This window comes from Streptomyces sp. NPDC091287, assembly GCF_044768525.1.
Taxonomy (GTDB): domain Bacteria; phylum Actinomycetota; class Actinomycetes; order Streptomycetales; family Streptomycetaceae; genus Streptomyces.
In genome coordinates this window covers 104,293-160,333 of sequence record NZ_JBIVUV010000016.1, presented here as the reverse complement: position 1 = coordinate 160,333, position 56,041 = coordinate 104,293, and the positions used below count along the sequence as shown (strand labels likewise).

At 70.8% G+C, this 56,041-nt stretch carries 55 protein-coding genes and 1 tRNA gene (1 of these 56 cut by a window edge); 21 read left to right on the top strand and 35 right to left on the bottom strand.

The annotated features are described in order from the left end of the window. Positions 1–509, bottom strand: partial view of a TadA family conjugal transfer-associated ATPase gene (locus ACIQRW_RS26515; RefSeq protein ID WP_403764651.1) — the start only. The gene continues 640 nt to the left of window position 1, outside the view; the window shows 509 of its 1,149 coding nt (coding positions 1–509); the start codon lies at positions 507–509; its stop codon lies off the left edge, out of view. After that, complete coding sequence (ssd, locus tag ACIQRW_RS26510; RefSeq protein WP_403764649.1) at positions 506–1,639, bottom strand: septum site-determining protein Ssd; 1,134 nt, start codon at positions 1,637–1,639, stop codon at positions 506–508. The genes ACIQRW_RS26515 and ssd overlap by 4 nt, the downstream gene beginning before the upstream one ends. Before the next feature lie 500 nt (positions 1,640–2,139). Between ssd and ACIQRW_RS26505 the strand changes: the two genes are divergently transcribed. Continuing rightward, a complete protein-coding gene (locus ACIQRW_RS26505; RefSeq protein ID WP_003967438.1) occupies positions 2,140–2,985 on the top strand; it encodes an HAD family phosphatase in 846 nt (281 codons plus the stop codon). 599 nt (positions 2,986–3,584) lie between these two features. Here ACIQRW_RS26505 and ACIQRW_RS26500 read toward each other — a convergent pair. After that, positions 3,585–4,409 (bottom strand): oxidoreductase, encoded by an 825-nt coding sequence (locus ACIQRW_RS26500; RefSeq protein WP_403764647.1) that lies wholly within the window; start codon positions 4,407–4,409, stop codon positions 3,585–3,587. Positions 4,410–4,511: 102 nt separating this feature from the next. On the opposite strand from ACIQRW_RS26500, the gene ACIQRW_RS26495 reads away from it, so the two are divergent. Beyond that, positions 4,512–5,507, top strand: coding sequence for an ATP-binding protein (locus tag ACIQRW_RS26495; protein WP_403764645.1), 996 nt, complete (start codon positions 4,512–4,514; stop codon positions 5,505–5,507). 107 nt (positions 5,508–5,614) lie between these two features. Here the strand turns inward: ACIQRW_RS26495 and ACIQRW_RS26490 are convergent, their stop codons facing one another. Then, the gene (locus tag ACIQRW_RS26490; protein ID WP_403764643.1) at positions 5,615–7,126 is read right to left on the bottom strand and encodes a hypothetical protein; all 1,512 of its coding nucleotides are present in this window, start codon (positions 7,124–7,126) and stop codon (positions 5,615–5,617) included. A gap of 358 nt (positions 7,127–7,484) precedes the next feature. Between ACIQRW_RS26490 and acs the strand changes: the two genes are divergently transcribed. From acs to ACIQRW_RS26465, 5 genes are all read left to right on the top strand, one after another. Beyond that, the gene (gene acs / locus ACIQRW_RS26485; protein ID WP_403764641.1) at positions 7,485–9,482 is read left to right on the top strand and encodes an acetate--CoA ligase; all 1,998 of its coding nucleotides are present in this window, start codon (positions 7,485–7,487) and stop codon (positions 9,480–9,482) included. A 312-nt stretch (positions 9,483–9,794) separates the two neighbouring features. Further along, positions 9,795–11,216, top strand: coding sequence for a Na+/H+ antiporter NhaA (gene nhaA / locus ACIQRW_RS26480; protein WP_403764639.1), 1,422 nt, complete (start codon positions 9,795–9,797; stop codon positions 11,214–11,216). A 40-nt stretch (positions 11,217–11,256) separates the two neighbouring features. After that, a complete protein-coding gene (locus tag ACIQRW_RS26475) occupies positions 11,257–11,811 on the top strand; it encodes a phage holin family protein (protein WP_403764637.1) in 555 nt (184 codons plus the stop codon). After that, on the top strand, positions 11,808–12,830 hold the full coding sequence (locus ACIQRW_RS26470; protein WP_403764635.1) for an alpha/beta fold hydrolase: 1,023 nt from the start codon (positions 11,808–11,810) through the stop codon (positions 12,828–12,830). Before ACIQRW_RS26475 ends, ACIQRW_RS26470 begins: the two co-directional genes overlap by 4 nt. Positions 12,831–12,945: 115 nt before the next feature. After that, positions 12,946–13,149 (top strand): hypothetical protein, encoded by a 204-nt coding sequence (locus tag ACIQRW_RS26465; protein ID WP_073740733.1) that lies wholly within the window; start codon positions 12,946–12,948, stop codon positions 13,147–13,149. A 75-nt stretch (positions 13,150–13,224) separates the two neighbouring features. Here ACIQRW_RS26465 and ACIQRW_RS26460 read toward each other — a convergent pair whose 3' ends face one another. From ACIQRW_RS26460 to nth, 3 genes are all read right to left on the bottom strand, one after another. Further along, positions 13,225–14,430, bottom strand: a complete 1,206-nt coding sequence (locus ACIQRW_RS26460) for a MarP family serine protease (protein ID WP_403764633.1) — start codon at positions 14,428–14,430, stop codon at positions 13,225–13,227. A gap of 91 nt (positions 14,431–14,521) precedes the next feature. Beyond that, the gene (locus ACIQRW_RS26455) at positions 14,522–15,286 is read right to left on the bottom strand and encodes an NUDIX hydrolase (RefSeq protein ID WP_403764631.1); all 765 of its coding nucleotides are present in this window, start codon (positions 15,284–15,286) and stop codon (positions 14,522–14,524) included. A gap of 103 nt (positions 15,287–15,389) precedes the next feature. Next, complete coding sequence (gene nth, locus ACIQRW_RS26450; protein WP_403764629.1) at positions 15,390–16,400, bottom strand: endonuclease III; 1,011 nt, start codon at positions 16,398–16,400, stop codon at positions 15,390–15,392. A 370-nt stretch (positions 16,401–16,770) separates the two neighbouring features. On the opposite strand from nth, the gene ACIQRW_RS26445 reads away from it, so the two are divergent. Further along, positions 16,771–17,445: a Crp/Fnr family transcriptional regulator gene (locus ACIQRW_RS26445; protein WP_003967450.1), complete on the top strand. Its 675-nt coding sequence runs from the start codon at positions 16,771–16,773 to the stop codon at positions 17,443–17,445. Between the two features lie 101 nt (positions 17,446–17,546). Here ACIQRW_RS26445 and ACIQRW_RS26440 read toward each other — a convergent pair whose 3' ends face one another. The 4 genes from ACIQRW_RS26440 to ACIQRW_RS26425 form a co-directional block, all read right to left on the bottom strand. After that, positions 17,547–18,383 (bottom strand): MBL fold metallo-hydrolase, encoded by an 837-nt coding sequence (locus ACIQRW_RS26440; protein ID WP_403764627.1) that lies wholly within the window; start codon positions 18,381–18,383, stop codon positions 17,547–17,549. Further along, on the bottom strand, positions 18,380–19,285 hold the full coding sequence (locus ACIQRW_RS26435; RefSeq protein ID WP_403764625.1) for an NUDIX hydrolase: 906 nt from the start codon (positions 19,283–19,285) through the stop codon (positions 18,380–18,382). The genes ACIQRW_RS26440 and ACIQRW_RS26435 overlap by 4 nt, the downstream gene beginning before the upstream one ends. A 223-nt stretch (positions 19,286–19,508) precedes the next feature. Beyond that, complete coding sequence (locus ACIQRW_RS26430; protein WP_403764624.1) at positions 19,509–19,979, bottom strand: RidA family protein; 471 nt, start codon at positions 19,977–19,979, stop codon at positions 19,509–19,511. Beyond that, positions 19,979–20,137: a DUF4177 domain-containing protein gene (locus ACIQRW_RS26425; protein WP_003967454.1), complete on the bottom strand. Its 159-nt coding sequence runs from the start codon at positions 20,135–20,137 to the stop codon at positions 19,979–19,981. The genes ACIQRW_RS26430 and ACIQRW_RS26425 overlap by 1 nt, the downstream gene beginning before the upstream one ends. A gap of 72 nt (positions 20,138–20,209) precedes the next feature. Here ACIQRW_RS26425 and ACIQRW_RS26420 point away from each other — a divergent pair, with 72 nt between their 5' ends. Together ACIQRW_RS26420 and ACIQRW_RS26415 are read left to right on the top strand one after the other, a co-directional pair. Next, the gene (locus tag ACIQRW_RS26420; RefSeq protein ID WP_403764622.1) at positions 20,210–21,184 is read left to right on the top strand and encodes an ArsA family ATPase; all 975 of its coding nucleotides are present in this window, start codon (positions 20,210–20,212) and stop codon (positions 21,182–21,184) included. After that, positions 21,181–22,626, top strand: a complete 1,446-nt coding sequence (locus ACIQRW_RS26415; protein ID WP_403764620.1) for an ArsA-related P-loop ATPase — start codon at positions 21,181–21,183, stop codon at positions 22,624–22,626. Before ACIQRW_RS26420 ends, ACIQRW_RS26415 begins: the two co-directional genes overlap by 4 nt. A gap of 78 nt (positions 22,627–22,704) precedes the next feature. On the opposite strand, the gene ACIQRW_RS26410 is transcribed toward ACIQRW_RS26415, so the two are convergent. Next, positions 22,705–23,055: a WhiB family transcriptional regulator gene (locus tag ACIQRW_RS26410; protein ID WP_003967458.1), complete on the bottom strand. Its 351-nt coding sequence runs from the start codon at positions 23,053–23,055 to the stop codon at positions 22,705–22,707. 782 nt (positions 23,056–23,837) lie between these two features. Here ACIQRW_RS26410 and ACIQRW_RS26405 point away from each other — a divergent pair. Further along, positions 23,838–26,084, top strand: a complete 2,247-nt coding sequence (locus ACIQRW_RS26405; RefSeq protein WP_403764618.1) for a transglycosylase domain-containing protein — start codon at positions 23,838–23,840, stop codon at positions 26,082–26,084. A gap of 126 nt (positions 26,085–26,210) precedes the next feature. On the opposite strand, the gene ACIQRW_RS26400 is transcribed toward ACIQRW_RS26405, so the two are convergent. Further along, positions 26,211–26,675 (bottom strand): GatB/YqeY domain-containing protein, encoded by a 465-nt coding sequence (locus ACIQRW_RS26400; protein ID WP_403764616.1) that lies wholly within the window; start codon positions 26,673–26,675, stop codon positions 26,211–26,213. Positions 26,676–26,774: 99 nt separating this feature from the next. On the opposite strand from ACIQRW_RS26400, the gene ACIQRW_RS26395 reads away from it, so the two are divergent. The 3 genes from ACIQRW_RS26395 to ACIQRW_RS26385 all read left to right on the top strand — a co-directional run bounded on the left by ACIQRW_RS26395 (position 26,775) and on the right by ACIQRW_RS26385 (position 28,790). Beyond that, positions 26,775–27,713, top strand: a complete 939-nt coding sequence (locus tag ACIQRW_RS26395; protein WP_403764614.1) for a metallophosphoesterase — start codon at positions 26,775–26,777, stop codon at positions 27,711–27,713. Between the two features lie 204 nt (positions 27,714–27,917). Beyond that, on the top strand, positions 27,918–28,688 hold the full coding sequence (locus ACIQRW_RS26390) for a Pr6Pr family membrane protein (protein ID WP_403764612.1): 771 nt from the start codon (positions 27,918–27,920) through the stop codon (positions 28,686–28,688). A gap of 28 nt (positions 28,689–28,716) precedes the next feature. After that, positions 28,717–28,790: transfer RNA gene (locus ACIQRW_RS26385), tRNA-Pro, on the top strand. A 213-nt stretch (positions 28,791–29,003) separates the two neighbouring features. Here the strand turns inward: ACIQRW_RS26385 and ACIQRW_RS26380 are convergent. Together ACIQRW_RS26380 and ACIQRW_RS26375 are read right to left on the bottom strand one after the other, a co-directional pair. Then, positions 29,004–30,233 (bottom strand): damage-control phosphatase ARMT1 family protein, encoded by a 1,230-nt coding sequence (locus ACIQRW_RS26380; protein WP_403764610.1) that lies wholly within the window; start codon positions 30,231–30,233, stop codon positions 29,004–29,006. A gap of 25 nt (positions 30,234–30,258) precedes the next feature. Then, positions 30,259–30,423 (bottom strand): hypothetical protein, encoded by a 165-nt coding sequence (locus ACIQRW_RS26375; RefSeq protein WP_403764608.1) that lies wholly within the window; start codon positions 30,421–30,423, stop codon positions 30,259–30,261. Between the two features lie 547 nt (positions 30,424–30,970). Here ACIQRW_RS26375 and ACIQRW_RS26370 point away from each other — a divergent pair. Further along, positions 30,971–31,777 (top strand): SGNH/GDSL hydrolase family protein, encoded by an 807-nt coding sequence (locus tag ACIQRW_RS26370; RefSeq protein ID WP_403764606.1) that lies wholly within the window; start codon positions 30,971–30,973, stop codon positions 31,775–31,777. Positions 31,778–31,955: 178 nt separating this feature from the next. Here ACIQRW_RS26370 and ACIQRW_RS26365 read toward each other — a convergent pair whose 3' ends face one another. From ACIQRW_RS26365 to ACIQRW_RS26335, 7 genes are all read right to left on the bottom strand, one after another. Then, positions 31,956–32,408, bottom strand: a complete 453-nt coding sequence (locus ACIQRW_RS26365; RefSeq protein ID WP_403764772.1) for a nuclear transport factor 2 family protein — start codon at positions 32,406–32,408, stop codon at positions 31,956–31,958. A gap of 104 nt (positions 32,409–32,512) precedes the next feature. Beyond that, entirely contained in the window at positions 32,513–33,352 is an 840-nt protein-coding gene (locus ACIQRW_RS26360) for a class I SAM-dependent methyltransferase (protein WP_403764604.1), read from the bottom strand. Positions 33,353–33,392: 40 nt separating this feature from the next. Further along, positions 33,393–34,142: an ATP-binding cassette domain-containing protein gene (locus tag ACIQRW_RS26355; protein WP_403764602.1), complete on the bottom strand. Its 750-nt coding sequence runs from the start codon at positions 34,140–34,142 to the stop codon at positions 33,393–33,395. Next, a complete protein-coding gene (locus ACIQRW_RS26350; protein ID WP_403764600.1) occupies positions 34,139–34,726 on the bottom strand; it encodes a hypothetical protein in 588 nt (195 codons plus the stop codon). The genes ACIQRW_RS26355 and ACIQRW_RS26350 overlap by 4 nt, the downstream gene beginning before the upstream one ends. Beyond that, positions 34,723–36,012, bottom strand: a complete 1,290-nt coding sequence (locus ACIQRW_RS26345; RefSeq protein WP_403764598.1) for a magnesium transporter — start codon at positions 36,010–36,012, stop codon at positions 34,723–34,725. Before ACIQRW_RS26345 ends, ACIQRW_RS26350 begins: the two co-directional genes overlap by 4 nt. A gap of 60 nt (positions 36,013–36,072) precedes the next feature. Next, positions 36,073–36,501 carry a hypothetical protein gene (locus ACIQRW_RS26340; RefSeq protein WP_403764596.1) on the bottom strand — a complete coding sequence of 143 codons (429 nt, stop codon included), beginning with the start codon at positions 36,499–36,501 and terminating at the stop codon, positions 36,073–36,075. Between the two features lie 181 nt (positions 36,502–36,682). Beyond that, the gene (locus ACIQRW_RS26335) at positions 36,683–36,919 is read right to left on the bottom strand and encodes a hypothetical protein (RefSeq protein ID WP_403764594.1); all 237 of its coding nucleotides are present in this window, start codon (positions 36,917–36,919) and stop codon (positions 36,683–36,685) included. Positions 36,920–36,970: 51 nt separating this feature from the next. Between ACIQRW_RS26335 and ACIQRW_RS26330 the strand changes: the two genes are divergently transcribed. Continuing rightward, on the top strand, positions 36,971–38,812 hold the full coding sequence (locus ACIQRW_RS26330) for a prolyl oligopeptidase family serine peptidase (RefSeq protein WP_403764592.1): 1,842 nt from the start codon (positions 36,971–36,973) through the stop codon (positions 38,810–38,812). 51 nt (positions 38,813–38,863) lie between these two features. Continuing rightward, the gene (locus ACIQRW_RS26325; RefSeq protein WP_403764590.1) at positions 38,864–39,703 is read left to right on the top strand and encodes an SURF1 family protein; all 840 of its coding nucleotides are present in this window, start codon (positions 38,864–38,866) and stop codon (positions 39,701–39,703) included. On the opposite strand, the gene ACIQRW_RS26320 is transcribed toward ACIQRW_RS26325, so the two are convergent. The 7 genes from ACIQRW_RS26320 to ACIQRW_RS26290 form a co-directional block, all read right to left on the bottom strand. Beyond that, on the bottom strand, positions 39,673–41,256 hold the full coding sequence (locus tag ACIQRW_RS26320; protein WP_403764588.1) for a hypothetical protein: 1,584 nt from the start codon (positions 41,254–41,256) through the stop codon (positions 39,673–39,675). The genes ACIQRW_RS26325 and ACIQRW_RS26320 overlap by 31 nt on opposite strands. Then, positions 41,253–41,915, bottom strand: a complete 663-nt coding sequence (locus ACIQRW_RS26315; RefSeq protein ID WP_075025223.1) for a SigE family RNA polymerase sigma factor — start codon at positions 41,913–41,915, stop codon at positions 41,253–41,255. The genes ACIQRW_RS26320 and ACIQRW_RS26315 overlap by 4 nt, the downstream gene beginning before the upstream one ends. Before the next feature lie 272 nt (positions 41,916–42,187). Further along, the gene (locus tag ACIQRW_RS26310) at positions 42,188–43,261 is read right to left on the bottom strand and encodes an aspartate-semialdehyde dehydrogenase (protein ID WP_403764586.1); all 1,074 of its coding nucleotides are present in this window, start codon (positions 43,259–43,261) and stop codon (positions 42,188–42,190) included. Further along, positions 43,258–44,529: an aspartate kinase gene (locus ACIQRW_RS26305; protein WP_215110292.1), complete on the bottom strand. Its 1,272-nt coding sequence runs from the start codon at positions 44,527–44,529 to the stop codon at positions 43,258–43,260. Before ACIQRW_RS26305 ends, ACIQRW_RS26310 begins: the two co-directional genes overlap by 4 nt. Positions 44,530–44,786: 257 nt before the next feature. Then, entirely contained in the window at positions 44,787–45,038 is a 252-nt protein-coding gene (locus ACIQRW_RS26300; protein ID WP_403764584.1) for a hypothetical protein, read from the bottom strand. A gap of 73 nt (positions 45,039–45,111) precedes the next feature. Then, positions 45,112–46,101 carry a hypothetical protein gene (locus ACIQRW_RS26295; protein WP_403764582.1) on the bottom strand — a complete coding sequence of 330 codons (990 nt, stop codon included), beginning with the start codon at positions 46,099–46,101 and terminating at the stop codon, positions 45,112–45,114. 405 nt (positions 46,102–46,506) lie between these two features. Continuing rightward, entirely contained in the window at positions 46,507–47,055 is a 549-nt protein-coding gene (locus tag ACIQRW_RS26290; RefSeq protein WP_403764580.1) for an SgcJ/EcaC family oxidoreductase, read from the bottom strand. Between the two features lie 180 nt (positions 47,056–47,235). On the opposite strand from ACIQRW_RS26290, the gene ACIQRW_RS26285 reads away from it, so the two are divergent. Further along, positions 47,236–48,078 carry an NAD(P)H-binding protein gene (locus ACIQRW_RS26285; RefSeq protein ID WP_403764578.1) on the top strand — a complete coding sequence of 281 codons (843 nt, stop codon included), beginning with the start codon at positions 47,236–47,238 and terminating at the stop codon, positions 48,076–48,078. An 89-nt stretch (positions 48,079–48,167) separates the two neighbouring features. Here ACIQRW_RS26285 and ACIQRW_RS26280 read toward each other — a convergent pair whose 3' ends face one another. The 3 genes from ACIQRW_RS26280 to ACIQRW_RS26270 all read right to left on the bottom strand — a co-directional run bounded on the left by ACIQRW_RS26280 (position 48,168) and on the right by ACIQRW_RS26270 (position 50,043). Then, positions 48,168–48,827 carry a DUF5063 domain-containing protein gene (locus tag ACIQRW_RS26280; RefSeq protein ID WP_403764576.1) on the bottom strand — a complete coding sequence of 220 codons (660 nt, stop codon included), beginning with the start codon at positions 48,825–48,827 and terminating at the stop codon, positions 48,168–48,170. Between the two features lie 125 nt (positions 48,828–48,952). Beyond that, positions 48,953–49,552 (bottom strand): recombination mediator RecR, encoded by a 600-nt coding sequence (gene recR / locus ACIQRW_RS26275; RefSeq protein WP_018961762.1) that lies wholly within the window; start codon positions 49,550–49,552, stop codon positions 48,953–48,955. A gap of 146 nt (positions 49,553–49,698) precedes the next feature. Beyond that, positions 49,699–50,043, bottom strand: a complete 345-nt coding sequence (locus tag ACIQRW_RS26270) for a YbaB/EbfC family nucleoid-associated protein (RefSeq protein WP_079133919.1) — start codon at positions 50,041–50,043, stop codon at positions 49,699–49,701. 366 nt (positions 50,044–50,409) lie between these two features. Here ACIQRW_RS26270 and ACIQRW_RS26265 point away from each other — a divergent pair, with 366 nt between their 5' ends. Then, positions 50,410–51,207, top strand: a complete 798-nt coding sequence (locus ACIQRW_RS26265; protein ID WP_403764574.1) for an SLATT domain-containing protein — start codon at positions 50,410–50,412, stop codon at positions 51,205–51,207. 216 nt (positions 51,208–51,423) lie between these two features. Here the strand turns inward: ACIQRW_RS26265 and ACIQRW_RS26260 are convergent, their stop codons facing one another. From ACIQRW_RS26260 to ACIQRW_RS26250, 3 genes are all read right to left on the bottom strand, one after another. Continuing rightward, complete coding sequence (locus ACIQRW_RS26260; protein WP_018961765.1) at positions 51,424–52,074, bottom strand: hypothetical protein; 651 nt, start codon at positions 52,072–52,074, stop codon at positions 51,424–51,426. Positions 52,075–52,134: 60 nt separating this feature from the next. After that, positions 52,135–52,899: a GntR family transcriptional regulator gene (locus tag ACIQRW_RS26255; RefSeq protein ID WP_403764572.1), complete on the bottom strand. Its 765-nt coding sequence runs from the start codon at positions 52,897–52,899 to the stop codon at positions 52,135–52,137. 219 nt (positions 52,900–53,118) lie between these two features. After that, complete coding sequence (locus ACIQRW_RS26250) at positions 53,119–54,501, bottom strand: aspartate aminotransferase family protein (protein WP_403764570.1); 1,383 nt, start codon at positions 54,499–54,501, stop codon at positions 53,119–53,121. 203 nt (positions 54,502–54,704) lie between these two features. On the opposite strand from ACIQRW_RS26250, the gene ACIQRW_RS26245 reads away from it, so the two are divergent. Beyond that, positions 54,705–55,307, top strand: a complete 603-nt coding sequence (locus ACIQRW_RS26245; RefSeq protein ID WP_403764568.1) for a type 1 glutamine amidotransferase family protein — start codon at positions 54,705–54,707, stop codon at positions 55,305–55,307. After that, positions 55,300–55,875, top strand: a complete 576-nt coding sequence (locus ACIQRW_RS26240; RefSeq protein ID WP_403764566.1) for a MarR family winged helix-turn-helix transcriptional regulator — start codon at positions 55,300–55,302, stop codon at positions 55,873–55,875. The genes ACIQRW_RS26245 and ACIQRW_RS26240 overlap by 8 nt, the downstream gene beginning before the upstream one ends. The last annotated feature ends 166 nt before the right edge of the window (positions 55,876–56,041 follow it).

Here is a 56,041-nt window from a genome sequence, read left to right as displayed (position 1 = left end):
CCGCCCGGCGGCACCGTGCCCGCGTCCACCAACTCCGCCAACGAGAAGGCCCGTGGCCGCACCACGCGCAGAGAGAGGCAGGTCGAGCCGACGGACACCGGGGGCAGCACGGCGTGCATCCGTGTGCCGTCGGGCAGTCGTGCGTCCACCCACGGACGTGCGTCGTCCAGCCTCCTGCCCGCCACCGCGGCGAGACGCTGGGCCAGCCTCCGCACCGCCGCCGCGTCAGGGAAGGTGACGCCCGTCAGCTGGAGCCCACCACCCCGGTCCACCCACACCCGGTCCGGCGCGGAGACCAGCACATCGGTCACCTCCGAATCCGCGAGCAACGGCTCCAGCACTCCCGTGCCGACGAGTTCGCCGCGTAACTCTGCCGCCGCCCCGAGCACCTCGGCATCCCCCAGCAACCGCCCCTGGGCACGTAGAGCAGCAGCCACTCCGGCCGGGGTGGGAGCGGCACCGCTACGTGCCAGCCGCTGGCGTACGGCATCGAGCAGTTCGTCCGTCATGCCGTCCCTCCCCCGGGCAGGCCGGTCACGGAGCTTGCGTCACCGGCCGCCGCTACCCGCTCCCAGAAGGCCGAACAGAACCGGGCCAGCGGGCCCCGGGCACTGCCCCCGGGCGGAGTGCCGTCGTCCTGGGAGACCAGAAGGTCTGATTCCAAAGGGAGTTCGCCGACGAGCGGGAGGCCGATGGCCTGGGCGACCCATCGCCCGTCCAGCCCTGACGCATACGGCCCCCGGGGCACCACCCGCAGGTCGTCCAGCACCATTCCGGCCGTGGCCGCGACGCGCCTGGCCGCTGCTACCGCGCGCAGTTCGCCCGGCACCACGAGCAGGCCGAGATCGAGTTGGGCCAGTGCTTCGGCGACTGACTCGTCGACCCGGCGTGGAAGGTCCACGACCACCACCCCGCCGAGTCGTCGCGCGGCGGCCAGCACCGCACGCATCGCCTGCGGCGGGATCACCACCTCGTCGTCCCGACCCCAGCTCAGCACCCGCAACCCGTGGAGCGCGGGCAGCGAGTCCTCAAGGGCTCCGCCCCCGAGACGGCCCTTCGACTGCGCGAAATCCGGCCACCGCATGCCTTCGGCCCGTTCACCGCCGAGCAGGACATCGATCCCGCCCCCCAACGGGTCGGCATCGATCAGCATCGTCCGCCTACCGGCCCTCGCCGCACTCACGGCAAGGGCGCAGGCCAGCGTCGATGCGCCGGAGCCGCCCCGGCCGCCCATCACACCGACGGTGAAAGCGGGCCGCCCCACGCCTTCGGCGGCGTTGGCGATCTGATCGACGAGCCAGGCCTCGGAATCGGGCAGCCGCAGCACATATTCGGCCCCGATCTCCACCGCCCGCCGCCACACGTCCGGGTCGTCCTGGTCCCGACCCACCAGCATCACCCCGTTCCTGCGGCCGGCGCCGCGGCAACGCGCGGCGGCGTCATCCCCCACCAGCACCATCGGAGCCCGCTCCCAGCCGCCCCGGTGCCCGGGCGGCCCGTGATGGACTTCCGGCTCGGCTCCGGCCGCCGCGCACAGCCGCAGCAGGTCGTCGAGCAGTTCCACGTCCTCCGTCACGATCAGCGGGCCTCCGCGCCGCCTCCCGTCGACCGCCGCTCCTTCTGCGATGGATCCAGCCACGATCTCCGCCCCCTTCTCACTGCCCCTTCAGTGCGGTTCGCGGTGTTCTCGGAGCGTTCCGAGATGCGCGATTCCGGCACCCGCGGACTTCGCGGGTGGAATCAACGTGCAGCGCCTCGGAAAATCATGTGGATCTTGATGAAAAACTGTGGACAACTTCAAGGCTGTGAATAACTTCGTAACTCGATCCAGCGACTTCCGGAGCGCAGCACTCTGGCTACACACTGTGACGAGGCGAGTCGCGCGACACCCGGCTCGCATCATCAGGCCGATGGGCGGCCAGACGGGAGGCTCAGGTGGTTCCCACCCCTAAAACGCGTCCGGACATGCGACGACCCCCGCCGGGGGGGAGAGCGGGGGTCGTCCCCACGGCCGACTCGGGGGGGGAGGAGTCGGACCGGGTTAGCACGGTCGCGAACGATCCGTGACTTCCATGGTGTACCCGAGGGCCTTCTCAGGCAAACCCACGCGCCGGAGTTTACGCCGAATGGTGGGCCCCTATGCTCAGCGTTGTGGAAAACTGCTTCTCGCCGCGCACAGCAGCCTTCTTTGACCTGGACAAGACGGTCATTGCGAAGTCTTCGACGCTGACCTTCAGCAAGTCCTTCTACCAAGGCGGACTGATCAACCGCCGCGCTGTACTGCGCACTGCGTACGCACAGTTTGTGTTCCTCGCCGGGGGCGCAGATCACGACCAGATGGAGCGGATGCGCGAATACCTCTCCGCCCTCTGCAAGGGGTGGAACGTCCAGCAGGTCAAGGAGATCGTCGCCGAGACCCTGCACGACCTGATCGACCCGATCATCTACGACGAGGCCGCCACCCTCATCGAAGAGCACCACACGGCGGGGCGCGATGTGGTCATCGTTTCGACCTCGGGTGCCGAAGTCGTCGAGCCCATCGGCGAATTGCTCGGCGCCGACCGTGTCGTGGCCACGCGCATGGTCGTCGGTGACGACGGGTGCTTCACTGGCGAGGTCGAGTACTACGCCTACGGGCCGACCAAGGCCGAGGCCGTCAAGGCGCTCGCGGTCTCGGAGGGGTACGACCTTTCGCGCTGCTACGCCTACAGCGACTCGGCGACCGATGTACCGATGCTGGAGTCGGTCGGCCACCCGCACGCGGTCAACCCCGACCGCGCGCTGCGCCGCGAAGCGACCCTTCGCGAGTGGCCGATTCTCGTCTTCAACCGCCCGGTCCGACTCAAGCAGCGGCTGCCCGCCTTCTCGATGCCTCCCCGCCCCGCTCTCGTGGCGGCGGCCGCGGTCGGCGCGGCGGCCGTCACCGCCGGGCTGGTCTGGTACGCCAGTCGTCGGCGTACCGCCGGCGCCGCCCTGCCCGGGTGAGACGGGGCGAGGCGCAGCGAGGTGAGCAGGGGCGCTCACCGGAGTGCCGCCTCGCCCGATTCGCCCTTGATTGAACCTAAAAGTAAAGAAGCGGGGCCAGGGGTATCCCTTCCCCTGGTCCTGGAGTACAAAGGATTTAACGGCCCGCGAGACCAAGGACATCCGCGAGGATGACCTGTAACGCAGAACGGCCCCACGGACCGCGCACGAAAGCCGAGCACCCACGCGACGTCGACCCGTCGATTACGGGCCAGCCGCACCAGGTGACGGGCAAAGTACCCGACCTGATGGGCAAACTACGAGGACGCTTGGTAACTGGGCGGACGTGCCAGCGGCGGTACCGCACATCGGTGCCGCCGCAACCCTTGCCCCGGGCCATCACCCCACGGCCGCCCGGAAGTCGACCTCTTCACCCGGCGGCGCCCTTCGCGCCCTCCGCGCCATTCGCACCCTCCGACGCCTGCCGCATCGAGCCCTTGGGCCACTTCCGCCCCGAGGCACGTCGAACGTCGAGGCCGCGTCGACCTCGACGCCGCGCCGGCCCCGAGCCGACATCGGCCCCGGGTCGGCATCGGGCACCCGGGCAGCGGCAGGGCACCTCAGGCGGCACCGCGCTGAAGCGCCTCGCACACCGCGGTCGACTCGCGCACACCCAGCTCGACGGAGCGCCCGCAGTGGGTGATCCAGGCGGCCATGCCCTCCGGGGTTCCGGCCGTGTAGCCCTCGAACGCCGCGACATAGGCCGCCCGGCCCTGCTCCGCGTGTCCCACCTCGGCCGGGCAGATCGACTTCGGGTCAAGCCCGCTGCCGATCAGCACGATGCGCTCGGCGGTCCGGGCCACCAGACCGTTGTGCGAACCGAACGGGCGCAACGCCAAAAGCTCGCCGTGCACCACGGCGGCCGTGACCAGCGCGGGGGCGGTGCCGCCCGCAATGATCAGCCGCGAGAGCCCTTCGAGCCGTCCGGCGACCTCCTCGGCCCCCGGAATCGGTGCCTCGATCAGCGACTCGTCGACGGATTCACCCGCCAGCCGAGGGCGCCCCACCGCGTCGTCGGGAGTCGCCCCGCCGGCCGCCACCAGATGCAAGCGAGCCAGCACCCGCAGGGGTGACTGTCGCCAGATGGAAAGGAGTTGCCCAGCTTCCGCGGTAAGCCTCAGCGCGGCGCCGACCATGCGCGCCTCGTCCTCGCCGCTGAAGTCGGTACGCCGACGCACCTCCTCGAGGTTCCAGTCGGCACCGGCCAGCGCGGCCGAACCACGAGAACCCCGCAGTGCGGCTTCGGCCGTGACCTCATTGCTGCGGCGCCGCATGACGCGATGACCGTAGACCCGGTCGACGGCCTTGCGCACGGAGTCCACGGCATCGGGAACGCCGGGCAGGGAACTGAGCGCGGCGAGCGGGTCAGAGGCAGTCGTACTCATAAGTAGCGAGGCTACGCGCCCACCACACCCGCACCACCCCCAAGTGGCCTTCTTCACGAACAGTGACAGCACACCGCGACGGACCCGCTACCCTAGGTGAACATGAAGATCGCTTTCGTCGGGAAGGGCGGCAGCGGAAAAACCACGCTGTCCTCGCTCTTCATCCGCCACCTCGCCGCCAACGAAGCCCACGTCATCGCCGTGGACGCCGATATCAACCAGCACCTGGGGGCCGCTCTCGGCCTGGACGAGGCAGAGGCCGCCGCGCTGCCCGCCATGGGGGCGCACCTCCCCCTCATCAAGGACTACCTGCGGGGCGCCAATCCCCGTATCGCTTCCGCCGAGACGATGATCAAAACGACTCCGCCCGGCGAGGGCTCCCGGCTGCTGCGGGTCCGCGAGGACAACCCGATCTTCGCGGCCTGCGCGCGCACGGTTCGGCTGGACGACGGGGACGTCCGGCTGATGGCGACGGGGCCTTTCACGGAGTCCGATCTCGGAGTGGCCTGCTACCACTCCAAGGTCGGGGCCGTGGAGCTCTGCCTCAACCACCTGGTCGACGGCCCCGACGAGTACGTCGTGGTCGATATGACGGCGGGCTCGGACTCGTTCGCCTCGGGCATGTTCACGCGCTTCGACATGACGTTCCTGGTTGCGGAGCCGACCCGTAAGGGGGTGTCCGTCTATCGCCAGTACAAGGAGTACGCACGCGACTTCGGCGTCGCCCTGAAGGTCGTCGGGAACAAGGTGCAGGGCCCGGACGACCTGGAGTTCCTGCGTGCGGAGGTCGGCGACGACTTGCTGATCGGGGTCGGCCACTCCGACTGGGTACGGTCGGTGGAGAAGGGGCGGCCGTCCAGGTTCGAGCTGCTGGAGGCCGACAATCGGATGACCCTGCAGACGCTGCAGGACGCCGCCGAGGACTCGTACGGGACGCGTGACTGGGAGCGCTACACGCGCCAGATGGTGCACTTCCACCTGAAGAACGCCGAGAGCTGGGGCAACAAGAAGACCGGCGCCGACCTGGCCGCTCAGGTCGACCCCGCCTTCGTGCTCGACGAACGCCACGCAGGAGCGGGCGTGACCGCACCCGCCTGACTCATCGCACGGGCCCCCTCGTCGGCCACCTTTCGGTGGCCGACGAGGGGGCGAACGATGCGGCACGCGCGATCGGCCGATGTTTCGGCGGGCGTTCCCTCGGTGCTTCAGCCAGTCGCTCCGGCGGGAGCCGAACCCGCGTCACCCTGGCCCGAGGCATCGCCCGGGGCCTCATCCGGAGCCTGGCCCGGGACCTCTCCGACATCCCCGCCCGGAGCCTGGCCCGGGACCTCTCCGACATCCCCGCCCGGGGCCTGGCCCGGGGCCTCTCCGGCGTCCTCCGCCGGGGCCTGATCCTTACCCTCGCCCCGGTCCTCGCCCTCGCCCTGGTCCTTGCCCTGGTCCTTGCCTTGGTCCTTGTCCTTGCCCTTGCCCTTGTCCGCGGGCTGCGCGGCGGCCTGCTGGGTGCCGAGGTAGGACGACCAGCCCGTCTTGGGCGCCTCGCCGACGTCGAGCGTGGTGAGCTTGGCCAGCGTCTTCGGGGCCTGTGCGTCCAGCCAGTCGGCGAGCTGACGGAACGACACGCAGCGCACGCCCTCCTTGGTGCACACCTGCGCGATGGTCTCCTCGATGGCGCGCATGTAGGTGCCGCCGTTCCAGGACTCGAAGTGGTTGCCGATGATCAGGGGCGCCCGGTTGCCGTTGTACGAGCGGTCGAAGGCCTGAAGCAGCCCGTCCCGCATCTGGTCGCCCCAGTACTCGTGCTGGGAGGGGTCTCCCTGGGTGGCCGTACCGGACTGGTTGACCATGAAGTTGTAGTCCATCGAGAGGGTCTCGAAGGCTCGGCCCGGCATCGGAACGAGCTGGAGCGGAATGTCCCAGACCCCGTCCTTCTTCTGGGGCCAGACTTGGTTGCCGACGCCGCTGGAGTCGTAGCGGAAGCCCATGGTCCGGGCGGCGGCGACCATGTTCTTCTGGCCTTCGAGGCAGGGGGTGCGGGCGCCGACCAGTTCCTTGTCGTAGTCGAAGGGGAGCGGGGCCTCGTCCTTCAGCTCCGGAGCGTTGGTCTTCCAACTCTTGACGAAAGCTTTCGCCTGGCTGATCTCGCTCTTCCACTCATCGACGGACCAGGTCCCGACGCCGCCGTCCTTGCCACAGAAGTGGCCGTTGAAGTGGGTGCCGATCTCGTTGCCTTCCAGCCACGCGGCACGCACCTCGTTGAGGGTGTCGCGGATGCCCTCGGTGTCGTTGAAGCCGATGTCGGAACGGCCCGGTGCGTGCTGGGGCGGGTTGTAGAGATCCTTCTTCTCCTCCGGCAGCAGGTACACGCCACTGAGGAAGTACGTCATCTTGGCGTTGTACTTTTTGGCCACGCCGCGGAAGTGTGAGAAGAGCTTCTGGCTGTCCTCTCCGGCACCGTCCCAGGAGAACACCACGAACTGGGGAGGCTTCTCGCCGGGCGCCAGGCGTTCGGCGGCCGGCATCTTCGGCTGGACTCCGGTGAAGGCGGTGGACCCGTCCCCGATGAGCTTGACGGCGTTCTTCGGGGCGGCGGCCGCGGGGTTCTCCTTGGCGCCGTGGGCGCCCTTCTCCGTGTCGGCTCCGGCGCCCCCTGACGCGGACCCCCCGGATCCGGCTCCGGAACAGCCCGCGAGCACGGCGACCAAGGCCGTGGACATGACGCCCAAGGTGATCCTCTTCGTGGCGTCCATCATCCGCCCACCCTCTTCCTTGCAGGTTATTTGCGTTGAAGTGCCGACACGGCGCGGCCAAATTCGCACACGGTTCCGCACAGCAAGGGCGACATACCGAATGAAAAGCTGCCTATTCACTGATAAGAGTTATCAACTAGCCCGAACGCCTCCGGCCTGAACCGGGCGAGCCCCGGCCCCGTGCAATCAGGTGACCCCGTTCCGCGTCGCACCCCGCCACACCCGCCACACCCCGCGAAGCGGGATCATGGCTCCATACACGAAGACACAGGTCTAAACCAATTCCCGGCAGGCCCTTGTCACCTGGCCCCGCGCCTGATGAGCTATGCCCCGGGACACAACGGACACCCTGGGACTGGGAGAAGTCGTGAGCAACGAGAGCCTGGCCAACCTGCTTCGGGAAGAGCGGAAATTCGCTCCGCCTGCTGAGCTGGCCGCCAACGCCAACGTCACCGCAGAGGCGTACGAGCAGGCCGAGGCGGACCGGCTGGGCTTCTGGGCCGAGCAGGCCCGCCGCCTGACGTGGGCCACCGAGCCGACCGAGACCCTCGACTGGAGCAACCCGCCCTTCGCGAAGTGGTTCGCGGACGGCAAGCTGAACGTCGCGTACAACTGCGTGGACCGCCACGTCGAGGCGGGCAACGGCGACCGGGTCGCCATCCACTTCGAGGGCGAGCCGGGCGACAGCCGGGCCATCACCTACGCGGAGCTGAAGGACGAGGTCTCCCGCGCCGCCAACGCGCTGACCGAACTGGGCGTCGGCAAGGGCGACCGGGTCGCCGTCTACCTGCCGATGATCCCCGAGGCCGCGATCGCGATGCTGGCCTGTGCCCGTATCGGCGCCGCGCACTCCGTGGTCTTCGGCGGCTTCTCGGCCGACGCCATCGCCGCCCGTATCAAGGACGCGGACGCCAAGGTCGTCATCACGGCCGACGGCGGCTACCGCCGCGGCAAGCCGTCCGCGCTCAAGCCCGCGGTCGACGACGCCGTCTCGCGGTTCGAGAACGTCGAGCACGTCCTCGTCGTCCGCCGCACGGGCCAGGACACCGCGTGGACCGAGGGCCGCGACGTCTGGTGGCACGAGATCACCGCCCGGCAGTCCGCCGAGCACACCCCCGAGGCCTTCGAGGCGGAGCAGCCGCTCTTCATCCTCTACACCTCGGGCACCACGGGTAAGCCGAAGGGCATCCTGCACACCTCCGGCGGCTACCTCACCCAGGCGTCGTACACGCACAGCGCGGTCTTCGACCTGAAGCCGGAGTCCGACGTCTACTGGTGCACCGCCGACATCGGCTGGGTGACCGGGCACTCGTACATCGTCTACGGCCCGCTGGCCAACGGCGCGACGCAGGTCATGTACGAGGGCACCCCGGACACCCCGCACCAGGGCCGGTTCTGGGAGATCGTGCAGAAGTACGGCGTCACGATCCTCTACACCGCCCCCACGGCGATCCGTACGTTCATGAAGTGGGGCGACGACATCCCCGCGAAGTTCGACCTGAGCAGCCTCCGCGTCCTGGGTTCGGTCGGTGAGCCGATCAACCCCGAGGCGTGGATGTGGTACCGGAAGAACATCGGCGCCGACAAGTGCCCCATCGTGGACACCTGGTGGCAGACCGAGACCGGCGCGATGATGATCTCGCCGCTGCCCGGTGTGACGGAGACGAAGCCGGGAAGCGCCCAGCGCGCGCTGCCGGGCATCGCCGCCACCGTCGTGGACGACGACGCCAACGAGGTGCCGGACGGCGGGGGCGGCTACCTCGTCCTCACCGAGCCGTGGCCCTCCATGCTCCGCACCATCTGGGGTGACGACCAGCGGTTCATCGACACCTACTGGTCGCGCTTCGAGGGCAAGTACTTCGCGGGCGACGGTGCGAAGAAGGACGAGGACGGCGACATCTGGCTGCTCGGCCGGGTCGACGACGTCATGCTCGTCTCCGGGCACAACATCTCCACCACCGAGGTCGAGTCCGCCCTCGTCTCCCACCCGTCGGTCGCCGAGGCCGCCGTGGTCGGCGCCGCGGACGAGACGACCGGCCAGGCCATCGTGGCGTTCGTGATCCTGCGCTCCACCGCCACCGCCTCCGACGAACTGGTCGCCGACCTGCGCAACCACGTCGGCACGACCCTCGGCCCGATCGCCAAGCCCAAGCGGGTCCTCCCGGTCGCCGAACTGCCCAAGACCCGCTCCGGCAAGATCATGCGCCGCCTCCTCCGCGACGTCGCCGAGAACCGCGAGCTGGGCGACGTCACCACGCTGACCGACTCCTCCGTGATGGACCTGATCACCACCCAGCTGCCGTCCTCCTCGTCCGAGGACTAGGGGTAGGAGTAGGGGTAGGGGTAGGGGTAGGAGTAGGGGTAGGAGTAGGACCGACAGCACCACGGATCGGCCGACAGCACAGAACAGCCACATGAGTACGGAGTACGGCTCCGATGGGCATCCGGCAACGCGCCGGGTGCCCATCGGGCATTTAGCCTGAAGATCACCCATTACGGTCCCGCTCTTTACGCCCCCGGTAGAGTGGGCGCTTCACCCACAACTGCAGAGAACATCTCCACAGGGGCGCCGGGAAGTCTGGTCGGCATGTCCATCAGTCATGCCCTCATGCCGCCCTGACCTGGAGGTCCTCTCGTGGCACCGCCCAACCCGCCCACCCCCGCGCCCCCGGCGCCGCCCCGGCGCCCGCTGCTCGGCAGGCTCTCGCTCCCCGAGCGGAACTACGTGGCGGAGGCCCTCCGTACCGAGACGGTCGGCGGTGTGCTGCTGCTGGTGGCCGCGGTGGCCGCGCTCGTCTGGGCGAACACCTTCGGCGGCTCGTACGAAGCGGTCAGCGGCTTCCACTTCGGCGTCGGCAGCCTCGGCCTGGACCTCTCCGTGGCGCACTGGGCGGCGGACGGACTGCTCGCCGTCTTCTTCTTCGTCGCCGGCGTCGAGCTCAAGCGCGAACTGGTCGCGGGCGAACTCCGCGATCCGAAGGCCGCGGCCCTCCCGGTGGTGGCGGCCCTGTGCGGCATGGCGGTGCCCGCCCTCGTCTACTTCCTCACCACGGTCGTCGGCGGCGGCTCGACGGACGGCTGGGCGGTCCCCACCGCCACCGACATCGCCTTCGCCCTCGCCGTCCTCGCGGTCATCGGCACCTCGCTGCCGTCCGCGCTTCGGGCCTTCCTGCTCACCCTGGCCGTCGTCGACGACCTCTTCGCGATCCTGATCATCGCGGTGTTCTTCACCTCGGACCTGAACTTCCTGGCGCTCGGCGGGGCCGTCCTCGGACTGGTCGTCTTCCACCTCCTCCTCCGCTTCGACGTCCGGGGCTGGTACGTCTACATTCCGCTCGCCCTGGTCATCTGGGGCCTGATGTACAACAGCGGCATCCACGCCACCATCGCCGGTGTCGCGATGGGCCTGATGCTGCGCTGCACCCGTCGCGAGGGCGAGAAGCACTCCCCCGGCGAGCACATCGAACACCTGGTCCGCCCGCTGTCCGCCGGGATCGCCGTCCCGCTGTTCGCCCTGTTCTCGGCCGGGGTCGCGCTGAACGGCGAGGCGCTGGCCGGCGTCTTCACCCGGCCCGAAACGCTCGGCGTCGTCCTCGGCCTCGTCGTCGGCAAGACCGTCGGCATCTTCGGCGGCACCTACCTCGCCGCCCGCTTCACCAGGGCGGAGCTGAACAAGGACCTGGCCTGGGCCGATGTCTTCGCGGTCGCCTCGCTCGCCGGCATCGGGTTCACCGTCTCCCTGCTCATCGGTGAGCTCGCCTTCGAGGGCGACCCGGAGATGGTCAACGAGATCAAGGCCGCCGTCCTGCTCGGCTCACTGACCGCGGCCCTGCTCGCCTGCGTGCTGCTCAAGCTCCGGGTACGCAAGTACCGGGCGCTGATCGCGGCCGAGGAGCTGGACGAGGACGAATCCGGGGTACCCGACGTCTACGAGCAGGATGATCCGGAATATCACCTGCGGATGGCCGCCATCCACGAGCGGAAGGCGGCGGAACACCGCCGTCTCGCCGAAGAGCGGGCGGGGGCAGCGCGCAACAAGCCGAACAGTCCGGCATGATCTGACATCGGATGTGTCGAAGACGGAGAGGGAGTCAGGGATGAGCGACCCCGGCAACTACGCGGGCAGTGCGGACCGCAGCATCGGGCAGCTGGTCGCCTCGGCGACGGCCGAGATGTCCGCGCTGGTGCACGACGAGATCGCCCTGGCCAAGGCGGAGGTGCGGCAGGACGTCAAGCGCGGGGCGATCGGCAGCGCGGCGTTCATCGCCGCGGGCGTGCTGCTGCTGTTCACGATGCCGATGCTGAGCTTCGCGGCCGCGTACGGGATCCACAACCTCGGCCTGGGCCTGGCGTGGTCCTTCCTGATCGTGGCGGGCGCCTTCATCCTCCTGGCCGCCCTGATCGGATTCATCGGTCTGCGGAAGTTCAAGAAGATCAAGCCGCCGGAGAAGTCCATCGCCTCCGCCAAGCAGACCGCGGCCGTCCTGCAGAAGGCCAAGCCGCACCCGCGCCCGTCGATCGCGGCCGACGCGATCATCGAGCGCTCCGGCAGCACCCTGTCGAGGAAGAGCATCGAGAGCGGCTCCGGGAAGGACGCCGGCAAGGACTCCGGTAAGGGCAAGGCCGACGCTGTGGCACGCTCGTCCACATGACGGTTCCCGATTCCAGCGCATTCGGCCCGACGGGTCCGGTGGCCCCGGAGGTTCCGGCCGCCCCGGCCGCTCCGGCCACGAGCCCCGCGGGCCGGGCCGCCGCCGGGGGCCCGGTGCGCCTCGACGGCCCCTGGACCCACCGCGACGTGGCGGCCAACGGTGCGCGGTTCCACATCGCGGAGATGGGCGAGGGGCCGCTGGTGCTCCTGCTGCACGGCTTCCCGCAGTTCTGGTGGACCTGGCGCCACCAGCTGACCGCGCTCGCCGACGCGGGGTTCCGGGCGGTCGCGATGGACCTGCGCGGGGTGGGCGGCAGCGACCGCACACCGCGCGGCTACGACCCCGCCAACCTGGCCCTCGATGTCACCGGGGTGATCCGCTCCCTCGGTGAGCCCGACGCGGCCCTGGTCGGCCACGACCTCGGCGGCTACCTCGCCTGGACGGCCGCCGTGATGCGGCCCAAGCTGGTCCGCCGGCTCGCCGTCTCCTCCATGCCGCACCCGCGCCGCTGGCGCTCGTCGATGCTGTCCGACTTCGCGCAGTCGCGGGCCGGTTCGTACGTCTGGGGCTTCCAGCGCCCGTGGCTGCCGGAGCGTCAGCTCCTCGCGGACGACGCAGCGCTGGTCGGGAGCCTCATCCAGGACTGGGCGGGCCCCCGCACCCCGGAGTTCCCCGACGAGGAGACCATGGACGTCTACCGGCGGGCCATGAGCATCCCCTCCACCGCCCACTGCTCGATCGAGCCGTACCGCTGGATGGTGCGGTCGATGGCGCGCCCGGACGGGATCCAGTTCAACCGACGGATGAAGCGTCCGGTCCGAGTGCCCACGCTGCACCTGCACGGGTCGCTCGATCCGGCGGTCCGCACCCGTAGTTCGGCCGGGTCAGGCCAGTACGTCGAGGCGCCCTACCGGTGGCGACTTTTCGACGGTGTGGGGCACTTCCCGCACGAGGAGGATCCGATCGGCTTCTCCACCGAACTCATCAACTGGCTCAAGGACCCCGAGCCCGACCGGTAGCCGCCTGCCCGCCACGGGCACGCGTGTCCGACGAGCAGCCAATTGCCTGCCGCATAGGCCAATTGGCTGACTCGCGCACGATTACCGACCTTGGGTCACGGGCAGACGTCGGGGTATGGGCTGGACGCACGACTTCACTGACGAAGCACGCAACCGCCGCTCCACCGCGTCAGCCGGTGTGAGCACTCATGAGGGGGGCGGCCCCCGGGGCCGGGTGCACGATGTGCATGACCTTCACCGTTCCCGTCTCGGGATTCCGCGCATCCTCCGCCGTCGGGCCCGCTGGGTCTCGGCACGGCTACGACACCCCCGTAACTGACCCTCACCGGCTCGGCCGGGACGGGCCCCGGGGGTGTCAGGCACCCGTGTCGGACAACCCCTGGACCCTGTCGACCTAGAGGGCGCAGCCCTGGCTGTCGACCTGCTGGTTGGCCTCGCGGCCGATCTCGATGTCCTCGCGGATCTCGTCGGCCGTCAGCGCGTAGCCGGTGTCCGGGTCGTCGAGCGACTTGGCGAACACCACTCCGTACACCTTTCCGTCCGGAGTGAGCAGCGGGCCGCCCGAGTTGCCCTGGCGCACCGTCGCGTAGAGCGAGTACACATCGCGGCGCACCGTGCCCCGGTGGTAGATGTCCGGGCCGTCGGCGTCGATGCGGGCGCGGACGCGGGCCGAGCGCACGTCGTACGCGCCGTTCTCGGGGAAGCCCGCGACGATCGCGCTGTCGCCGGTCTCCGCGTCGTCGTCCGGGCCGGTGAACTGCAGTGGCCTGGCCCGGAGATCGGGGACGTCCAGGACCGCGATGTCGCGCTGCCAGTCGTAGAGGACGACCTTCGCGTCGTACAGCCGGCCTTCGCCGCCGATCTGCACGGTGGGCTCCTCCACGCCGCCGACCACATGGGCGTTGGTCATCACCCGGCGCTCGGAGAAGACGAAGCCGGTGCCTTCGAGGACCTTGCCGCAGCTCGGGGCCGTGCCCACGACCTTGACGATCGACTTCTTGGCGCGGGCGGCCACCGGGCTGCCCACGAGGGCCGGGTCCGGGGCCTTGACCTCGGTGATCGGCTCGTTGGCGAACGGGCTGAAGACCTGCGGGAAGCCGTTCTGCGCCAGGACGGAGGAGAAGTCCTGGAACCAGTTGGGCGCCTGCTCCGGCATCACCCGGTCGACCCCGAGCAGCACCGAGGAGCTGCGGACCTCCTTGCCGAGGGTCGGCAGCGAGGTGCCCGCCAGCAGCAGGCCGATCATCCAGGCCACCAGGAGCATGGCCACCACATTGACCAGGGCGCCGCCGGTGGCGTCCAGGGCGCGCGCGGGCGACCACGTGATGTACCGGCGGAGTCTGTTGCCCAGGTGCGTGGTGAAGGCCTGGCCGACCGAGGCGCAGACGATCACGATGACGACCGCGCCGATGGCGACGGCGGTGGAGACCTCGGCGTCCTCGGTCAACCGGTCCCAGATGACCGGCAGCAGGTAGACGGCGACGAGACCGCCCCCGAGGAAGCCGATCACCGACAGGATGCCGACGACGAAACCCTGGCGATAGCCGATGACCGCGAACCACACGGCAGCCAGCAGCAGCAGGATGTCCAGCACGTTCACCGTCTGTAGCCTCGCAGTTTCGTCACCTGGCCCGTCGGTGGTGACGGGGTCCGGGCCGGGCCCGGAACAGCGCAGCAGGACAGCCAGCGTGTCATGCGCGCCAGTCGAGCGGCACCTGTCTGGCCCTGTCCCAGGGGCGTTCCCAGCCCGCGTAGTGCACAATCCGGTCGATCACTCCGGCCGTGAAGCCCCAGACCAGAGCCGATTCGACCAGAAATGCCGGGCCGCTGTGCCCGCTCGGGTGGACAGCCGTGGCCCGGTTCGCGGGGTCCGTGAGATCCGCCACGGGGACCGTGAAGACCCGGGCCGTCTCGGCCGGATCGACCACCCCGACCGGACTGGGCGCGCGCCACCAGCCCAGCACGGGTGTCACGACGAAGCTGCTGACCGGGATGTAGAGGCGGGGCAGCACGCCGAAGAGCTGTACGCCCCGGGGGTCGAGCCCGGTCTCCTCCTCGGCCTCGCGCAGAGCCGCCCGCAGGGGCCCGGTGGTGGCCTGGTCGCCGTCCTCGGGATCCAGCGCGCCGCCGGGGAAGGACGGCTGCCCGGCGTGGGAGCGCAGGGTCCCGGAACGCTCCATCAGCAGCAGCTCGGGGCCGCGCTCCCCCTCGCCGAACAGGACCAGGACGGCGGACTGCCGGCCCGCCCCGCTCTCGGGCGGCAGGAAGCGGCTGAGCTGCTGCGGCTGGACGCTGCGCGCGGCGGCGGCGACGGGGTCGAGCCACGCGGGCAGGCCGTCCGTGGTGACGGCGACGGCCGGGTCGGGAGCACGGCCGCCACCGCGGTGCCCCGGCCCCTCGGCGAGGTCGTTCCCGGCGCGCGTCGTGCCGTGTGTGTGCGTGTGCGTGTGCGTCATAGGCACCCCCGTCGATTCACAACGCCTGTCATCGGGCATTTCGTTCCGAGCCGTTCCGTCCTGAGGGGTGAAGGTGCGGGGGGCCGTGCGCGGGGCGTCGCCCTCACCCCGCCCCGAGCGCGGGCGCGGGCTTTCCCGGGTAGTCGGCGGGCGGGCTGAGCCGCTGGCCCGGATAGCCGCCCATCTCGTACTTGAGGAGCTTCCCGGCCTTCTCCGGATCGGTCTCGCCCTCGCCGTACGAAGGACAGAGCGGGGCGATGGGGCAGGCACCGCAGGCGGGCTTGCGGGCGTGGCAGATCCGGCGGCCGTGGAACACCACCCGGTGCGAGAGCATCGTCCACTCGCTCTTGGGGAAGATCCCGGCGACGACCGCCTCGACCTTCACCGGGTCCTCCTCGTCGGTCCACTTCCAGCGCCGCACCAGACGCCCGAAGTGCGTGTCGACGGTGATGCCGGGGACGCCGAAGGCGTTGCCCAGAACCACGTTGGCGGTCTTGCGGCCGACGCCGGGCAGCTTCACCAGGTCCTCCAGGCGCCCAGGGACCTCGCCGCCGAACTCGTCCCGGAGGGCGGTCGAGAGGCCGAGCAGCGACTTGGTCTTGGCCCGGAAGAACCCGGTCGGCCGGATGATCTCCTCCATCTCCTCCGGCACGGCCGCCGCCATGTCCTCGGGGGTGGGGTAGGCGGCGAAGAGCGCGGGGGTGGTCTGGTTGACCCTCAGGTCCGTGGTCTGGGCGGAGAGGACCGTGGCCACGAGGAGCTCGAACGGGTTACGGAAGTCCAGCTCGGGATGGGCGTACGGATAGACCTCGGCGAGCTCGCGGTTGATCCGGCGCGCCCGGCGGACCATCGCGAGGTGCGACTCCGCCTTCGGCGCCTTGCGCGCCGCAGGCGCCTTGACGGCCTTGGCCGTGGCCGCCGTACGCGCCGTGGCCGCCGTACGCGCCGTGGCCGCCGTACGCGCCGTGGCCGCCGTGGTCGTGGCCTCCCTGGTCGTGGCCGCTGCGGTCGTGGCCGCCGTGCGCGCCGTGGCAGCCGTGCCGGTTTTGCCAGGTTTGACGGACTTGCCGGACTTACCGGACTTGCCGGGCGTTGACGATGACGACGATGACACTGCGGACCTCCTGGCCGACTTCCGGAGCGGCTTCCCCGGCTCTCCGGGCGAGCCGTGCGCGTCCGGGAGGGAGCCATTCGCGGCATTCCTCGGGCGCGACCGGGGCTGTTCGCCCACAGCGGAATCGTCGCCCTTCAGCACCCCGTCAGCCCCCTTGGCCTGCGCTCTCCCCGGCGTTCTGGACACCCGGCCAGCCTAGAGCCAGGCACCGACAACCACCGCTGTCACGGCATATCCACCCCCGATCGGCCCCCTGCCGTAGGGGCCGCCACTCCCGTGCGTCAAACTGGTTTGTGATTGATCGCACTGTTTTACCGTCCGGCATGATGGGGACCACGGTTCCCTGAACAGGCCGACAAGGAGAGAACTCGTGGACGACGTTCTGCGGCGCGCCCCGCTTTTCGCGGCGCTCGATGATGAGCAGGCCGCGGAGCTCCGCGCCTCGATGAGTGAGGTGACCCTCGCGCGCGGAGACGCGCTGTTCCACGAGGGCGACCAGGGTGACCGCCTGTACGTGGTCACCGAGGGCAAGGTGAAGCTCCACCGCACCTCGCCCGACGGGCGCGAGAACATGCTGGCCGTGCTCGGCCCCGGCGAGCTGATCGGGGAGCTGTCGCTCTTCGACCCGGGCCCGCGTACGGCGACCGCCTCCGCGCTGACCGAGGTCAAGCTCCTCGGCCTCGGCCACGGCGACCTGCAGCCCTGGCTGAACGCCCGGCCCGAGGTGGCCACCGCGCTGCTGCGCGCGGTCGCCCGGCGGCTGCGCAAGACCAACGACCAGATGTCCGACCTGGTCTTCTCCGACGTGCCGGGCCGTGTCGCCCGCGCCCTCCTGGACCTGTCGCGCCGCTTCGGCGTCCAGTCCGAGGAAGGCATCCACGTCGTGCACGACCTCACCCAGGAGGAGCTGGCCCAGTTGGTCGGCGCCTCCCGCGAGACGGTCAACAAGGCGCTCGCGGACTTCGCGGGCCGCGGCTGGCTGCGCCTGGAGGCCCGTGCGGTCATCCTGCTGGACGTGGAGCGGCTGGCGAAGCGTTCGCGCTGACCCCGATCCCGTACGCGAAGGGCCCCGCCGACCGGGGCATGTACCGGAGTACGCACTCCGGTACGTCCGTCGGCGGGGCCCTTCGCCGCGCGCGGGCCGGATCAGCTCTCGATCAGCCCGTGGTCGGTCAGGTACTCCAGCTGCGCCCGCACCGACAGCTCGGCGGCCGGCCACAGGGAGCGGTCCACATCGGCGTACACCGTCGCCACCACCTCCGACGGCGTACGGTGCCCGGCCTCCACCGCCGTCTCCACCTGGGCGAGCCGATGCGCGCGGTGGGCCAGGTAGAACTCCACCGCCCCCTGCGCGTCCTCCAGCACCGGGCCGTGGCCGGGCAGCACCGTGTGGACGCCGTCGTCGACCGTCAGCGACCGCAGCCGCCTGAGCGAGTCCAGGTAGTCGCCGAGCCGCCCGTCCGGGTGCGCGACCACCGTCGTGCCGCGGCCGAGGATCGTGTCGCCCGTCAGCACCGCCCGGTCGGCGGGCAGATGGAACGAGAGCGAGTCCGCGGTGTGCCCGGGCGTCGGCACGACCCGCAGCTCCAGGCCGCCGGTGGTGATCACGTCGCCCGCCGCGAGGCCCTCGTCGCCCAGCCGCAGCGCGGCGTCCAGGGCCCGCACCTTCGTCCCCGTCAGCTCCGCGAACCGGCCCGCGCCCTCCGCGTGGTCGGGGTGGCCATGGGTGAGCAGCGTGAGGCCCACGCGCCGCCCGGACCACTCCACCGCCTCGATCACGGCCCGCAGGTGTACGTCGTCGAGCGGGCCGGGATCGATGACGACCGCGAGATCGGAGTCGGGCTCGGCCACGATCCAGGTGTTCGTCCCGTCGAGCGTCATCGCGGACGGGTTGGGCGCGAGGATGTTGACCGTGCGGGCGGTCGCGGGGCCGGAGGCCACGGTTCCGCGCGGCTGTCCGGGCAGGGCTGCCGCGTCGCTCACGCTCCACCGCCTGCCGGGCCCGCCGCGGGTACGTGCTTGGTGAACTCGTCGTGCCCCGGCCAGCTCAGCACCAGTTCGCCGCCCTCCAGACGGGCCTGCGCGAGGACCGGGGTCATGTCCTGCCCGTCGGCCGCCCCGAGCGCCTCGGCGGCCGTCCTGTACGGCGCGAGGGCCCGCAGCGTGGTCACGGTGGGCGGCATCATCAGCAGCTCGCCCCGGTCGTAGCGGCGGGCCGCGTCAGCGGGGGCGATCCACACCGTGCGGTCGGCCTCGGTGGAGACGTCCCGGGTGCGCTGCCCCTCGGGGAGCGCGGCGACGAAGAACCAGGTGTCGTACCGGCGCGGTTCGAACTCCGGCGTGATCCAGCGCGCCCAGGCACCCAGCAGGTCCGAGCGCAGCACCAGGCCTCGCCGGTCCAGGAACTCCGCGAAGGACAGCTCCCGGGCGACCAGCGCCTCCCGGTCGGCCTCCCAGTCGTCCCCGGTCGTGTCGCCGGCCACGGTCCCCGCGGTCGGCCCGGCGAGAAGGACGCCCGCCTCCTCGAACGTCTCGCGCACCGCCGCACAGACGACGGCCTGCGCCTCGGTGACCGTCGCCACGCCGAGCCGCGCGGCCCAGTGCTCCAGCGGAGGCCCGGCCCACCCGATCAGCCGGTCGTCGTCACGCGGATCGACCCCGCCACCCGGATAGGCGTACGCGCCCCCGGCGAAGGCCATGGAGGTCCGGCGGCGAAGCATGTGCACGACAGGGCCACCGGGCGCACCGCCCGCCTCGGGCCCGCCCGGATCGCGGAGCAGCATCACGGTGGCGGCCCGCCGGGGTGTCACGGCCGTCAGCTCACCGGCGGCGAGGGCCCGGATCCGGTCGGGCCATTCCGGGGGGTACCACTGACCTTGGGACATGGCCGGAGGCTATCCGGAACCGCGCCGATGTTCGAGGGTTCCCTGATCGTCGCGGTGACCCGACACGCCCCGTACCCGCCCGACACGCGGACACGCGTACCCGCCCGATCTGCCCCGTACCCGCCCGACCTGCCCCGTAGACGTACGACCTGCCCCGGACACACACGATCCCGCCCGGTCGCGGGGACCGGACAGGATCGAAAGGTAGAGCGAGAAGGGACTCTCAGGCGTCGGCGAGCTCCACCTGGACCTCGACCTCGACCGGTGCGTCCAACGGCAGCACGGCGACGCCCACGGCGCTGCGGGCGTGCACGCCCTTGTCGCCGAGGACCGCGCCCAGCAGCTCGCTGGCGCCGTTGATCACGGCAGGCTGGCCGGTGAAGTCGGAGGCCGAGGCGACGAAGCCCACGACCTTCACGACGCGCTCGATCCGGTCCAGGTCGCCGACGACCGACTTCACGGCGGCCAGCGCGTTGAGCGCGCAGGTCTTCGCGAGCTCCTTCGCCTCGTCCGGCGTGACCTCGGCGCCGACCTTGCCGGTGACGGCGAGCTTGCCGTCCACCATCGGCAGCTGGCCCGAGGTGTACACGTACACCCCGGACCGCACGGCCGGCTGGTACGAGGCCAGCGGCGGCACGACGGCGGGCAGGGTCAGGCCGAGCTCGGCGAGCCGCGCCTCGACGGCGCCCGCCACTACGCCTTCTCCCGCTTCAGGTAGGCCACGAGCTGCTCGGGGTTGTTCGGCCCGGGAACGACCTGGACCAGCTCCCAGCCGTCCTCGCCCCAGGTGTCCAGAATCTGCTTGGTCGCGTGCACGAGAAGCGGCACGGTCGCGTATTCCCACTTGGTCATGGGCCCGACTGTAACGCCTGGCACGTACGGTCCCGTGCGTAGCCCGGGGCCGGACTGGTTAGGCTCGAATACGTGAGCAGGTTCCAGGTCGTCAGCGGCAAGGGCGGCACCGGTAAGACCACGGTCGCCGCCGCCCTCGCGCTCGCCCTCGCGACCGAGGGCAGGCGCACCCTCCTCGTCGAGGTCGAGGGCAGGCAGGGCATCGCCCAGCTCTTCGGTTCCGACGCGCTCCCCTACGAGGAGCGCAAGATCGCCGTCGCACCGGGCGGCGGCGAGGTGTACGCGCTGGCGATCGACGCCGAACGCGCTCTCCTCGACTACCTCCAGATGTTCTACAAGCTCGGCAGCGCCGGCCGGGCGCTGAAGAAGCTCGGCGCGATCGACTTCGCCACCACCATCGCGCCCGGCGTCCGGGACGTCCTGCTGACCGGCAAGGCGTGCGAAGCCGTACGCCGCAAGGACAAGCAGGGCCGGTTCGCCTACGACCACGTGATCATGGACGCCCCGCCGACCGGCCGGATCACCCGCTTCCTCAACGTCAACGACGAGGTCGCCGGGCTGGCCCGGATCGGCCCCATACACAACCAGGCCCAGGCCGTGATGCGGGTCCTGAAGTCCCCGCAGACCGCGGTCCATCTGGTGACCCTCCTGGAGGAGATGCCGGTCCAGGAGACCGCGGACGGCATCGCCGAGCTGCGCGCCGCCGAACTGCCCGTGGGCAGCGTCTTCGTGAACATGGTCCGCCCGCATCTGCTCGACGAGGACGCCCTGCGCACCGCCGCGGGCGGCCGCCGCAAGGAGATCGCCAAAGCGCTGACCCGGGCCGGAGTGACCGGTTCCGCGGCGCTCGTGCGGCCCCTGGTCGAGCAGGCGGCCGAGCACGCCGAGCGGGTCGGTCTGGAGCGGGAGCAGCGCGCGGTGCTGGCCGGTCTCGGCCTGCCGACGGCGGAGCTCCCGCTGATCGGCGACGGGGTGGACCTCAACGCGCTGCACGACCTGGCCACGGAGCTCCGTAAGCAGGGCGCGGGGGAAGAGGGAGACGCATGACGGCGAACACAGCCGGTGGGGACCCGTCCGTGGCGGGGCTGGACACGGACGCGCTGCTGGACGACCCGGGCATCCGGATCGTCGTGTGCTGCGGCTCCGGCGGGGTCGGCAAGACCACGACCGCCGCCGCCCTGGGCGTACGGGCCGCCGAGCGCGGCCGGAAGGTCGTCGTCCTCACCATCGACCCGGCCCGCCGACTCGCCCAGTCCATGGGCATCGACCGGCTGGACAACGTGCCGAGGCGGGTCGACGGCATCGACGGCCGGGGCGAACTGCACGCCATGATGCTGGACATGAAGCGGACCTTCGACGAGACCGTCGAGGCCCACGCGGACGCCGAACGGGCCAGGGCGATCCTGGAAAACCCCTTCTACCAGTCCCTGTCGGCCGGGTTCGCCGGTACGCAGGAGTACATGGCGATGGAGAAGCTCGGGCAGTTGCGGGCGCGCGACGAGTGGGACCTGATCATCGTCGACACCCCTCCCTCGCGCTCCGCGCTGGACTTCCTGGACGCGCCGAAGCGGCTCGGATCGTTCCTCGACGGGAAGTTCATCCGGCTGCTGATGGCGCCCGCGAAGGTGGGCGGCCGGGCCGGGATGAAGTTCCTCAATGTCGGTATGTCGATGATGAGCGGAACGCTGGGCAAGCTGCTCGGGGGTCAGTTCCTGCGGGACGTCCAGACGTTCGTCGCCGCGATGGACACCATGTTCGGCGGCTTCCGCAGCCGCGCGGACGCCACGTACAAGCTGCTCCAGGCGCCCGGCACGGCCTTTCTCGTGGTGGCGACGCCGGAGCAGGACGCGCTGCGCGAGGCGGCCTATTTCGTGGAGCGGCTGGCCGCCGAGAAGATGCCGCTGGCCGGTCTGGTCCTCAACCGCGTGCACGGCAGCGAGGCTTCGCGGCTCTCCGCCGAGCAGGCACTGGCCGCCGCAGAAAATCTTGACGACACCCGCATTGTGGATCAGAGGGCCGGGAAAGCTGGCTTTGGTGACCAGGAAGCCCCCGACCCGGCGGTCACCGCTTCCGGACCGACCGAGCCGCTCCTCTCCCCCGAGGCCGGGCAGGCGTCCGGCCCCGACCCCGCAGCCGAGCACCAGGACACGACGGAGAACGAGCCGCCCCACGAGAGCATCGCGACATCCGCGACCACCCCTGACGACGCGACGAGCCCCGCGGACGCGGCCGGCTCTGCTGGCGCGACCGCCGACGAGGCGGTGGGCGTCGAGGAACTGACGGCGGGTCTGCTACGTCTGCACGCCGATCGCATGCAGGTCGTCGCGCGCGAGCACCGCACCCGCGACCGCTTCACCGCGCTGCACCCCGAGGTGCCGGTGACGGCCGTGGCAGCGCTGCCCGGCGACGTACACGACCTGAACGGCCTCCGGGCCATCGGCCACCGCCTGGCGGACGGCTCCGCTCCGACCCCTGCCGGAGCGGCGTAGACACCACCCATGCCGGAGCGGCGTAGACACCACCCACCGGGCCTGATGACACACGGTCCGGCTCAGCGGTGCCGACGCCTACCCGACGGCCGCGTACGTCTCGTGCAGCTCCTCGTCCTCCAGCCCGATGACTCCGGGCAGAACACCGGTGGACCGCTCGTACTCGCTGCGCGCGGTCTCCAGCAGTCGGCGCCAGGACGTGACGGTGGGCCGGCGCCGCAGCAGTGCGCGGCGCTCCCGCTCCGTCATTCCACCCCACACGCCGAATTCGACGCGATTGTCGAGCGCATCGGCCAGGCACTCGGTCCGCACCGGACATCCGGTGCACACCGCCTTGGCCCTGTTCTGCGCTGCCCCTTGTACGAACAGTTCATCCGGATCGGTAGTGCGGCAGGCTGCCTGCGCACTCCAGTCGGTTACCCAGCCCATGCCGGCGCCGTCCTCTCCCGAATCGAGGCTCCCCCACGGCGGTAGCGGCATATTCACCGCTGCCAGTTGAGGACGTTACGGAAGGTGGGGACAGCACAACACCCCCTTCGGGCCCAATCTTGAATGGTCCGAACGGACTATGCGTATGCGGCAGATCACCCAGGGGAGTGAGCCGAGGACATGCGCGACTATCTCCGCGAAAAGGGGACAGTGCACTCAAGTTACAAGGGACTTCTCGCGACATACGGGGCGATTTCGGGAGCGCCTCGATGGCTACGTGAGGAACAATGCGGTTGCTCATCCGCCGGGCGAAGAATGACCAGAAGATGCGCATGGGATTGCAGGGGGCTTGATACGGAACCGGTCTGCTGTGACAGTTGAGAGCAGCTTAGGCCAAGGCCTCTCCGTCTGTCCGGCGAATGAGAACGCAGGCGCTCCGCGTCCGCGCGCCCGTGCCGCGACGCCAGGCACGCGCTCGCGGGAAGGCAGCGGCAGGCCCCGTAAGACAGGCGCCCGGCCTGTTCGGACGCCAGGGCCGGTCCGTCCGGCTGTCACAGCCGGCTCGTTCGGCTGTCACAGCCGGCCCGTCCGGACGTCACGGTTGACCCGTCCGGACGTCACAGCCGGCCCGTCCGGACGTCACGGTTGACCCGTCCGGACGTCACGGTTGGCCCGTCCGGACGTCACGGTTGACCGTTCGGATGTCACGGTCCGGTACCCGAACGCTCCGAGAGGCCCCTGCTCCTGCGACACGTTCGTCACTACGGATTAGGCTGCCCCCTATGCCAAAGAAGCGCTCGGGCGGGGGTCTCACCACGACCCAGCAGGCCGCCAAGTTCCTCGGTGTCGCCGCGCTCTCCGGAGCTGTCCTGGCAGGCATCGCGCTGCCCGCAGCCGGAGCGCTGGGGCTCGCCGCCAAGGGGACGGTCGAAGGATTCGACGAGATCCCCTCCAACCTCAAGACTCCACCGCTCAGTCAGCGGACCACGATCCAGGACCGCGACGGCGGCACCATCGCCACGGTGTACTCCCGTGACCGCACGGTCGTCCCGCTCAAGGACATCTCGCCGCACATGCAGGCCGCGATCATCGCGATCGAGGACTCCCGCTTCTACGAGCACGGCGCGGTCGACCTCAAGGGCATCCTCCGCGCGATGAACCGCAACGTGCAGGCGGGCGGGGCGGCGCAGGGCGCGTCGACCCTCACCCAGCAGTACGTGAAGAACGTCTTCGTCGAGGAGGCGGGCGACGACCCGGAGAAGGTCGCCGAGGCCACGCAGCAGACGCTCGGCCGCAAGGTCCGCGAGCTGAAGTACGCGATCCAGGTCGAGGAGGAGCTCGGCAAGAAGAAGATCCTGGAGAACTACCTCAACATCACGTTCTTCGGACAGCAGGCGTACGGCGTCGAGGCCGCCTCCCAGCGCTACTTCTCCAAGCACGCCAAGGACCTGAAGCTCGAGGAGGCCGCGCTGCTCGCCGGCCTCGTGCAGTCGCCGAGCCGCTACGACCCGGTCAACGACGCGGAGGAGGCGACCAAGCGCCGCAACATCGTCCTGACGCGGATGGCCGCGGTCAAGGCCATCTCGCAGGCCGAGGCCGACAAGGCCATGGAGACGCCCATCAAGCTGAACGTCTCCCGGCCGAAGAACGGCTGCATCACCGCCGTCAGCGGCTCCGGCTTCTTCTGCGACTACGTCCGCAAGACGATCCTCACCGACCCCGCCTTCGGCAAGACAGACGAGGACCGGGCCAAGCTCTGGAACCTCGGCGGTCTGACCATCCGGACCACCCTGGACCCGCGCGCCCAGAAGGCCGCCAACGAGGCCGCCACCGCGAAGGTCAACAAGGACGACAAGTTCGCGGCGTCCGTGGTGCAGGTCCAGCCGGGCAGCGGCAAGATCCTCTCCATGGGCCAGTCCCGCCCGTACGGCCTGGACCAGAAGCAGAACGAGACCGTGCTGAACCTCGCCGTCAGCAACAAGATGGGCGGCAGCACGTACGGCTTCCAGGTCGGCTCGACGTTCAAGCCGTTCACCGCGGCCGCGGCGCTGGAGAAGGGCATCAGCCCGGCGACGACGTTCTCGACGGACTGGAAGATGACGCTCAAGGAGCGGGACTTCCGGAACTGCACCGGCTCCCCGGCCGGTTACGCGGACTGGGCCCTGCAGAACGAGCTGGAGTCCGAAAAGGGCACCTGGGACATGACGAGCGCGCTCGGCAAGTCCATCAACACCTACTTCGCGCTGCTGGAGCAGAAGGCCGGCCTCTGCGAGACCGTGGAGATGGCCAAGAAGGTCGGCTACGAACGCGGCGACGGCAAGAAGGTCGGCGAGTACCCCTCGATCACCCTCGGCGGCGAGGTCAGCACCCCGCTCTCCATGGCCGGCGCCTACGCCGCGTTCGCCAACCGGGGCACCTACTGCACGCCGATCGCCATCGAGTCCATCAAGGACCCGCAGGGCAAGAAGATCTCCGTGCCGAAGACGTCCTGCTCGCGGGCGATGAGCGAGAAGACCGCGGACACGATCAACCAGATGCTCAAGGGCGTCGTGGAGGACGGCACCGGTACGCAGGCCGGACTCAGCGACCGGGACAACGCGGGCAAGACCGGCACGACCAACGACCGCAAGGACGCCTGGTTCGTCGGGTACACGCCGAACCTCTCCACCGCGGTGTGGGTCGGTGACGACGTCGGCGAGAAGAGCTCGATGTTCGGTGTCACCATCGGCGGCCAGTACTACGACAAGGTCTGCGGCGGCTGCCTGCCCGGTCCGATCTGGCGCATCGCGATGACCGGAGCCCTGGACGCGGCGGAGACTCCCGGGTTCAACCCGGTCGCCGTCCCCCGGGGCAAGGAGAAGAAGGAAAAGGACAAGGAGAAGGGCGACCAGGACCGCGACCGCGACAACGAGGACCGCGACGACGCCAAGCCCGGCGACGACGGCAACCGGTTCCCCGGCATCGAACTCCCGGACGGCGTGATCGGCGGACCGGGCGGTGGCGGCGGGCGAGGCCAGAACGGCCCCTGACCCGTATTCGTACCCCTACGTCCTGCACCCGTACAGCTAGCGGAAAAGGGTGGGCGCCCCGGTCCAGGACCGGGGCGCCCACCCTTTTCTCCGTCTTCTCCGTCTTCTCCGTCTTCTCCGCGTGCCTCAGCCGGCGAGGAGCTTCTTCACCGCGGCGGCGACCCGGCCGCCCTCGGCGAGCCCGGCGACCTTCGGGTTGACGATCTTCATGACGGCGCCCATCGCACGCGGCCCCTCGGCCCCGGCGGCCTTCGCCTCCTCGACGGCGGACGCCACGATCGCGTTCAGCTCGTCGTCGGAGAGCTGCTTGGGCAGGTAGCCGTCGAGCAGCTCACCCTCCGCCTTCTCCCGCTCGGCCTGCTCGGTCCGGCCGCCCTGGGCGAAGGCCTCGGCCGCCTCGCGGCGCTTCTTCGCCTCCTTGGCGATCACCTTCTGCACCTCGTCGTCGGAGAGCTCGCGCGCCGACGTGCCGCTGACCTCTTCCTTGGTGATCGCGGTGAGGGTGAGCCGAAGGGTGGACGAGGTCAGCTCGTCACGCGCCTTCATGGCCGTGTGGAGGTCTTCCTTGAGCTTGGACTTGAGCGTGGTCATGCCGCGATTGTGACAGGTACGGGGCCGGGGCCGCCCACCGGTTTTCCGGCCACCCCACCGGTTTTCCGCTCACGGTTCCGCTTCTGCGACGATGGGCACATGCGCGCACGCTACGGAGTACCCCTGAAAGTCACGGCAGTCGGCGCGGCGGTCGGCGCCGCCGGGCTCGCCTACGCCGCCGGGTTCGAGGCCCGCTCGTTCCGCGTGCGACGGGTCACCGTTCCCGTACTCCCGCACGGGGCGCGCCCGTTGCGCGTGCTCCAGGTCTCCGACATCCACATGGTGAGCGGTCAGGGCAAGAAGCGCGCCTGGCTCCAGTCGCTCGCCGGCCTGCGCCCCGACTTCGTCGTGAACACCGGCGACAACCTCTCCGACCCGGAGGCCGTGCCCGAGGTGCTCGACGCGCTCGGCCCGCTGATGGAGTTCCCGGGGGTGTACGTCTTCGGCTCCAACGACTACTACGGCCCCAAGCTCCGCAACCCCGCGCGCTACCTCCTGGAGAAGGCCCGCGGCAAGCACGGCCTCAACGGCAACGCCCCCGCGGTCGGCGTCGTCCACAACCCGTGGGAGCCGATGCGTGACGCCTTCGACGAGGCGGGCTGGCTGAACCTGTCGAACACGCGGGGCCGGCTCAAGCTCGACGGCCTGGAGCTGGCGTTCACCGGTCTGGACGACCCGCACATCAAGCGGGACCGTTACGCCGAGGTCCAGGGCGGCCCCACGAGCGGCGCCGACCTCTCCATCGGCGTGGTCCACGCCCCGTACCTGCGCTCCCTGGACGCCTTCACGGCCGACGGCTACCCCCTGATCCTGGCGGGCCACACGCACGGCGGACAGCTGTGCATCCCGTTCTACGGGGCGCTGGTCACCAACTGCGACCTGGACACCGACCGGGTCAAGGGCCTGTCCAGCCACACGGTCGGCGACCGGCGCGCCTACCTCCACGTCTCCGCGGGCTGCGGCACCAACCGCTACACCCCGGTCCGCTTCGCCTGCCCGCCCGAGGTCACCCTGCTGACGCTGACGCCGAAGGCCTGAGCGAGGGCGGGGCACGCGGGGGCCACAGCGCGGGAGGCGGGGCCCACAACGAGGGAGGCGGGCCCACAGCGCGAGGCGGACGCGGGGCGGATTCACCTCCACGCACGGCGGGGCGCGACGGACGCGGGACGCGGGACGCCTCACCTTCACCCACGGCGAGCGGACGAATCGCGGGGGTCTTCCCACCCGCTTACGGTACGAATCATGATCCCGCCCCGGACCACCCTGCTCCCCCGCCCCCGGGCGGCAGAGGTGCTCCCGGGCCCCGCGGCGCCCCGCCGCCCCTGGGCCACGGCCCTGCGCGCGACCGCGTGCGGGACAGCGGCCGCGGGCCCGGTCATCGCTCTGGCGACCGGCTACGCGTCCCCGGCGCTGATCCACTTCACGGTCCTGGCGAACCTCCTGGTCGCGGGCGCCTTCGGATGGTCGGCCGTACGGTCCTGGCGGGGCGGTCCACCGCTGTCGCCGAGACTGTCGGGCGGGGTGCTCCTGCTCGCCGCGGTCACCGGCCTGATGTACCACCTGGTGCTGGTGAACCACGGAGGCTCCCCGCTGAGCGCCTCCCGCGCCGGTCCGGACACGGGGACCGACTGGTCCACCACCGCGAGCCTCCTGCTCCACACGGTGACCCCCTCGGCCGTCGCCGCGGACTGGCTCCTGCTGACCGCCCCCCGCACCCTGCGCCTGGCCCACATCCCCCTCTGGCTGTCCGCCCCCGCGGCCTACCTGGGCATCGTCCTGGCCCGCGGAGCCCTGCTCTCCCCCGACGCCCCGGCCCGCTACCCGTACCCGTTCCTCGACGTCGACACATACGGCTACTCCGGCGCCCTCACCCAGGCCCTCGCCCTCGGCCTCCTCTTCGCCGCCCTGGGCGTCCTGATCACCACCGTGGACCACCTCCGGCCGAACGTGGCGGGGTGGTGCCGGCACCGGAGAAACCGGATTTCGCCTCCGGCCGCCGGTGGGCTAAAGTAATCGATGTCGCCGGGAGTCCGGTGGACATCGGGGTGTAGCGCAGCTTGGCAGCGCGCTTCGTTCGGGACGAAGAGGTCGTGGGTTCAAATCCCGCCACCCCGACAGCTGTAAGACCAGGTCAGGGGCCTGATCCGCATCGCGGGTCGGGCCCCTGAGTGGTTTCCGGGGGATGTCTTGGGCCACCGCGGACCGTCTCTTCACCGTCGAAGCTGCGGGAACACTTGCGTTCGCGCAGCGCCGTCCATGTGCTCGTCGGTGCGGGCTACGGGCTGGCCCGCCAGAAGAGGACCAACCGGTTGTACGGCCCGCCCCCCCTTACTGCCGCACCTGAATCAGCGCGTGCGTGCCACTGGTACGCCAGGCGTCCCCGGACTGTTCGAGAGCGTCCAGCGTTTCCTCCTCCAGGCCGACGATGACGTCGGACTTCAGGGTCCGGAGCGCCGCGACGGCGCCCGGGAAGTACGTGGTGAGATCGGCGAAGGACGCCGTGGGGGCCCACCATCGGTCGGCCACCAGGCGACGGTAGTTGAGGTCGCCCTTCAGGATGGTGAGCGCGGCGCTCTCGAACTCGCCGCGAAGGTCCTCGGGCATCTCCCCGTACGGCTGCGGAGCGCAGAAGAACGGGTGAGTGCGGACCTCCAGACCTCCTGCCGCCATGGCCTTCCACAGCCGGCCGCCGATCCTGCCCGCTTCACCCCGCGCCTCGATGAGGCGACGTAGGCAGTCGACGACGTCGGCCGTCATGGCGTCGGAGACGTAGTAGGGGTAGGGCTTCACGTGCAGCACGACCCGGTCGGCATGCCGCTCTTCGAGGAGGTGGTCGATGAGGATCAGGTCGGGGATCAGCTCTCGACCCGCGTTGTCCGCCACCACGGCGACCGTAGCTCCCGCTCCGACGGGCAGGAGCCGCCACAGCAGGGCGCTGTCGTCGGCGACCAACGCGGGGGCGGCGGTATCTCCGACCTCCGGTCCCCCTGCCGCGACGCGGAAGCCGAGGTCCGCGCGGTTGCCCCAGAGCGAGGCGTGGAGCAGGGCCGTGGCCCGCTCCTCGGCCGAGACGTTCGCGAGCGCGTCCAGGGCGCGCAGTTCCTCTTCCACCGCGTCGGTTCCCAGCTCGGCCTTCTTGAACGGCGCGAACGGATCGACGCCCTGCCATGGGCCGGTGCCGAAGTACCCGACCGCACCGAGGAGCCTGCGGTAGAAGTAGCTCTCCGCCCACAGGAACGGAGCGTCGTACCAGGAACGGCCGAAGTGCTCCTGCCCCGAGACCGCCCAGCGCTCGTGGTCGCGTTCCGCGGGGGCAAGCGGTTCGACGACACCATTGGTGATCTCGTCGAGCAAGGCGTCGAGAGCCTCGTGCTGGCGTCGGCCGTACGGGAAAGCGTCCCGCACCTGCTGGATAAGAGCAGGGTGGCGCTTGGCCAGCACACCCCAGGCGAACGAACCGACCTCGTTGCTCAGGACGACCGGAGCATGCGACGCGACGGCTGACATGGAGGAGTGGGCCGCCTCTTCGCCCGAGGCGCGGGAGGTCTTGTCTTTCAAGTGTCCAAGCCCTTCGGTCGAACGGTCACGCCGCATCGTGGCGCATGCGCACCACCTCCATGGCGCCGCCCCTGCTGAGCGTGCGCAGCGGCAGGACGAACGGCACCCAGCCGTAGTGGTGCAGCTGGTTCCGCTGGGTGGTGGAAACCGCCAGCCACTGTACGAGGGTGGTCTCCCCGGAGCCGGCCACGCCGCGCAGCAGGACCCGGTCCTGCGTGGCCAGTACCTGGTCGGCGGAGAGCCCGGGGGGGGAATGGCACCGGTCGCGTCGCCCGCCGCGTCGAGGCTGAGATACGCGGCGTCCAGCCGCCAGTTCTCCGGCCCTGCACGGCACGCGCGCCCCACGCCCCGATGACCGCAGGTTCCCTCTCCTCTCCGAAGGCTGAGGCGCGGCGCCATCGGCCGCCCCGCCCTCACCCGTCCGGATGAAATCGCCGGTGCGGCGACGCCCGGACAGGGCCCTTCCGTACCGCGCGTCGCGGCCAGGACGACCCCTTCTGGACGCACAGGATTTCCTCGAACTTGCCGGTTCCGGCACGGAGTTGAGGGTTTATCTACGCGCGGAGTTCGGTCCACCGAACGATCATTCGGGCATATCAGACGACTTCTCGCGCGGGCATTACCGGCGGGTACCGCGAGCTGCTAGAAACTGCATCGCTCCCCCCAACCCCCGCCTGTCCCCCACAGCTCGTCCTCCCATCCCCTCATCCCCCCCACACTTCGAAGGGCTGGCAGCCATGTCAGTACGAAGAATTCGCGCATCCGTCGTCAGTCTCGCGCTCGCCGCCGTGGCCGCGCTCGGCGTCGCGGGACCGGCCTCCGCGACCGACTCGGCCGCCGCGGGCGGCTATGTCGCGCTGGGCGACTCCTACTCCTCCGGTGTCGGCGCCGGAAGCTATCTGTCCGACAGCGGCGACTGCCGGCGCAGCACCAACGCCTACCCGTATCTGTGGCAGGCGGCGAACTCCCCCGCCTCGTTCGACTTCGTCGCCTGTTCGGGAGCGACCACCTCGTCCGTGGCGAGCACCCAGCTCGGCGTGCTCAGCGCGTCCACCTCCCTGGTCAGCGTCACCGCCGGAGGCAATGACGTCGGGTTCGCCGACGTCATGCAGGACTGCGTGCTGTCCAGCGAGGCCACCTGCATCAACAGCGTGAACAACGCCGTCTCGCAGATGAACAGCTCCCTGCCCGGCAGCCTCGATGCGCTCTACGACGGCATCCGAGCCCGCGCCCCGCAGGCCCAGGTCGTGGTTCTCGGCTACCCGCGCTTCTACCAGCTGTCCGGCAGCTGCATCGCCGGGCTCTCCGAGGCCGAGCGGACCGCGATCAACAACGCGTCGGACGTGCTGAACGACGTCCTCGCCAAGCGGTCCGCCGACGCCGGGTTCACCTTCTCCGGCGTGGTGGACGAATTCACCGGGCACGAGCTGTGCTCCGGAGACGCCTGGCTCCACAGCGTCACGGTCCCGATCCACAACTCGTACCACCCCAAGGCCGCCGGGCAGTCTGGCGGCTATCTGCCCGCCTTCCGCTCGGCGGTGTAGTTCGGCCGGGCAGTTCGGCCGGGCAGTTCGGCCGGGCAGTTCGGCCGGGCAGTTCGGCCGGGCAGTTCGGCCGGGCAGTTCGGCGGTGTGACTTCGGAGTGCGGCTCCGGAGTGCGGCTCCGCGGGTAACTCCTCGTACGGGACGGCGGTTCACCGGGTGATCGGTGGGCCGCCGTTCTCAGTAGCGCTCGACCAGGTGCTCGCGGTCGGCCGGAGGCTCGTACGACTCGGGCCAGAAGTCCGTCACCCCGGTGATCAGCCCCTTCTCGTCGAAGGTGAAGAAGTGGATGGCGTCCATCTCCTGTGGCGCTTCCTCCGGCTGATCCCCCGTCACCGTGAACCCGGTCCGGGCGGCGGCCTGCCGGCCCTCCGCGTCGACGACGATCCGCTCGACCCGCACGTGCCAGTCGCCCGGATACTCCTCGTTGAACCGGAGATACCTCTCCTTGCCGTGGATCCGCTCGCGGCTCTGCGGCAGTTCGTACACCACGCCCTCGGCGAGGGTCTTCCCGAACGCGGCCCAGTCGCGCGCCTCGGCCGACGACCAGTACGCCTCGACCGCCCCGCGCAACGCGGCCGTCGCCGTCCCGGGAGCCGTACCCGGCGTAGCGCTGAAAGCCGTGCCGGGCATGGCTCCGCCCGCCGTTCCACCTGTCGTGTCGGTCATGGGAACGAGTGTGTACCCCACCACTGACAATCGGCCGGAGAAGCCCGAGGGACGGCTCCGGCCCCCGGTCATCCCTGATGCTCGGCGGGGCGCGACGCCTTGATCGAGTACATCAGCGGGATCCTCGGCCGGTCCGGCGGGAAGCGGTAGTGGCCGTCCACGTGGCGCTCCAGCACGCCGAACCTCTGGACGAGCGAGAAGTCGTGCTCGTGGAGGAACTCGATCCGCAGGCCGGCCGCGACGAGCGCCGTCACCACCCGGCCCACCGGGTGCTGCCACTCGACGCTGCGGTTGTGCACGGTCGGCGCGTCGAGGTCGGCGTACGTGCCCGGCGTCTCGTCCACCCAGGCGTCGCGGCTGAAGTAGTCGTCGGTGACGACCGAACCGGTCTCGTCCATCGAGTCGGTCAGCGGATGGAACTCCGCGAGGTAGAGGAATCCGCCGGGCGCGACCAGCGAGGCGGCGGTCTCGGCCCAGCGGTCGAGGTCGGGCAGCCAGCCCAGCGCGCCGATGCCCGTGTAGACGATGTCGTACGCGGAGTCGGGGACGGCGGCCGGTGCGTCGTACACGTCGGCCGCCACGAACGACGCCCGGTCCGGGCCCAGTTGCAGCGCCCTGGCCAGGCCCCGGGCGGTCTCGACGGCGGGCTCGGAGAAGTCGAGGCCCACGACCTGTGCGGCGCCGCGCCGCGCCCAGGAGAGGGTGTCCAGGCCGAAATGGCACTGGAGGTGCAGCAGGGTCTTCCCGGTGACGTCGCCGACCTCGGCGAGCTCGAAGGCGCGCAGCACGTCCTTGCCCGCCAGGAACGCGTCCAGCTCGTAGTAGTCGCTCGCCACGTGGATCGGCACGCGTTCGTCCCAGCGCGCGCGGTTGGTGTCGTGCCAGTCGTCCGGAATCGGGGAGTACATGTCCGGAAAGCTACCCACGGGCCGGGAGGCGTGCGAGTGGTTATCCGGTGCTCTCCAGGCCCATGAGGACGGAGTACGCGGACTCGGCCTGCCTGCCCGGAGCGGCGTCGGGCCGCGCCCGGTCCAGGAAGCTCGGGGTCGCCCCGTGGTGGAGGACACGACCGCGGTCCATGAGGGAGACGGTGTTCGCCTCGTCGGCCAGGTCGGCGATGTCGTGGGTGGACATCAACACCGGAATACGGTCGGCGACCTCGCGCAGCACGTTCCGGAAGACGGTGCGCTGGTGCGGGTCGAGTCCGGCGGTGGGCTCGTCGAGGAGGATCACCCGCGCGTCGTGGGCCAGCGCGCACGCGATGCCGACCCGGCGGAGCTGGCCTCCGGAGAGCTTGGCCGTCTTCTGGCCGCTCTGCTCGGCGAGGCCCACCTGGTCGAGGACCTTCCCCGCGCGCTCCCAGGCTCCCGCACGGTTCTCGCCCTTCAGCCAGGCCACGTACGCCACGTACTCGCGGGCGGTCAGCTGCCGTGACGTCGGCACCTTCTGCGGCAGCCAGGCCACATGCCGGCGGTAGGCGCGGGCGGCGGAGGTGAGGGTGGAGTCCTTGAGCCGGACCTTGCCGCCCTGGGGCTCCACCGTGCCCGCCAGGAGGGACATCGTGGTCGACTTGCCCGCTCCGTTGGGGCCGAGCAGGATCGTCAGGCCCTCATCGGGGACTTCGTAGCTGAAGCCGGAGAGAACAGGGCGTTCCCAGCGGTGGTAGCGGAAGGTGACGCGGTCGAGCAGCAGGGTCATCGGTCGGTCCTTGGTGCGAAACAGGCGAGGGAGACAAGTCCGGCCAGGAAGACGGCGGAGGCTCCCACGGTGGCGTGGGTGACATGAGCTGCCTCGGTCACGATCACCCAGGGGTAGGGGTCGTCACGGCTCCGGCCGCCGAGGAACATGGACTGGACCATCCAGAAGACGGGAACCAGCGTCGCGCGGTGGCCCAGCAACGGCCAGGCCCCCAGCGCGAGTCCGCAGAAGAGCAGATTGTTGCGCGCGGCCACCAGCATGGCGTCCGACCCCACGAGGGACAGCCCCGCGGCCACCGCCGTCACGAGGAGCGCGAAGCCGGCCACGAGGACGGTGTCCCGCGCGCCGACGCGCCGGACGGCGGAGCGTTCCACCGAGGGCATCCGCCGCTCCAGGCAGGCGATCACCGCGATGCCGGGGAGGACGGCGACGAAGGTGCTGAGCTCCGTCATCATCGCGTAGTGCCCCAGGAACGAGGGGAAGACGACGGACACACCGCTGGTCAGGCCGATGCCCACGGCGAAGGCGAGCAGCGCGCCGGGCAGCAGTCCGAGAGCGCCCCGTTGGCGCAGCCACCAGATCATGCCGGGCTGCCGGGCCGACAGGCGGACCGGAGCTTCTCCGCGTACCAGGCCCGCTGCTCCCGCGGGGACAGCTCGGCCACGCCGGCCGTCCCGGCCAGGAGCTGCTCCTTGGTCTGGCCCTGGCCGAACTCCTGGGTCTCCCGTGACAGCCATGTCAGGTACTGGTTCTCGACCCCTATCGCGCGGGCCGCCCAGAGGGTGTTGTAGTGCAGCACGTTCCAGTCGGGCTCGGCGCAGGGTGCTCCGACCACGGCGATGGCGATGTTCTCCCCGAGTGCCTGGTCCGCGGTGCCCGGTGCGAGGGCGAGTGTCCAGCGCTCTCCCTCGGTGTCGGTCCGCCGGTCGTCCGCCACGGAGACGTCGGTGATGCGGTCGGGTTGCCGGTCGATGACGCCCTTGGACGCCAACTGTCCGACCATACGCAGGAGTTCGGACTGGACCTCAACGATGTGCTCGGATCCGGCCTCCGGCAGGCAGACCTCGGGCGCTTCCCCTTCGCAGACGACCGCGGCCAGCCCCCGGGAGGCCGGAGGCATCGAGCGCCAGTCCGCCGTGATGCCGTAGGCGCCGAGCAGGCCGCCGACGGCCAGGAGGAGGGACAGGGCGACATAGCGGACCGGATCCCGGCGAAGGGCCGCAAGCGCGACGCAGGCGAGCGCCAGGCAGACCGTGGGCAGGAGCGCGGCCAGCGTCATGGCCGGTGAGTACGCCTCACCGAAGCCCACCCAGTCGATCGCTCCGGTGACGTGGTGCGCCCAGTAACTGTCCGTACCCAGCGGGAAGCTGATGCCCACGAACACCGCCACCGCCACCAGGGGCGCGGAGTACAGCGCGTGCAGGTGCCTGCCGACGACGAACCCGATGACCGCGTGGGCGGCGATCAGCACGACCACGATGCCCATGATCTGCAACGCGTACAGATCGGGAAGGACTCCGACCACCCACAGCCCGCCCGCCATGACGCCGGCGGTGAGCGTCGAGAGGCACACCACGGTGACGAGGACGGAGTGCAGCGCTATGCGCCACGTGGGCTGGACGGTGCCCAACTGCCAAGTGCCCAGGGCCTTGAGCCGGGTCGCTTCCACGGCGGTCAGCCCTGCCGCGGCCGCGGCCGCCATCGGTACCGGGGCGTGCAGCGCGTACGACGCCGCCTGCGCGGCCCAGGGCAGGTCGATGAGCTGGCCGATGCGCCGGGTGCTGGTCAGGAAGACGTAGGCGAAGAAGATCCCGATGAGAGGTGTGGCCAGCACGGCCGGGTGCGTGCGGAGAGAGGTGGTGATTCGCATAAGGCCTCGTCATGGAGCGCAATGCCGGGCCTCCGCGCGGGACGCGGAGGCCCGGCGGGATCAGTCGGCCTTGGTGGTGTCCACGTTGACCTTGCCAACGACGACGGCGCAGGAAACGCACCCCGAACCGATGTTACCGATTTCGAAGTAGTAGCTGTCCCTGGGCAGCCCCGACTGCGTGGCCGTGCTCTTGGAGCTCGAACCCTTGAAGCAGTTGGTGAACGTCGAGGTGTCGTGCCTCTTGTCGTTCCCCCAGTCGATCTGCTGCCAGAGCTCCACATCGACGCTCTTTCGGCCGTACACCTCACTGCAACCGGTGAAGTTGATTTCGTTGTACGACTCGTCGACCCACTGCTGGGACATCTTGCCCTGGTCTCCCACCCAGTTATTGGCAGTCCAGTTGGCCCAGGCGCTGGTGTTCGTGGCGAACATGAGAACCGCTGCGGCTCCGGCGACGAAACCGGCCTTGCGCATACGACTACCTACCACGGAAATACCCCTCCCTCGACTCCCGGTCGCCGAGGCCCCCTCGAACGGAAAACCGAAAAGTCGATGGACGTTAGCACTGGTCAGCGACGTGCGGAGCCTAGGGGGCGGCAAGTGCCCGGACCATCCGATCTTGGTCCGATCGATCCACGTCTCCCATCGAGTTCGGCAGAACCGGAATAGGTCATTCCATTGCCGTGGCACGCGCGACCGCCCTTCTCGACCCCCCAGTGAATTCGGTCACAGCCGAATGTGTCCGCATGGGGAAGGACCACTGCGCTTTCCCTTCGGTCCTGGTGCGCGACCCGATAAAAATGGCGGTGGACGAAACGCGACGCCAGGTCGGCTTCGATTTCATGCCTTCGGCATCCGGCTCCACGCCTTCGGCATCCGGCTCCACGCCTTCGGCGTCCGGCTCCATGCCTTCGGAATCCGTTACGGGCCCGGCCCCCGGATCGGGTTGGATGGAGGTATGACCACTGATGCAGCAGCTGTGCCCGACTGGGAGATGCGGTTCCGTGCGCCTCGCGTCTCCCTGCCCGACTGGGCCGAGGACGCCCCCGACCGTGCGCTGTTCGTCTCCAACGCCACCGGGACCTACGAGCTGTACGCGTGGGACCGGGCGAGCGGGCGGCAGCGCCAGGTCACGGACCGGCCGAACGGCACGACGGACGGCGTGCTGACGCCGGACGGCGAAACCGTCTGGTGGTTCAGCGACACCGACGGCGACGAGTTCGGGGTGTGGATGCGCCAGCCGTTCGACGGCGGGGAGGACGAGCCGGCCGCCCCTGGCCTCGCGCCCTCCTACCCGGCGGGCCTGGCCATCGGGCGGGACGGTTCGGCGGTGATCGGCCGCTCGACCGACGAGGACGGCACGACGATCCATCTGGTGCGGACGCCGGGCGGCGAACCCGTGGAGATCTACCGGCACCGGGAGTCCGCGGGGGTCGGGGACCTCTCCCACGACGGGACCCTGATCGCGCTGGAGCACACCGAGCACGGCGACGCGATGCACTCGGCGCTGCGCGTGGTGCGCCCCGACGGCTCCACGGTGGCCGAGCTGGACGACACCGAGGGCGGCACGAAGGAACTGGGCCTCGCCGTACTGGGCTTCGCCCCGGTGGCCGGTGACACCCGGCTCCTCGTCGGACATCAGCGCCGGGGCCGCTGGGAGCCGATGATCTGGGACCCGGTCGCGGGCACGGAGACCGCGCTGCCGGTCGACCTGCCGGGCGACGTGGGGGCCGAGTGGTATCCGGACGGCTCCGCGCTGCTCATCGAGCACGGCTTCGAGGCCCGCAGCGAGCTGTGGCGGTACGAGCCCGGGACCCCGGCTCCCGTGCGCGTGGAGACCCCCGCGGGCACCGTGTCGGGCGCCACGGCCCGCCCGGACGGCACGGTGGAGTATCTGTGGTCCTCGGCCGAGCGGCCGCCCGTGGTGCGGTCGACGAGCGGCGCGGTGGTCCTGGACCCGCCGGGCGCGAAGGCCCCGACGTCGGTGCCCGTCGAGGACGCCTGGGTGGAGGGGCCCGGCGGCCGGATCCACGCCCTCGTGCAGAAGCCCGCCACCGGCGACGGCCCCTTCCCCACGATCTTCGAGATCCACGGCGGGCCGACCTGGCACGACAGCGACGCCTTCGCCTCCGGCCCCGCCGCCTGGGTGGACCACGGCTTCGCGGTCGTCCGGGTCAACTACCGGGGCTCCACCGGCTACGGCCGCGCCTGGACGGACGCGCTGAAGCACCGGGTCGGCCTGATCGAACTGGAGGACATCGCGGCCGTACGGGAGTGGGCGGTGACGTCGGGGCTCGCGGACCCGGAGCGCCTGGTCCTGGCGGGCGGGTCCTGGGGCGGCTATCTGACGCTGCTCGGGCTCGGCACCCAGCCCGACTCCTGGACGCTGGGCCTGGCGGCGGTGCCGGTCGCGGACTACGTCACGGCGTACCACGACGAGATGGAGGCCCTGAAGGCGATGGACCGCACGCTGCTGGGCGGCACGCCGGAGGAGGTCCCCGAGCGCTTCGAGGCCTCGTCCCCGCTGACGTACGTCGACGCGGTGCGCGCCCCCCTCTACATCTCGGCGGGCGTCAACGATCCGCGCTGCCCCATCCGTCAGGTGGAGAACTACGTGGACCGGCTGGCGGCGCGCGGCGCGGTCCACGAGGTGTACCGGTACGACGCCGGGCACGGCTCGCTGGTGGTGGAGGAGCGGATCAAGCAGGTGCGGCTGGAGTTGGAGTTCGCCCTCAAGCACCTGGGAGGAGGCCCGGTCCTCGCCTCCCCGGCCCCGGAGGCGGGCGTAAAGGCCGAATAAATCACGGACCCCGCTCCGGGAGTCCGGGGCGGGGAACCGTACCTTTGAGGGGTGTACCGGTTCCTGCTGACCCCGCGATGGTGGGGGATCAACCTCTTCGTCGTGCTGGCCATCCCGTTCTGCGTGTTCATGGGCATGTGGCAGCTCGGCCGCTTCGAGGACCGCGTGCAGTCGCACGAACAGGCGGAGAAGCAGCCCGATCCCAGCACCCGGGCCGCGAAACCCCTGGACGAGCTGCTGCCCGTCGACAAGGTGACGTCCGGTCGGCCGGCCGTCGCCACCGGCACGTACGCCGATCAGTTCCTGGTGCCCGGCCGCGAGCTGGACGACCGCCGGGGCTTCTACGTCCTGAACCTCCTGCGTACGGACAGCGGCAAGGCCCTGCCGGTGGTACGGGGCTGGCTGCCCGGGTCCGCGAGCGGCGCCCGGGTGCCCGCCGCGCCGGAGGGCGAGGTCACGGTGACCGGCGACCTCCAGGCCTCCGAGAACGCCCGCAGCAAGGGCGTGGACGTCCGGGGCGGGCTGCCCGGGGGCCAGGTCGGCATGATCAGCGCCGCGACCCTGGTGAACCTCGTGCCGTACGACGTGTACGACGCCTGGGTGACGCTTCCCGAGGCCGAGGCGGGCGGTACGGGCGGTGCGATGAAGCCGGTGCCCGCGGCGGCCCCCGAGGGCAGCGGCCTCGATCTGAAGGCCTTCCAGAACCTGGGCTACACGGGCGAGTGGTTCGTCTTCGCCGGCTTCGTGCTCTTCATGTGGTTCCGGCTGGTGCGCCGCGAGGCCGAGGCCGTGCGCGACATCGCGCTCGGCCTCGTACCGGAGGACCCCGCCGCGGCTACGGAGGACTCGGCGGCTCCGGACTACGACGTGGCGAGCACGCCCGTGCGGTAGATGGTGCCCGAGCAGGCGTTGGGGATCTTCGTCTCCGCGGTGGGCGCTCCCGTCTCCGGGGTGTGCGTCACGGCGACGCTGCCCTCCGCCGCGCCCCCGCCGTCCTCGTTCAGCGCCTGTGGGTCGACGCCCGAGGGCTGATCGGTGCCCCCCTCGCCGACCGATCCTCCGGCCCCGTCCGCCGACGGGGTCGGGCTCGGTGACGGACCCACGGCCGGACAGGTGTCGGTCGGCACCCAGGCGAACCGCACCTCGTACGCCATGGCCGGCTTCAACAGCACCGTGCCCGGCTCCTGCGAGGGGTCGGGCAGCCCGGGGGCCGCGTCGCCCGCGGAGTGCTGGACCACGCCGATCTTGAGCGGGTCGGCCGCGCCCATGGCGGTGAAGCCCACCGTGCCGTTGCTGCTGACCGTACAGTCCGTGCCGGACACGTTGGCGATCTTGAAGCTGCCGTAGACCGTGCCGTCGGCCCCCGGCGCGTCGGTGCCCGCTGACGCGACGCCGAGCTGGCTCGGGTCGCAGACCGGCAGGGAGGCGAAATCCGCGCTCGGGGAGTCGGTCGTCTCGCCCGTCGCCGTGCCGTCGGGGTCACTGCCCTCGCCCTCGGTGGGGCTGGGGTCCGGGTCGGCCTCGCCCGCACTGCCCTCGCTCTCCCGTTCGGTGGGCTCCACGGTCCGCCGGCCGGGCGCCTCGGGGCCGGTCTCGTCCCCGTTGCCGCCCTGGGCCTGCTCGCCGTGTCCGGCGATGGCGGGGCGGGCGTTGGACGGGCCGTCCGAGGTCGCGACGTGGACGAAGGCGGGGACGGCGGTGCCGATCAGCAGGGCCGCCGCGGCCGCCCCGACGACGGCCTGCCGTCGCCTGGCCCGGCGGGCGGGGACGGCTCGGTGTAGGTGGTCGAGGGTCCCCTCGGAGGGGGCCAGCTCCCGCACCGCACCGTGCAGCATGCGGCGCAGAACCACCTCGTCCAGCTCTTCGGAGGCGGGGGCGCCCCGGTCACGGGCGAAGAGGTCGGTCAGCGTGCCGACGAGGTCGTCGTCGTCGTCCGGCGCCCCGGATGCCTTGCCGGAGGCGGAGGCGGGGATCTGGCTCGTACGGTCGTCGGGGGTCTCGCTCGTGCGGTCGGCGGGGCTCTCGCTCGTACGGGCGGCGGGGCTCTTGCTCGTACCGCCGACGGAGGTCTCGCTCGTTACGCCGACGGAGGTCTCGCTCGTACCGCCGACGGGGATCTGGCTCGTACCGCCGACGGCGGGGTCGGCGCCCGCGGAGGGCTCCGTACCCGCGTCCGCCGCGGTCTCCGTATCCGCCGCATCCCCCGCGTCCGCCGCGGCTTCCGCCGCCCCCGGGTCCTGCTCGTCGGGGTCCTCGGCGGCCTCGTTGTCCACCCGCGCGGGTGGCGCCGGTTCCGGGGTCTCGCCCGGCTCGGGCGCCGTGCTCCCGTCGTGCGGGCGGTCCGGATCGGTGTGCGGAGTCTTCTCCGGCCCGTGGTTCACAATTCCGTTTCCCGTCGGGTCATTCTCGTGCCTGTGCTCGTCGCGCTGCTCGGGCCCGCTCATGCCTGGGCCTCCATCACGACGCGCAGCGCCGCGATACCCCGGGAACCGTACGCCTTGACCGAGCCCAGCGAGACACCCAGCGTCTCGGCGACCTGGGCCTCCGTCATGTCCGCGAAGTAGCGCAGCACCAGCACCTCGCGCTGGCGTCGTTGCAGCCCCTTCATGGCCTTGATCAGCGCGTCCCGCTCCAGCTGGTCGTAGGCGCCCTCCTCCGCGCTCGCCATGTCCGGCATCGGCTTGGAGAGCAGCTTCAGCCCGAGGATGCGACGGCGCAGTGCGGAGCGCGAGAGGTTGACGACCGTCTGCCGGAGATAGGCGAGGGTCTTCTCCGGTTCGCGGACCCGGTTCCGCGCGGAGTGCACGCGGATGAACGCCTCCTGCACGACGTCCTCGCAGGACGCGGTGTCGTCCAGCAGCAGGGCCGCGAGGCCGAGCAGGGAGCGGTAATGGGCGCGATAGGTCTCGGTGAGATGGTCGACCGTGGTTCCCGCTGCCACCGTCTCTTCAGCATCCCCGCGCTGCGAGGGCAACTGTGCCGGGCGCGCGGCGGGCATGGGCGCGATCACCGGCATACCGCCGGGCGCACGGGGCCGCCGGAGCGGACGCACCGACGCGCCTCGCAACGGGCCCACCACTGTGATGTCGAGAACCTCTGCCACGCCTGTTGGACACGCTGCCCCCCGTCAGGGTTGTACGCGTACGGCGTCACGTTCGACGCTGTGCGACATGCCCTCATACGTACCTGCTCTTCCCCAAATGCCCCGTCATAGCGTCTGGCCACGCAAGAAGTGACCGCATAGACGCAGCCCGACCAAGATGCGGTTGCAGATGGCCGGGAGATCATCGTCGGATACGACAACGTCCCAGCTCAAGAGGTTCAGACCAGCAAATTGCTCATAGGGCGTTCACAGATCCTACAAAACAGGTTCGATCATGCCCGGGGAAATTCGGCGGCGACCGATTCGGCGATCTGCGCCACGTTCAAAGCCGCACCTTTTCGGAGATTGTCACCGCAAAGGAACATTTCCAGGGCATGCGGGTCGTCCATCGAACGCCGGACGCGGCCCACCCAGGTGGGGTCGGTGCCCACCACATCGGACGGAGTGGGGAAATCTCCGGCCGCCGGGCTGTCGAAGAGGACCACGCCGGGGGCGGTCGCCAGGATCTCGTGCGCCTTGCCCACGGCGACCTCGTTCTCGAAGCGGGCGTGGACGGACATCGAGTGCGTGGCGATCACGGGGACGTACACACAGGTCGCGGTGGTCTTCAGATCCGGCAGGCCCAGCACCTTGCGGCACTCCTCGCGGATGGCCATCTCCTCGGAGGACCAGCCGTCGCCGGCGTCCGTACCCGCCCAGGGCACGACGTTCAGGGCGACGGGTGCGGCGAACGGGCTCCCCGCCGCCTCCGCGCTGTCCCCCAGGGCCCGGCGTACGTCCCCGGGCTGGGTGCCCAGCTCCGTGCCGGCCACCAGCGCCAGCTGCTCACGCAGGGCTGCGACGCCGTCCCGACCCGCGCCGCTGACGGCCTGGTAGGAGGAGACAATCAGCTCGCGCAGTCCGAATTCGGCGTGCAGCGCGCCGATCGCGACGATCAGCGACAGCGTGGTGCAGTTCGGGGACGCGACGATGCCGCGCGGCCGGAGCCGGGCGGCATGGGGGTTGATCTCCGGGACGACCAGCGGCACGTCGTCGTCGAGCCGGAAGGCGGCCGAGTCGTCGATGACGACGACACCCTTGGCGGCGGCGATCGGGGCCCAGCGGGCGGACACCTCGTCCGGCACCAGGAAGAGGGCCACGTCGATGCCGTCGAACACGTCCTCGGCGAGCGCGAAAACCTCGCTCTCCTCACCGCGCACGACCAGCTTGCGGCCGGCCGAGCGCGGTGAGGAGACGAGTCTGACCTCGCCCCAGACGTCCGCGTGCTGCGAGAGGATCCGGAGCATGACACCGCCGATCGCCCCGGTCGCGCCGACGACCGCGAGCGAAGGGCGGTGTCCGGTCATCGGCCGGTGCCTCCGTAGACGACGGCCTCGTCGGAGTCGCTGTCGAGACCGAAGGCGGTGTGCACGGCGCGCACGGCCTCGTTGACGTCATCGGCGCGGGTGACCACCGAGATACGGATCTCGGATGTCGAGATCAGCTCGATGTTCACGCCCGCGTCGGCCAGCGCCTCGAAGAATCCGGCCGTGACGCCCGGGTTGGTCTTCATACCGGCGCCGACCAGGGAGATCTTCGCGATCTGGTCGTCGTAGCGGAGCGAGTCGAAGCCGATGGAGCTCCTGGTCCGCTCCAGGGCGTCGATGGCCTTGCGGCCCTCGGCCTTGGGCAGGGTGAAGGAGATGTCCGTCAGGCCGGTCGACGCGGCGGAGACGTTCTGCACCACCATGTCGATGTTGACCTCGGCGTTCGCGATGGCGCGGAAGATCGCGGCCGCCTCGCCGGGCTTGTCCGGGACGCCGACGACGGTGACCTTGGCCTCCGAGACGTCATGGGCGACTCCGGAGATGATCGCGTGCTCCACCTGCTGGTCCCCTTGCGGCTCGTTGCTGACCCAGGTGCCGCGCAGTCCGGAGAAGGACGAGCGGACGTGGATCGGGATGTTGTAACGGCGTGCGTACTCGACGCAGCGGTGCAGCAGCACCTTGGAGCCGGACGCGGCCAGCTCCAGCATGTCCTCGAAGGAGATCCAGTCGATCTTCTTCGCCTTCTTCACGACCCGGGGGTCCGCGGTGAAGACGCCGTCGACGTCGGTGTAGATCTCACAGACCTCGGCGTCCAGCGCGGCGGCCAGCGCGACGGCGGTCGTGTCCGACCCGCCGCGGCCGAGGGTCGTGATGTTCTTGCCCTCCTGGCTCACGCCCTGGAACCCGGCGACGATGGCGATGTTGCCCTCGTCGATCGAGGTCCGGATGCGGCCCGGCGTGACGTCGATGATGCGCGCTTTGTTGTGGACCGAGTCGGTGATGACACCGGCCTGGCTGCCCGTGAACGACTGGGCCTCGTGGCCCAGGTTTTTGATCGCCATCGCCAGCAGGGCCATGGAGATCCGCTCGCCGGCGGTCAGCAGCATGTCGAATTCACGGCCGGTAGGCATCGGAGACACCTGCTCGGCGAGGTCTATCAACTCGTCCGTCGTGTCGCCCATCGCGGACACCACGACAACCACCTGGTTGCCGTTCTTCTTGGCGTCGACGACTCGCTTGGCGACCCGCTTGATGCCCTCGGCATCGGCTACGGAGGAGCCTCCGTACTTCTGCACGACAAGGCCCACGTGCGCTCCTCGCTCAGTCATTACTGCGGTCGGCTCAGTTTAACGAGCGGTCCGGAATAGACCCGCTCATATCGGATGGTGAGATGTCCCGCTCACCACCCGGTACGGCGTGTCGCACCGAACCGCTCGTACGGGGCTGTTGCCCGCCCAGCCCGGGAGCACTCCCGTTTGTGTCCCAGCCCACACGATCGGGCACGCCCCAGCCCACACGATCCGTCGCGGGCGGGCGAGCCGGGAGGGTCAGTCGGCGTACGCCTTCAGTCGGCGTACTCCTTGAGCTTCTCGGTTTCGAGCGCGAAGCCGACCGGCCCGGGCAGCTCGACGACCGCGCCGAAGGGCCGGGTGGTGGCGGAGCGGTCCGTCCCGGTCGCGAGGCCACAGGTCGGGTAGAGCCACAGGTCCGGCCGGCGCTCCAGGCACCGCTTCATCAGCCGCACCACGATCTGCCCGTGCGTTCCGTCAGCCGGAGGCTTCGTCCGCACCTTCCCGCCGATGAACTCCAGACGCACAGCTCCGGCGCGCGACAGGACAGCTCCTCGAACGCCTCCACGGACATCTCGGGCCCACCCGTCACGCACCCGCTCATCGGCGCGACCTCGGGGCCGGGAGGACCGGGCGGACAGTGGCCGAGCGGAGTTCGGCCATGCGGGCGGCGACGTCGACCTCGGCGCGCGGGCGGGCCAGGAAGGTGTCCGGTACGTCGCCGGTCAGGCCGGCCGCCTCGTCGCGGGCGATCTCGGCTCGGCAGTCGCGGCAGACGCCGTGGTCCAGCGTGGTCGTCGTCTCGTCCTCGTCGCAGAAGAGGCACATCATCACCATGCCCACGATCTGCTCGCTCGGGTGGTCCTTCTCCGGCCGGGGGGCGGGGCTCGGCGGCATCTTGGTCTCCAGTCGTTTACGGAGGAGGGGTCCGGCGGAGTGCACGGACGCCGGCAGGCCCGAGGTCAGGGCCTGGGTGATCTGTTCGCGGCCGACGCCGCGCGCCAGCCACTCCCCGACCAGGTGTTCCAGCTCCACACAGTCGCCCTCGGAGAGCTGGAGCCGGGGCTCGCGGCGGCCGAGCCCGGCGAGGACGGCGTACGCCTCCGAGCGCGGCGCGCGGACGCCGGGCTGGGGCTCCTCGGCCGTCTCCACGGCAGCGGGGGCCGAGGGCTGACCAGCGGCAGTGGGGGCCGAGGGCTGACCAGCGGCAGCGGGTGCCGGAGGCTGGCCGGGCGCGTCCAGGCCCCGGACGAACCGCACATGGGCGGCCCACCAGTCGGCGTCGCGGGCGGTCCGGGAGAAGTACGTACGCGTCACCCAGCGCATCTGGCCGTCGGGCAGGGTGACCTGGACCTTGACGCGCCGCAGGTGTCCGGTCCGGGTCAGCAGGTCGAGCGAGCTGCGGCACGCCTGCTGCCCGTAGTCCGGCAGCTCCTCGGCGAGCACCTTGTAGCCGATCGCCGCGCCTTCGGGGAGCCGGTCGATGTACCCGGCGATGGCCGCCTCACGCGGCTCCAGACCCGCGAAATCGTCGGCGCGGGGCGGGGCCTGGTCGGGGGCGTGACGCTTTCCGTACCCGGCTTTCGCCATGGGGTGGGCGGCGGGTGCGCGCAGGGCGGCACTAAGGTTGGCGGTAGCCATGGGGATCGCCTTTCTAGGGGCTTCGATCTCTTACGGTCAGACCCCGGTCGGTGTTGGTAGCACCACCGGGGTTGTCCGTTTTACGGATAGTGGGTTGCTCATCGCGAACCTAGAGCGCGCGTACGCTCCGGCGCAACCTGGTCACCAAACGTCACCTCTGGTCGAATTCGCGCAGTTCGCAGTGCGGTTCGGAACCTGGTCAGGGAGTGGGGAGGGAGGGTGGGTGGGTTGAACCCAACCACCCATTCCTACAGAGAGAGCTCGAAGCCCGGTGCTCGCGGCTCGGTGCTTGAGCCTCGGGCGGACCTGCGGGTTTGCGGGATTGCGGGATTGCGGGATCGGACCCTGACCGGTTCAGCTCGCGGTCAGCGTCTCCACGTCGAAGACCTGGGTGTTCTGCGCGGCCGCGATACGCCAGACCCCGTCGTCCTTCGCCAGGAAGTAGGTCGGGGTACCGGGGACCGCCTCCGGGTGGGCGGCCACGAGCGCGGAGGGGTCCTCCTGACCGTGGAAGATCTCGTCCAGGAACGCACCGTCCCGGGTGGCCGGGCGCTGGCGGATCTTGACGGCGGCGATGTCGGGGCGGACGAAGAGGATCAGGTCGACCGTGTACGTGGCGGTCACCGGGGAGTCCGCCTGCGGGGGCAGCACCTTGCGGGTGAAGGCGCTGATCTCCGGGAGGCCGGTCAGCCGCTTGCCGTGGGCCGTGGTCCAGATGGCGTCCTCGCGGAAGCCGTCGAGGAAGGCTTCGGGCAGCGCGTTCTGCTGGGCGTGCTGCACGCCGGCGACGAACGCGACGATGGCGTCCACGTCCTCCTGCGGGGCGGGCACTCCGATGACGGTGGGCGTGGTGGCGGTGGGCGTGGTGGCGGTGGGTGTGGAGGCGGTGGCCTTGGCGCTCATGCGGAATCTCCTTGCGGGGCGCGGCCCTCGTGTCGGCCGTTCCCCAGGAGCCTCGGCCCTCAAGCACGGTTGAGGTCAAGCGATGGCGTTCCCGCCCAACCGGCTTGACCTCAAGGTTGATTGAGGTCCTAGCGTTCCCGTCGTCGAACAGTCCATGACCGGGCAGAGGAGCGCTCAGCGATGATTTTGGTGGCCGGTGCGACCGGGAACATCGGCAGGGAACTGCTGCGTCAGCTGCACGTGGACGGGCACGGGACCGGCGTCCGGGCGCTGACCCGGGACGCGGCGCGGGCCGGAGCCGCGGTGCCCGACGGGGTCGAGGTGACGGAAGGCGACCTGGAGCGGCCGGAGTCGCTGAAGTCGGCACTGGGCGGGGTGGGTTCGCTGTTCCTGATCCCGGGCGTCGGCGACGACGCCGGAGTGCTCGACGCCGCCCGGGACGCGGGGGTGGAGCACGTGGTACTGGTCTCCTCCATCACCGTCGTGACCCATCCGCACCTAGGCCCGGCGCGGGCGAATCTCGCCGTCGAACGCCGGCTGCGGGAGAGCGGAATGGAGTGGACCGTCCTGCGGCCGACGCAGTTCGCCTCCAACACCCTCTGGTGGGCGCGGTCCGTGCGTGACGAATCCGTGGTGCGCGTGCCGTACGCGGACGTCGGGCTGCCGACCGTCCACCCCGCCGACATCGCGGCGGTGGCTCGTGCGGCGCTGACCGGGCCGGGTCACCGGGGGCGGACCTACCCGCTCACCGGGCCGAAGCGGATCAGCCCGCGACAGCAGGCCGGTGAGCTGGGGCGGGTGCTGGGCCGGGAGGTGGCCTGCGTCGGGGTCACCCGGGAGGAGGCGTACCCGCCGATGGCCGCGATGATGGGGGCCGAGGTCGCGGACAGCGTCCTCGACCTGATGGGCGGCGACGTCAACGACGCGCTGTTGGCCGTGCACGACACCGTGGCCCGGGTCACCGGCTCGCCCGCCCGCTCCTACCGCCGCTGGGCCGAGGAGAACGCCGACGCGTTCAGGTGACCCCCGCGTGTTCCGGTGCCCCCGTGCGTTCAGGTGACCCCCGTGCGTTCAGGTGACCCCCGCGCGTTCCGGTGGCCCGCCGGCTCCGGCTACTTCACCGGGCGCAGGCCCAGCGGCCCCGCGATCTCCTCCAGCATCACGCGGCCCGCCTCCTCCGCGAGGTCCTCCTCGCCCGGGTCCTGGTCGGTGTCCAGGCCGTCCAGCTCCTCCAGGGGCTGGCCGAGGCGGATGTGGGCGACCAGGGACTGGAGGGCGCGGAGGGTGGCGGAGGCGGTGGAGCCCCAGTTGGAGAAGTACGAGAACTGCCACCACCACAGCGCCTCGGCGGTGCGCTCGGCGTCGTAGTGCGCGAGGCCGTGGCCGAGGTCGGTGACCAGGTCGGCCAGGTCGTCGGAGATCCGGTGCGGCACCGGGGCCTTGCGGGGCTCGTACGGGTCGAAGACCTCGGAGTAGACGTCGATCGGCTCCAGCAGCGCGGCGAACCGCTCGCGCAGGCCGTCCGCGTCCGGCTCGGGGCCGAGGTCCGGTTCGTACCTCTCGTCGGGCAGGACGTCCTCGTACGCGCCGAGGCGGCCGCCCGCGAGCAGGAGTTGCGAGACCTGGAGGAGCAGGACCGGGACGGCCTGTTCCGGCTCGTCGACCTTGGACACCTCGGTGACCGCGACGATGAACGTCTTGATCTGGTCCGCGATCTGGACGGCGAAGTCGCCCGGGTCCTGCGTGACGGAGTTCAGCGTGGCGTCAGACATCGAGGGGACCTCCCGTGGGCGCGGTCACAGACGGTGAAGCGGACGAGGAAGCGGACGAGGAAGCGGACGACGAAGCGGACGGCAGAGCGGACTGCGGTACGTGACGGGGGCGTACGGCGGTGGTGTCAGACATCCAGCAGCCGCCTCCCCTCGAAGGCGCGGCCCAGGGTGACCTCGTCGGCGTACTCAAGGTCGCCGCCGACCGGCAGGCCGCTGGCCAGCCGGGTCACTCTGAGACCCATCGGCTTGACCATCCGCGCCAGGTACGTCGCGGTGGCCTCGCCCTCCAGATTGGGGTCGGTCGCGAGGATCAGCTCCGTAATGGAGCCGTCCGCGAGCCGCGCCAGCAGCTCGCGGATGCGCAGGTCGTCCGGGCCGACGCCCTCGATGGGGCTGATCGCCCCGCCCAGGACGTGGTAGCGGCCCCGGAACTCACGCGTCCGCTCGATCGCCACGACGTCCTTGGGCTCCTCGACCACACAGATGACGCTCCGGTCGCGGCGCGCGTCCCGGCAGATCCCGCACTGCTCCTGCTGCGCGACATTGCCGCACACCTCGCAGAACCGGACCTTGTCCTTGACCTCCAGGAGGGAGTGCGCGAGCCGTCGTACGTCCGTGGGCTCGGCCTGGAGGATGTGGAAGGCGATCCGCTGCGCGCTCTTGGGACCGACGCCGGGCAGCCTGCCCAGTTCGTCGATGAGGTCCTGAACAACGCCTTCGTACAACGGAACGCCTTTCTTTGCTTCCTGCTCCGTACCGTAGTGGGTACGGGTCGGTACCAGTAGGCCTCGTGGGCCCTGGGGCCTGGGGCCTGGCTCCATCCGTTCTGACCGGACCGGTCAGAACGGTCGGCCCGGTCGGTCCGGTCCGGTCAGAACGGCAGGCCGGGGATGCCGCCCCCGCCACCCAGGCCCTGGGCCAGCGGGCCGAGCTTCTCCTGCTGGAGCGTCTGCGCGTTCTCGTTGGCCGCCTGGACGGCCGCGACGACGAGGTCGGCGAGCGTCTCGGTGTCCTCAGGGTCCACCGCCTTCGGGTCGATCACCAGGGCACGGAGCTCGCCGGAGCCGGTCACGGTGGCCTTCACGAGACCGCCGCCCGCCTGTCCGTCCACCTCGGTCCTGGCCAGTTCCTCCTGGGCCGCTGCGAGATCCTGCTGCATCTTCTGGGCCTGCTGGAGCAACTGCTGCATATTGGGCTGGCCACCACCGGGAATCACGGTCACTCCTGGCATTTCGACGACAAATGTTTCGGTAAGCCGAGCCTACGTGCTCCCCGGTCACCGCGCTCCACCCGCCAGGGACCAACTCTTTCGGGTGAGATTCAGGAACCGGCGTGAGTGCTCCTATACCTGACCAGCGCCCGTGCGCAGGCGGGAATCCCGCGATTTCGACCCCACGGCCCACCATTCGGCGGTAGGAAGGGCATGCACATCGACACACGAGCGTGCATGTGCGGTGACGCAGAGTTACCCCGCGGGGGTCGTCGGTCGCGCGGACCGCCCCGCCCTCTCCGGGCCGGTCGGGTCCGTTCCGGGAAGCCCTACGCGTCCGTCCCGTCCGTCAGAGTGCAGAGGAGTGCCCCGGTGAGTCAGCCGGAGATGCAGCCCGAGGGGCCGCCCCGCAAGGAGTCCGATGCGGGATCCGGTGAAAACGGAGTTGAGCATTCCGCTTCCGGTCCGGGCAGGGGACGCCCCGCCGGGCGCGATCTGACCGGGCGCCCGTTCCCCCTCGGCGACTGGGGCGAGCCGGCCGAGCGGCTCGACGAGCTCTACCGCTGGGTCGAGACCGGCGCGCTGGACACCGCCGACTGGTATCTCAACGACCGGGTCTGGAAGCGCCGGGCCGCCAGGGCCCTGCGGATGGGTACCGCCGCCGGGGTGGTCGCCGGGGCCGCCCTGCCGCTGCTCGACATGACCGGCGCCCTGAGCGGCTCGGCGGGCTGGGGCTATCTGTCCCTGCTGGTGGGGGCCGCCTGCATGGCCGGCGACCGGTACTTCGGTCTCACCTCCGGGTGGATAAGGAACCTCGCCACGGCCCAGGCAGTGCAGCGGCGGCTCCAGGTGCTCCAGTTCGACTGGGCCTCGGAGTGCGTACGGGAGATGCTCGGGCCTACCGAGGGCACGGCCAGCGAGGCGGCCGAGCGGTGCCTGGGGGTGCTGCGGAGGTTCTCCGAGGACGTCACCGAGCTGGTGCGGTCGGAGACGGCGGACTGGATGGTGGAGTTCCGGGCGGGGCCCGCGCCGATGGGCACGCAGGCCCTGGCGACGGGGAGCGCGGGGGGGCGCGGTGAGTCGGCGGCGCCGGGGCGGTTCTCGATGCCGTCGGTGGCGGCGCGGCCGAACATGCCGCGGCAGCGGCCGCCGGAGTCGCCGCCGCGGTGAGGAGTCCGGGGCCGGGGGCGGGGTCCGGGTGAGGCTTCGGGGGCGCTGCCCCCGGACCCCCGGTCCTCAATCGCCGGACGGGCTTGATTTTGGCGCCCCGGTCCGCGACGGAGCCGGACGGGTGTGAATGCGGCACCCCGGTCCGCGAACTGAGCCGGACGGGCTTGAATGCGGCACGCCGGTCCGCGAAGGGAAGCGGATGGGCTGGGTGTCGTCCTAGCTGAAGATGATCATTGAGCCCTGGGCCAGGCTGCGGGTCGCCGCCGCGTGGAGGCCGAGCCAGACGTGGCGTTCCCGGGCGAACGGGCTGTCGTCGTAGGGGATCGGGTCCGCCGGCTCCTCCAGGGCCGTGGGGCCGGAGGGCGGTTGCGGGGCGGCCGGCGGGTTGGCCGGGTCGATGCCGATGGACGGGGCGACGAACTCCAGCTCGCGCAGCAGCCCGTGCGCGGAGCCCAGCGGTCCGCCGCCCGCCAGGAGCGCGTCGTCGGACAGTGGGGCCGGGAAGTCCACCGGGACGTACGCCCCGGCGTGGTCGTAGTGCCACACCAGATGCGACTGCTGCGCAGCCTGCTCGAACATTTCGAGGAGCTGCTCGTAGTCGCCGTCGAGACCCGCGACGGGCGTGACGGCCAGGCCGCTCAACTGGAGCAGGTAGGCGCGGCGCAGGAAGTGCAGGGCGTCGTAGTCGAAGCCGGCCACGGGGGCGACTTCCCCGTTGAGGCCCGGCATGTACGCGTAGACGGGGACGGGCGGCAGCCCGGCGTCGTTCAGCGCCTTGTCGTAGACGGCGATCTCTTCGGCGAACGGATTGTCGGCGCTGTGGCACAGCACATCGACGAGGGGGACCAGCCACAGGTCACAGGCCACGAATTCTCGCTCTCCAACGGGTTCGGGCGATCGTCGGGACAGCGTAATGCGGGGCGAACCTCACGCACAGTGCCCCGGGGTCTCCGGGGACTCCACGGACTCCCCGGACTCCCCGGACTCCGGAGGGTCCGGCGGGCCGGGGGCGTCTGCCCCGGCGGCCCGCGCCTCCAGCCGGTCCGCCCAGGCGAGCGCGTGCGCGTAGTAGGAGTACATGGCGGCGTGGACCTGCTCGTGGTCGCCCCGGGCGATGGCCTCGACCAGTTCCTCGTGACCGAACCACAGCACGTCCTCGTCCATGCCGTCGCGGCGCAGCCGGTGCACGGCGAACACCCAGGCCTGGACGCGGAGCCGGGTGAGGAAGTCGGCGATGTACGGGTTGAGGACGAACTGCCCCAGCTCCCGCCAGAACCGCAGGTCGTACCCGATCAGCACGTCGAGGTCGCCGCCCTTCGCCGCGCGGACCGCCTCCGCCGCCCGGCGGCGGATCGAGGCGAGCCCCTCGGGCCGGACCGCGACCCGCTCGGCGGGGTTGCGGAAGAGGCCCTCGACGACGAGGGCGCGGGCCTCGGCCATCGCGCGGTAGTCGGCGACGGTGAACTCGCGCACCTGGAAGCCGCGGTGCTGGTCGGAGGCGAGGAGCCCCTGTGCGGAGAGGTCGAAGAGCGCCTCACGGACGGGCGTCGCGGAGACCCCGTACTGCTCGGCGATCTGCTTGACGGTGAACTCCCGGCCCGGCGGAAGACGCCCTGCCAGCACCTCGTCACGCAGCGCGTCGGCGATCTGCTGGCGCAGGGTGTTGCGCGTCACACCTCCGCTCGGACTCATACCGGCCCCCATCCGTCCGTCTGTCCCTGTCCGTCCCCGATCCCCGTTCGCCGACCGTTTCCGGCGTCGGCCGTTTCCGGCGGGGGTCATTTCTGGTTCGGGTCACCTTAAGCCAGGGCCGCCGCCGTGCCCGATTCCGGGCACGGCGGGGATGCGCACAGGGTCGATCACGTACGGAATTGAGCAGTCCGGTTACCCGGCGTGCGGGCCGGGGCGCCGTTACGCGCCCTGCACCGTGTACGTGTCGGCGACGGAGAGAGCGACGTCCAGGGCCGCGAGTCCTTCCTTGGCCTCGGCCTCGGAGACGTTGCAGGCGGGGACGGCATGGGTCCGGTTCATGTTGATGAACGGCCACAGCCCTTGCTTCTTCGCCGCCGCGCCGAAGGCCGCCATGGGGGCGTTGGCCTCGCCCGAGGCGTTGTACGGGACGAGCGGCTCACGGGTCTCCCGGTCGCGGACCAGGTCCAGCGCCCAGAACGCGCCGAGGCCGCGCACCTCGCCCACCGAGGGGTGGCGTTCGGCGAGTTCGCGCAGGCCGGGGCCGAGGACGGTCTCGCCGATCCGGGCCGCGTGCTCGACGACCTTCTCGTCCTCCATCACGCCGATGGTGGCGACGGCGGCGGCGCAGGCCAGCGGGTGCCCGGAGTAGGTGAGGCCGCCGGGGTAGGGGCGGGTCTCGAAGGTCGCGGCGATCTCGGCGTTGATGGCGACGCCGCCCAGCGGTACGTAACCGGAGTTGACGCCCTTGGCGAAGGTCAGCAGGTCCGGCACGACGTCGAAGTGGTCGGCGGCGAACCAGGCGCCCGCGCGGCCGAATCCGGCCATCACCTCGTCGAGCACGAAGACGATCCCGTACCGGTCGCAGATCTCGCGGACGCCCGCCAGATAGCCCGGCGGCGGGGTCATGATGCCCGCCGTGCCCGGGATGGTCTCCAGGATGATCGCGGCGATGGTGGCCGGGCCCTCGAAGGCGAGGGTGTCCTCCAGGTGCTGGAGGGCGCGTGCGCACTCCTCGGCCTCGTTCGCCGCGTGGAACGGGGAGCGGTAGAGGAACGGGGCCCAGAAGCGGACGACGCCCGCCGAGCCGTTGTCGGAGGGCCAGCGCCGCGGGTCCCCGGTGAGGTTGATCGCGGTGGAGGTGGCCCCGTGGTACGAGCGGTAGGCGGAGAGCACCTTCGTGCGGCCGGTGTGCAGCCGGGCCATACGGATGGCGTTCTCGACGGCCTCGGCCCCGCCGTTGGTGAAGAAGATCTTGTCCAGGTCGCCCGGGGTGCGCTCGGCGATGAGGCGTGCGGCCTCGGAGCGTGCCTCGATCGCGAACGCGGGCGCGAAGGTGGCGAGCTTGCCCGCCTGCTCCTGGATCGCGGCGATCACGGTGGGGTGCTGGTAGCCGATGTTGGTGTAGACGAGCCCGCTGGTGAAGTCGAGGTAGCGGTTGCCGTCGTAGTCCCAGAAGTAGGACCCCTCGGCGCCGGCGACGGCGAGCGGGTCGATGAGGCCCTGGGCGGACCAGGAGTGGAACACGTGCGCGCGGTCCGCGGCCTTCACGGCCGCACCGGCCGCGGGGTCGGCGGACGGGGCATGAGGGGCATGAGGGGTCATGCGGCGAGCCTAGGCGCTGGTGAGGGCCGCCTCCATGGCCACCTTGTACGGCCTGGGGCGGATGGGTCGGCAGGGTGTCGGGTCCGGCCCGGTGGATCCGGTGGAACCCGCGGAACCCGCGGAACCCGTACCAGCCCATCCCTTGTCATTGACAGCATGCTGTCGTCATGACAGTCTTCTGTCATCTAGCCGAGGAGGTCACCATGACCAGCAACAGCAGAACCGTGCATCTCGCCGTCTACGACACCTTCGCCGACTGGGAGACCGGGCACACCACCGCCCATCTCGCACGGAACGGGTACACCGTCCGGACCGTGGGGCCTTCCCGGGAGCCGGTGACGACCATGGGCGGCCTGCGCGTCCAGCCCGACCTGTCGCTGGACGAACTGCGTTCGCAGGACAGCGCGTTGCTCATCCTGACCGGTGCGGACACGTGGGACGCGGGCGACGGGCTGGCCCCGTTCGCGCGGGCGGCACGGGGCTTCCTGGACGCGGGGGTCCCGGTCGCGGCGATCTGCGGGGCGACGGCCGGGCTGGCGCGGGAAGGGCTGCTGGACGGCCGCGCGCACACGAGCGCCGTCTCCTTCTACCTCGCGGCGACGGGGTACGCGGGCGGCTCGCGGTACGTGGACGCGGACGCGGTCACGGACGGCGGGCTGATCACGGCCGGGCCGACGGAGCCAGTGGCGTTCGCGCGGGAGGTCTTCGCACTGCTCGGGGTGTACGGGCCGGAGAAGCTGGACGCGTGGTACCGGCTGTTCCACGACTCGGACGCGAGCGCGTACGAGGTGCTGGAAGGTGAGTGAGGGCACGGGCGGGGAGGAAGTCCGCGCCCAGCAGGATCTGTTGAGCCGGACGGCGTTGACGGTGTTCCGGCTGAACGGGCAGTTCCTCGGGGTGGCCGACGAGCTGGCGCGGCCGGGCGGTCTCACGGCGGCGTGGTGGCAGGTGCTGGGGGCGGTGCTGCGGGAGCCGTTGCCGGTGGCGGGGATCGCCCGGGCGATGGGGATCACCCGGCAGAGCGTGCAGCGGATCGCGGACCTGCTGGTCGGGCGGGGGCTCGCGGAGTACGTGGAGAATCCGGCCCATCGCCGGGCGAAGCTGTTGCGGGTGACGGAGGCGGGGCGGGAGGCGGTCTCCCGGATCGGCCCGCCGCACGCGGAGTTCGCCGCGAGGCTCGCGGGGGAGCTGGGGGTGGAGGGGCTGGCGGAGACGGTGCGGGTGCTTGAGCGGTTGTCGGGGGCGGTGGAGAACCTGACCGCTGCGGAGTCGCCCGGCCCCGGCCCGTCCGGCGCGCTTGAGGACGGAACCGTGCCAATGTCGGGCCCGACCCCCCGTGCCGGGTCGCCCAACCCCAGCCCGTCCGGCGCTTGAGGACGGAACCGTGCCGATGTCGGGCCTCCGCCTTGCGCGGTTGGCTCCTCCGGGGCACCGGCGTTGTTGCGTGCATCGCCCCTGTCCGATCAAGGGTTCCGTCCTCAAACGCCGGACGGGCTGGAGAGTGCGGGCCCGATCCTCGAACGCCGGACGGGCTGGAGAG

Bases quoted from the DNA above. Each gene is read 5' to 3' on its own strand.
- ACIQRW_RS26505 (WP_003967438.1), top strand. From the start codon at position 2,140: ATGCTCAGCGTTGTGGAAAACTGCTTCTCGCCGCGCACAGCAGCCTTC.
- ACIQRW_RS26500 (WP_403764647.1), bottom strand. From the start codon at position 4,409: ATGAGTACGACTGCCTCTGACCCGCTCGCCGCGCTCAGTTCCCTGCCC.
- ACIQRW_RS26495 (WP_403764645.1), top strand. From the start codon at position 4,512: ATGAAGATCGCTTTCGTCGGGAAGGGCGGCAGCGGAAAAACCACGCTG.
- ACIQRW_RS26490 (WP_403764643.1), bottom strand. From the start codon at position 7,126: ATGTCCACGGCCTTGGTCGCCGTGCTCGCGGGCTGTTCCGGAGCCGGA.
- acs (WP_403764641.1), top strand. From the start codon at position 7,485: ATGCCCCGGGACACAACGGACACCCTGGGACTGGGAGAAGTCGTGAGC.
- ACIQRW_RS26475 (WP_403764637.1), top strand. From the start codon at position 11,257: ATGAGCGACCCCGGCAACTACGCGGGCAGTGCGGACCGCAGCATCGGG.
- ACIQRW_RS26470 (WP_403764635.1), top strand. From the start codon at position 11,808: ATGACGGTTCCCGATTCCAGCGCATTCGGCCCGACGGGTCCGGTGGCC.
- ACIQRW_RS26465 (WP_073740733.1), top strand. From the start codon at position 12,946: ATGGGCTGGACGCACGACTTCACTGACGAAGCACGCAACCGCCGCTCC.
- ACIQRW_RS26455 (WP_403764631.1), bottom strand. From the start codon at position 15,286: ATGACGCACACGCACACGCACACACACGGCACGACGCGCGCCGGGAAC.
- ACIQRW_RS26435 (WP_403764625.1), bottom strand. From the start codon at position 19,285: ATGTCCCAAGGTCAGTGGTACCCCCCGGAATGGCCCGACCGGATCCGG.
- ACIQRW_RS26425 (WP_003967454.1), bottom strand. From the start codon at position 20,137: ATGACCAAGTGGGAATACGCGACCGTGCCGCTTCTCGTGCACGCGACC.
- ACIQRW_RS26415 (WP_403764620.1), top strand. From the start codon at position 21,181: ATGACGGCGAACACAGCCGGTGGGGACCCGTCCGTGGCGGGGCTGGAC.
- ACIQRW_RS26410 (WP_003967458.1), bottom strand. From the start codon at position 23,055: ATGGGCTGGGTAACCGACTGGAGTGCGCAGGCAGCCTGCCGCACTACC.
- ACIQRW_RS26405 (WP_403764618.1), top strand. From the start codon at position 23,838: ATGCCAAAGAAGCGCTCGGGCGGGGGTCTCACCACGACCCAGCAGGCC.
- ACIQRW_RS26400 (WP_403764616.1), bottom strand. From the start codon at position 26,675: ATGACCACGCTCAAGTCCAAGCTCAAGGAAGACCTCCACACGGCCATG.
- ACIQRW_RS26395 (WP_403764614.1), top strand. From the start codon at position 26,775: ATGCGCGCACGCTACGGAGTACCCCTGAAAGTCACGGCAGTCGGCGCG.
- ACIQRW_RS26390 (WP_403764612.1), top strand. From the start codon at position 27,918: ATGATCCCGCCCCGGACCACCCTGCTCCCCCGCCCCCGGGCGGCAGAG.
- ACIQRW_RS26370 (WP_403764606.1), top strand. From the start codon at position 30,971: ATGTCAGTACGAAGAATTCGCGCATCCGTCGTCAGTCTCGCGCTCGCC.
- ACIQRW_RS26365 (WP_403764772.1), bottom strand. From the start codon at position 32,408: ATGCCCGGCACGGCTTTCAGCGCTACGCCGGGTACGGCTCCCGGGACG.
- ACIQRW_RS26360 (WP_403764604.1), bottom strand. From the start codon at position 33,352: ATGTACTCCCCGATTCCGGACGACTGGCACGACACCAACCGCGCGCGC.
- ACIQRW_RS26355 (WP_403764602.1), bottom strand. From the start codon at position 34,142: ATGACCCTGCTGCTCGACCGCGTCACCTTCCGCTACCACCGCTGGGAA.
- ACIQRW_RS26350 (WP_403764600.1), bottom strand. From the start codon at position 34,726: ATGATCTGGTGGCTGCGCCAACGGGGCGCTCTCGGACTGCTGCCCGGC.
- ACIQRW_RS26345 (WP_403764598.1), bottom strand. From the start codon at position 36,012: ATGCGAATCACCACCTCTCTCCGCACGCACCCGGCCGTGCTGGCCACA.
- ACIQRW_RS26335 (WP_403764594.1), bottom strand. From the start codon at position 36,919: ATGGAGCCGGACGCCGAAGGCGTGGAGCCGGATGCCGAAGGCGTGGAG.
- ACIQRW_RS26330 (WP_403764592.1), top strand. From the start codon at position 36,971: ATGACCACTGATGCAGCAGCTGTGCCCGACTGGGAGATGCGGTTCCGT.
- ACIQRW_RS26320 (WP_403764588.1), bottom strand. From the start codon at position 41,256: ATGAGCGGGCCCGAGCAGCGCGACGAGCACAGGCACGAGAATGACCCG.
- ACIQRW_RS26310 (WP_403764586.1), bottom strand. From the start codon at position 43,261: ATGACCGGACACCGCCCTTCGCTCGCGGTCGTCGGCGCGACCGGGGCG.
- ACIQRW_RS26295 (WP_403764582.1), bottom strand. From the start codon at position 46,101: ATGGCGAAAGCCGGGTACGGAAAGCGTCACGCCCCCGACCAGGCCCCG.
- ACIQRW_RS26290 (WP_403764580.1), bottom strand. From the start codon at position 47,055: ATGAGCGCCAAGGCCACCGCCTCCACACCCACCGCCACCACGCCCACC.
- ACIQRW_RS26285 (WP_403764578.1), top strand. From the start codon at position 47,236: ATGATTTTGGTGGCCGGTGCGACCGGGAACATCGGCAGGGAACTGCTG.
- ACIQRW_RS26280 (WP_403764576.1), bottom strand. From the start codon at position 48,827: ATGTCTGACGCCACGCTGAACTCCGTCACGCAGGACCCGGGCGACTTC.
- ACIQRW_RS26255 (WP_403764572.1), bottom strand. From the start codon at position 52,899: ATGAGTCCGAGCGGAGGTGTGACGCGCAACACCCTGCGCCAGCAGATC.
- ACIQRW_RS26250 (WP_403764570.1), bottom strand. From the start codon at position 54,501: ATGACCCCTCATGCCCCTCATGCCCCGTCCGCCGACCCCGCGGCCGGT.
- ACIQRW_RS26245 (WP_403764568.1), top strand. From the start codon at position 54,705: ATGACCAGCAACAGCAGAACCGTGCATCTCGCCGTCTACGACACCTTC.